The sequence below is a fragment of the Enterococcus sp. ZJ1622 genome (assembly GCF_011038845.1).
Classification (GTDB): Bacteria; Bacillota; Bacilli; order Lactobacillales; family Enterococcaceae; genus Enterococcus_B.
Map to the genome: position 1 here is coordinate 1 of NZ_JAAKDW010000014.1, position 57,671 is coordinate 57,671.

Below are 57,671 nucleotides of genomic sequence, written 5' to 3' on the forward strand. Positions count from 1 at the left end.
ACTTCCTTTCAGATTGATGTTTTAGACGACTCTATTCTATCGGAATTTTTGTATGTCTGTTTGTTTTTTTACAAAAAAATCTAGGACCGACAGAAAATTCTATCAGTCCTAGAAATTATAGAGCCAAAATCGTGTACAAAGAGCTGTAAAAGCTGTCTGTACACGATTTTTTTGTCTTGCGATTGTTTCTTATTTTTTGTTTTCGTTTTTCTTCTCTTTTTTCTTTTCTAGTTCCGGTTTCAAAAAACGGTTGATTTCTTCTTTTGGTGCAACTGTTTTTTCCGGATCAACAGCAAAGGATTCAAATAATTTGTCTAAATTATCGGTACGTTCAAATTTAAGTCCCATGGGTTTCCACCTCTTTGTTTCTTTTTGTTTTAGTTTATCATGGATTCGAAAAAGAATCAGTGAAGTCGTAAGATTTTAGTTTTTTTTTATCATTCGTTATAATTAAATTATAAAAAGATTTGAAAGAGGTGAGAAAATGATTAGGGAAGACAAACTGCTGATGACGATGCAACTCACTGGTCTCACGGATCTGGAAAAAGAAAAGGAATTGAATGATTGGGCTTTTCTTGCGCGTTTATTGATACAACCGACATTTTTTCGTTCTTTCTATCATGTAGTCGAAGAATTTGATTTGAAAAAATTTCAAGAAGCACTAATGGTCGCGTGTGAAAGCGACACGGGCTGGCTGGTGATCGGAAATGCAGATAGCGAATGCAGTTTTCAGGTTGAGAATCAGCAACTAATGATAAAAAACATATTAGCGATATCTGTTTTTGAAGAGAATCAGTTTCTGATACGAGATTATATAAAAAATAAAATGGCTGTTCATGGTGTCTTTGCCTATATGAGAGCATATAGTGAATTTTTGTATCACAACACAAAAGAGATCGATCAGCGATTATTGTTCGAAAGGCCAGAAGAGACGAAGAAACTGCCAAAAATGAAAGAAACTGGCGGAAGGATCGTCATCGACTGTAACCAGTTCTCTGGCTATGATTTGTTTTATGAAGGCTTATGTTTTACTTCTTGCTGGGAGATGTATTACAGTTCTTATTACTATCAAGTGATCCCAAAACCGATCATCTTGGATGTCCAGCAGGTTGAATATGTGAAGGAACTGGAAAATGATGTCGTCTGTGTCCAGCTGTATCGTGATCCGTTTAATTGGCGAAATGCTGCGAACCAGTCATTTCAAGCCTATTATCGAGATCAGCTGGGATTCGATCATCTCGCATGGGACAATGGCGTTGGGTTGTTAAAAGCTCCTTTTGTCGAATATGCGTATACCGATCAGAATATCCAATCGGTGCAGTATCAAAATGAGCAGATGCAGCCTGTAGCAAAAAAGAAAGCCTCCTTCTTTGTTACTAGAAGCTATGATGTCAAGCAGCAGCAATACCGGGAAAGACGCGTGAAGGGCACTTTGAATGCACAAGCGTATTTTCCATGGGTGGATGAAAACAGGGCCCAGATGATGTGTTATAAAGTGCTTGATCCGACAATTGCGGTCGATAAAGGGATCGAAGCATACTGTTACTATATTCGTGAATACCTCGAAGTCGAGGTTGAGGACGAGAAGTATCAGGATTATCTTGTATCTTTACGAATCTATATCCCGACAGAGGCACTGGCACAATTGCCGTTAAATGAGATCCGTCAGCGGCTCTCTGATGTGAAATTCAAACATTTCAGAAGAAAACGAGGAAATATCCGTTTTGATGTAAAAAAGGGTGACAATCACTTAAGAGTCGAATTTTTAGACTATCAGAAGCTGGAGCAGCTGATGACCATACAAAAAGCGTGAGGTGGTAATAATGGATAAACGACTGTATTATCGTGTGATGGGACCGACCGCATTTTTAGCAACACTCGTCCTTTTTCTTCCGAATCTTTCTATTCGTTCACTGATCGGTTTTCTGATCATGTTCAGTGGATGGGGAACCTACTACTATTTGATGCATAAAAAAGAAAAGATGCAGCCGGCATACATGAAGACGACCAGACGATCAGAAAAAGACGCAAACTAGAGGAACGATCGAAAAAGCGTCAAAAATAGGGAACCATCATAAGGAAGAGGTTGTGACAGAAGCTATTCCTGGAACGCCATTTATTCGGAAATAGGAGTTGTGACAAGACTTTTGTCACGGCTCCTTCTTTTTGTCTAAATATCCATGATTGTTTTAGAATTTTGTTGAATGTTTTTGACTGTTTTGTATTGCAGAAACAAAATAGATGTGGTACTATGTGTCGTGAGGTGAACGTGGAAATGCTTACAGAAGAACGCAGACAAAAGATCCTTCATTTGCTGGACCAACAGAATATCGTGAAATCTCAAGACTTGGTATCCCTCTTGAATGCCTCTGAATCAACGATCAGACGCGATCTTCAAGAATTGGAGAATGACGGATTTCTAGAACGTATCCACGGTGGAGCAAAAAAGGAACAGCTATTGGGTTTCGAACAGAACATGAGCGAAAAAACGCTCAAAAACGTTCAAGAAAAACAATCAATCGTCAAATTAGCTGCCGAATTGATCAATGATGAGGATGTCATCTATCTAGATGCTGGTTCGACGACGCTAGAAATGATCCCTTATCTGCAAGGAAAGCAAATTACTGTGGTGACCAATTCAGTCAAACATGCAGCTAATTTAGTAGATCTGCAACTTCCTACCATCGTTTTAGGTGGACAAGTGAAGCTGTCGACGAATGCAGTACTTGGCGCCAATACCATGCGACAATTGAGTGATTATCATTTCAACAAAGCGTTTATGGGAATGAATGGGGCACATCTTATTCAGGGATTTACGACGCCTGATCCAGAAGAAGCAGCGCTCAAGCGTTTAGCGATGCAAAATTCTGAAGAAACTTTTGTATTGATGGATCATACGAAATTCAACAAGCTGACATTTACATCTGTTGCTCCTCTTTCAGCAGCCACGATCATAACCGAGCGTTGTCCGATGGAATTCGTCGCTGAATTTCGCGAACAGACAACAATTAAGGAGGCTATATAATGATTTACACAGTAACACTCAATCCATCGATCGATTTTATCGTACGTGTCGATGGGCTAAAGCTGGGCGATCTGAATCGCATGAAAGAAGATTTCAAATTGCCCGGAGGAAAAGGAATCAATGTTTCCCGTATCCTCAAACGAATCGGTTCAGATTCAACAGCCTTAGGTTTTTTAGGCGGATTTACCGGCGGATTTATTTCAGATTGGCTGAAAGAAGAACAGATCAATACATCATTCACGAAAGTCAGTGAGGATACACGGATCAACATCAAATTGAAATCGGATACTGAAACTGAAATCAACGGGTTGGGTCCGTCAATCTCAGACGAAGAAATCGAAGGATTGAAACAAGCCTTGAACGATATTCAGCCCGGTGACATTGTGGTGTTGTCAGGAAGTACGCCAGCAAGCTTACGTAAAGGCTTCTATCAAGAATTGATCGATATCGTCCGAGAAAAGGGAGCAGATTTCGTAATCGATACGACAGGCGACGATCTTAAGAACGCGCTTTCGAAACAACCGCTTCTGATCAAACCAAACAACCATGAACTGGCAGAACTCTATCAGACTACTTTCAGTTCGATCGATGACATCATTCCGTACGGGAAGAAATTGCTAGCAGAAGGTGCACAAAACGTGTTGATCTCGATGGCTGGCGATGGTGCATTGCTATTTACAGAGCAAGGAGCTTACCAGTCGAATGTACTAGTACGTCCACTGAAAAATTCCGTTGGCGCAGGTGACTCGATGATCGCAGGATTTATTGGCGCATATAGTCGTACGCAAGATGCTGTTGAAGCATTTAAATGGGGCGTCGCTTGCGGCAGTGCAACTGCTTTTTCAGATGATCTGGCATCACGTGAATTGATTGATGAATTACTACCTGAAGTGAAAATCACAAAAATCGATTAGTTTCTAGGAGGATAAAGATGAATATCAAAGATTTAATGGTCAAAGATGCAATGATCATGGATTTGCAAGCGACTGATAAAAAAGGCGCCATCGATGAAATGGTCCAAAAAATGTTCGACGCAGGTCGGATCTCAGACATCGACACATATAAACAAGGGATACTGGCTCGTGAAGCACAGACGTCAACGGGACTTGGTGACGGTATCGCCATGCCCCATGCAAAAAATGCAGCAGTCAAAGAAGCTACTGTTCTCTTTGCAAAAAGCCACAAAGGTGTAGATTATGAGGCCTTAGATGGTCAGCCTACTTACTTATTCTTCATGATCGCCGCTCCAGAAGGCGCAAATGATACGCATTTACAAGCTTTGGCTGCATTATCACGGCTTTTGATCGACCCGGATTTCGTTGGGAAATTGAAAGAAGCCGATACACCAGAAGCAGTACAGGAGTTGTTCCAGACAGCAGAAGAGCAAAAAGAAGCAGAAGAAAAAGCAGAACAAGAAGAACAAGCGGCACAAGCAGCTGCGCATCCTGAAAGAAAATTCGTCGTAGCAGTCACAGCTTGTCCTACAGGGATTGCCCATACCTACATGGCTGAAGATGCCTTGAAGAAAAAAGCGAAAGAAATGGGCGTGGAGATCAAGGTCGAAACGAATGGTTCTGAAGGGATCAAAAACCGCCTGACAGCAGAAGATATCGCTCGTGCTGAAGGTGTCATCGTCGCAGCCGATAAAAAAGTAGAGATGAATCGTTTTGATGGGAAAGAATTAGTCAATCGTCCGGTCAGCGATGGTATCCGCAAACCAGAAGAATTGATTAATATGGCCCTTAGCGGTTCCGCGCCGATTTTCCATGGTGACGGCAAAGAGAATGGTTCAGATGAAGGCAATGCAGATGGTACTATCGGACAACGGATCTACAAGGATCTGATGAATGGTGTTTCTCACATGTTGCCGTTTGTTATCGGTGGTGGGATTGCCATCGCACTGTCATTCATGATCGACCAATTCATGGGTGTTCCCCATGACCAATTAGCAAATCTAGGGAATTACAACCAGTTAGCTAGCTGGTTCAACCAGATCGGTCAAGCAGCATTCGGCTTTATGTTGCCTGTATTAGCTGGGTTCATTGCTTCAAGTATCGGTGACCGCCCAGGCTTGATTGTCGGGTTTGCAGCTGGTGCTTTGGCAAATGCTGGTGGAGCAGGATTCCTAGGAGCATTGATCGGTGGATTCTTAGCAGGTTATGTGATCGTCTTCTTGCGTAAACTGTTCAAAGGTCTTCCAAAATCATTGGACGGAATCAAGACGATTTTGTTCTACCCAGTGTTTGGTTTGTTGATCACCGGATTTTTGATGTTACTAGTGAATGTACCAATGAAAGCAATCAATGATGCATTGAACAGCTTTTTGACAGGTATGAGCGGATCGAATGCTGCTTTACTTGGAGCTTTATTGGCTGGGATGATGGCTGCTGACTTAGGTGGACCAATCAACAAAGCCGCTTATGTGTTCGGTACAGCAACACTAGCGACAACTGTTGCAACTGGAGGTAGTGTGGTCATGGCCTCTGTTATGGCAGGCGGGATGGTTCCACCATTGGCTATTTTCGTTGCGACTCGCTTGTTCAAAAACAAATTCAGTAAAACAGATCAAGATGCTGGTTTGACAAATATCATCATGGGCTTATCGTTTGTTACAGAAGGATCGATCCCATTTGCTGCAGCTGACCCAATCCGTGCAATTCCAAGTTTCATTATCGGTTCCGCATTGACCGGCGGATTAGTTGGTGCTTTCGGTATCAAATTATTGGCTCCTCACGGCGGGATCTTTGTAGTATTCTTACTGAGCCATCCAATCATGTATTTAGTATTTATTGCTATCGGAGCAGTTGTTTCCGGCGTTATCTACGGGTTATTGAGAAAAGCGCCTGTCACTGCAGAAGCATAAAAAAAGCAAAAGCTGCGCGCCATGTCTAGTAATCATGTGCGTTGTACATTTTCTAAGAGAACAAAAAAGGACTTTGACAGTTTGTCATCGTCCTTTTTTGTATATAAAGTTAAAGTTTTTATGCAAGGATGAAAATGGTCTTTGATCAGAACGACTGTTTCATGCTTGTGATAGAAGATCGCGCAGTGATTTCCTGTTTGATCGTAGAAAGATTGGATTCGTCCGTCAGAATGACCAGTATATCGCCTACGTTCATGATCGTATCCCCATGGGTCAAGATTTCTTTATTCCCTCGGCGGATCGTCGTCAACAACATGTTCTTAGGCCAGTTGAAGTCACGCACCATAAGCCCATCTAATGAACTTTCAGCTGTCACCGGGAAATCGAAAGTGGTCTTGGCTCCTTTGAGCGCAGCAACCTTCGTTCCGCCAAGCAGCCGTTCGAGAAGCGATTCATAGATCGGATTGCCTCCCAGAAGATCGTTCATGATATAGGCCACGAGCGCAGCAAGTCCTAAAGGCATCAAGTGATTCAAAGAACCCACCATTTCAGTGACCAGAATGATCGCTGTCAATGGTGCTTTACCGATCGCTGTGAAATAACCTGCCATCGCGATAACCACGAAATCTTTGATATAAACAGGGTCCATCCCGAAATAAAGCACCATGATCTTTCCGAACAAGCAGCCGATAAGCGCACCTAATGTCAAGATCGGCAAGAATATCCCGCCCGGCAGCCCACTTCCATAAGAAACCATCGAAAAGACGAATCGAAGGACCAGTAAGCCCACGATCATCATAATCGGTAGAGAAGGATGTCCTAAATTCAACACGATCGGATTTCCGCCTCCTAGCGTACCCGGCCAGAAATACCCTACAGGAATCACTAAAAGAAAAGGAACAAGCCCATGAAGGTAAGAAGGCAATGGCAATTTGTCATAAAAGAAGGGCAGAGCCAGCAGGACTTTTTGATAAACGAAACCTAAAACACCTAGAAAAATGCCTAAAATAACTAGTGAACCATAATATTTTAAAGGTAATGAGGGAAGGTCTCCCAAGTATAAAACAGGTCTGAGCCCAAAAAAATAAAGTGAAACAAAATTTGCCGTGATCGCTGAAGCAAAAGACGTCAGCCAGACTAACGGTGAAAAGGAATGATGGATTTCTTCCAAAACAAAAAGCAGACCCGCGATCGGAGCATTGAATGCTGCAGCTAGACCGCTGCTGGCTCCGCTTGAAATCAGAATCTTCTCTTCTGAAGAAGGGCTATGGAACAGTCGGCCAGTCCCTTGCCCGATAGCTGCCCCTAATTGGATAGATGGGCCTTCACGTCCTAAGAATAACCCTGCGCCCACCGAAAGAACGCCGCCGATGAACTTTTTCCATAAAACGGCAAACCAATTCATGGATAATTCTCCTTGAAGCTGTCCTTCAACTTGGGGGATCCCGCTTCCTTTGATATCCGGCTCGCTTTTGATCAGATAGCCAACGAAAACTGCAGCTAGAACTGAAAACAAAGCAATGAACACCAGATAAACAGGATGGTCACGGCTCGATACATAGATCTCCCGGATGAAATCACCGGATTTTTCGATCGACAAACGAAACAGGCTGACAATGACACCTGTAAGTAGTCCGACAAATATCCCTTTTAAAATAAAGTAAATCTGTGTTTTATCTAATTTTTTGATTTTTCTCTTTTTTTCCATTGAAACGCCTCGCTTTCTTTTAATGTAGCTCGAAACAAAGGAATTGACAAGACAAAAATAGAAAAAAGGAACAAATGTTTTTTGAGTAAGCTAGTTTAATGAGTAGAAGGAAAATGCTATAATTAACGAGATTGATAAAAGAAAGGATGTTGTTAATGTCATCCAAAGCTGAACTATTAAATGGGATGAATCCTCGTCAGAAAGAAGCTGTTCTTCATACTGACGGACCACTATTACTGATGGCAGGCGCGGGAAGCGGAAAGACACGGGTCTTGACGCATCGGATCGCTTACCTGATTGAAGAAAAAGAAGTTAATCCATGGAACATCCTAGCGATTACTTTTACCAATAAAGCGGCAAAAGAAATGAAAGAACGTGTGAATGCGATATTAGAATCTGGCGGGGAAGATGTCTGGGTATCCACCTTCCACTCGATGTGTGTGCGGATCTTGAGAAGAGATGTCGATTTTATCGGCTATAACCGCAATTTTACGATCATCGATTCCTCGGAACAGTTGTCCTTGATGAAACGTATTTTGAAAGAATTGAATATCGATCCGAAGAAATACGATCCGAGAAGTATCCTCGGCACGATCTCTCAAGCAAAGAATAGCTTACAGACGCCCAAAGAATTTGCTAAGATGCAAGGCAGTTATTACGAAGAGATCGTAGCGAAATGCTATGAAGCGTACCAGAAAGAACTGCAGTACAACCAATGTATGGATTTCGATGATTTGATCATGAATACGATCCGCTTATTCGAAGAACATCCTGATTCACTGACTTATTACCAAAACAAATTCCACTATATCCATGTGGATGAATATCAAGATACCAACCATGCCCAGTATACATTGGTCAACTTGCTTGCGGGAAGATTTAAAAATCTCTGCGTGGTCGGTGATGCAGATCAAAGTATCTACGGCTGGCGGGGAGCCGATATGCAGAATATCTTGGATTTTGAAAAAGATTATCCAGACGCAGCAGTGATTTTGCTGGAACAAAATTACCGGTCCACAAAAAACATCTTGAGCGCCGCCAACCAAGTAATCGAAAACAACAACAACCGGAAACCGAAAAATCTTTGGACTGAGAATCGTGAAGGGAATAAAATCACGTATTATCGGGCCGACAACGAACGGGACGAAACCCGATTCATCGTCGATCGCATGCAAGCGGAGATGCGAGAAAATCACAGAGATTACGGCGATTTCGCTGTCTTATACCGAACCAACGCCCAGTCACGTGTGATGGAAGAAACGCTCCTCAAAGCCAATATCCCTTATAAAATGGTCGGAGGTCATAAATTCTACGATCGAAAAGAAATCAAAGATATCTTGGCGTATTTGAATGTGATCGCCAATCCTCAAGACTCCATCAGCTTTGAGCGGATCGTGAATTCGCCAAAACGTGGGATCGGACCTGGCTCGATAGACAAGCTACGCCAATTCGCTTCACTGCATGAATGGCCATTGCTTGAAGCAGCACAAAATGTGGATCTGGCTAATATCAGCGGAAAAGCAGGGCATCAATTAGGTGCTTTTGGTGAAATGATCCATGAAGTCACTCAGATGGTCCCTTATATGACCGTGACAGAGTTGACCAAAGAAGTATTGGAAAGAAGCGGTTATCTAGAAGACTTGAAGATCCAGAATACATTGGAATCACAAGCCCGCTTGGAAAACTTGGAGGAATTCCTGACCGTCACACAAGAATTCGACAAGCAGTTTGAAAAGCAGAATGAAGAAGACGCAGATGCCCCAGAAGAAAAGCTGACCGTGTTCCTCAATGATCTTGCATTAGTATCAGACATCGATAATCTGGAAGAAGATTCGACACAAGTGACCTTAATGACACTACATGCGGCAAAAGGATTGGAATTCCCAGTGGTCTTCCTCATCGGTCTGGAAGAAGGTGTCTTTCCGCTGTCACGTGCGCTGATGGAAGAAAGCGAACTTGAAGAAGAACGTCGTTTAGCCTATGTCGGTATCACTCGGGCAGAGGAGATGTTATATCTGACCAATGCTTTTTCACGTACTTTATACGGACGGACCCAGTATAATCGTCCTTCACGCTTCGTTGAAGAGATCGATCAGGAGCTGCTGGAAATCGAAGGCATGCGACCAACGCCGAAAAAATCCGCTCCATTTGCTCAAAGAACAGCTGCACCTGCATACAAACAGCCTGCTGCTGCAGTAGTATCATCAAGAGCTTCCACTGGTGGAGAAAACAACAGTTGGAAACCTGGCGATAAAGTCAATCACAAAAAATGGGGATTAGGAACAGTTGTCCGAGTAAGCGGGACAGCCAAAGATCTGGAACTGGATGTTGCATTCCCGAGCCAAGGAGTCAAACGACTGCTGGCAGCATTTGCGCCAATCGAAAAAGCTTAAAGTGGAGGGAAACTGATGGAACATGAAATGACGATTGATGAAGCAGCAAAAAAAGCGGAGGAATTACGTACTCAGCTGAATCGCTGGTCGAGAGAATACTATGTAGAAGACAAACCAACCGTTGAAGATTATGTTTACGATAAAGCATATGCGCAATTAGTAGCGATCGAAGAACAGTATCCTGATTTGATCACTTCCGATTCTCCTACACAAAGAGTCGGAGGAAAAGTACTTGCAGGTTTTGAGAAAGTCACTCATGACATCCCGCTGTACAGCTTGAACGATGTCTTCAGCAAAGAAGAGCTGATGGCTTTCGATCAGCGTGTCCAAAAAGCAGTCGGGCATCCGGTCGCGTATTGTTGTGAGTTGAAGATCGACGGCCTCTCTGTCTCTTTGCGCTATGAAGACGGCCAATTTGTCCGTGGCGCGACACGTGGGGATGGGACTGTCGGAGAAAACATCACGGAAAACCTGAAAACAGTCAGATCCGTACCGCTGAAACTGAAAGAGCCGATGACGATCGAAGTACGCGGCGAATGTTTTATGCCGAAGCGTTCTTTTGTCCAATTGAACGAAGAAAGAGAAGCAGACGGCAAAGATATCTTTGCCAATCCGCGTAACGCTGCGGCAGGCTCACTGCGACAGCTCGACTCGAAAATCACAGCGAAAAGAAATTTAGATACATTTCTTTATACAGTCGCTGACTTTGGTCCGATGCAGGCAAAAACACAATATGACGCATTGGAAGAACTGGAAAAAATCGGTTTCCACACGAATCGTGAGAAACGTCTTTGCCAGTCGATCGACGAAGTCTGGTCTTATATCGAAGAGTACCATGAAAAAAGAGTCGATCTGCCTTATGAGATCGATGGTATCGTCATCAAAGTCAATGAGTTCTCATTGCAAGAGCAGCTTGGCTTTACTGTAAAGGCACCAAGATGGGCCACCGCTTATAAGTTCCCGCCCGAAGAAGTCGAGACAGTCATCGAAGATATCGAATGGACTGTGGGGCGAACAGGCGTCGTCACACCGACTGCAGTAATGACACCAGTACGGGTAGCAGGTACTACAGTCAGTCGGGCAAGTCTGCATAATGGCGACTATATCCAAATGAAGGATATCCGCATCAATGACACCGTGCAGATCTATAAAGCCGGCGATATCATTCCAGAAGTAGCGCAAGTCGTATTCGATAAACGTCCAAAAGACAGTCAGGAATATGAGCTTCCTACCCATTGTCCGGTATGTGGCAGTGAACTCGTTCATTTAGACGAAGAAGTGGCGCTTCGCTGTATCAATCCGAAATGTCCAGCTCAAATGAAGGAAGGCCTGAACCATTTCGTCTCTCGAAATGCCATGAATATCGATGGTCTTGGGCCGCGCGTCTTGGAGCAGATGTACGACAAGAAACTTGTATCAGATGTCGCTGATCTGTATAAACTGAAGGAAGAAGACTTGCTGACTTTGGATAAGATCAAAGAGAAATCAGCAAACAATATCCTGACAGCTATAGATAACAGCAAAGACAATTCTGTTGAACGGCTGATCTTCGGCTTAGGAATCCGCCATGTCGGTGCGAAAGCGGCAAAAATCCTAGCTGAGCATTTCGGTGATTTGGAGGCTTTAAGCAAAAGTGATTTTGAATCGATCATTGCACTGGATACGATTGGTGATATCATCGCAGACAGCGTCGTCACCTATTTCAGCAATGAAGAAGTTCATGAACTGATGAATGAATTGAAACAAGCGGGTGTGAATTTTGAGTATAAGGGAATCCGGACTTCACAACTGGAAAAAGTCGAATCGCCTTTTAAAGACAAAACCATTGTCCTGACTGGGAAATTGACCCGATTCACACGAGAAGAAGCAAAAGAAACCATTGAGAATTTCGGCGGTAAAGTGACTGGCAGTGTCTCGAAAAAAACCGATATCGTAGTGGCAGGAGAAGATGCCGGGAGCAAACTGACGAAAGCACAGGAACTGGGGATCGAAGTATGGACGGAAGAGAAAATGGCGGAAGCTTTAGCTGAGAGCCATCCGGCAGAAGAGTAAATCTGATTTTTTTCAGACAAATTTCAAGAAATAATTTCAGACTGGGAACTCTTATGTTAAAATAGAGAGCAAAGTTTCGTTTAGAAAGAAGGGGTAGTATGGCGATTAGTGAAGAACAAGTGAAACACGTTGCCAAATTAGCAAAGCTTGCATTCGAAGAAGAAGAACTTGCGAGCTTTACCGATCAATTGGGTAAGATCATTGATATGGTAGAAATGCTGGAATCAGTAGATACGGAAGGTGTACCTTTTACATCGAACGTGGTCGAAACAGTGAATGTGATGCGACAAGATCGCGCACAAGCTGGCTGGAACAGAGATGAACTATTAAAAAATGTGCCGGAAACGGAAGATGGCTTTATCAAAGTACCCGCAATTATCGATAATGGGGAGGCTGGCGCATAATGACAGAATTATATAACCGTTCGTTGGAAGAATTGCACAATATGCTGGTTTCAAAAGAAATCACTGTACAAGATCTGACCAAAGCAACATTTGATCGTATCAAAGAAACGGAACCGGAAATCGAAGCGTTCATCACATTGAACGAAGAAAAAGCAATGGCACAAGCCAAAGCGTTAGATGAAAAAGGGATCGATGAGAGCAACGTTCTTGCCGGTATTCCGATCGGGATCAAAGACAATATCGTGACAAAAGATCTCCTGACAACTGCAGCTTCGAAGATCTTATACAATTTCGAACCGATCTATGATGCAACAGTAATGGAAAAAATCTATCAGGCAGATATGATTCCAGTCGGTAAATTGAACATGGATGAATTTGCGATGGGTGGAAGTACGGAAACGTCTTACTTCAAAAAGACAAAGAACGCATGGAATCAGACAAAAGTACCTGGTGGTTCTTCTGGTGGTTCAGCAGCAGCTGTTGCAGCAGGGCAGATCCCTGTTTCTTTAGGAAGCGATACAGGAGGAAGCATCCGTCAGCCTGCTTCATTCAATGGAATCGTCGGAATGAAACCGACATATGGACGCGTTTCTCGATTCGGACTGATCGCCTTCGCATCTTCATTGGACCAAATCGGACCAATGACTCGAACAGTCAAAGACAACGCTTTGGCCTTGACAGCGATCAGCGGATATGATGAAAAAGACGGCACTTCTTCTGGCGTTTCTGTTCCTGATTTTTCAGAAGGACTGACTGGAGACATCAAAGGGATGAAGATCGCTTTGCCTAAAGAATACTTGGGCGAAGGAGTAGCCCCTGAAGTGAAAGAAACTATTTTGAAAGCTGCTGAGACTTTCCGTTCACTAGGTGCAACGGTCGAAGAAGTCAGCTTGCCTCATTCAAAATATGGTGTGGCGGTATACTATATCATTGCCTCATCAGAAGCAAGCTCGAATCTGCAGCGTTTTGACGGTATCCGTTACGGCTATCGCTCTGAAAATGTGAAATCATTGGACGATGTATATGTCAACTCACGCTCAGAAGGATTCGGGGAAGAAGTCAAACGCCGGATCATGTTAGGGACATTCTCGTTGAGTGCCGGCTACTATGATGCTTATTTCAAAAAAGCAGGACAGGTTCGTACACTGATCAAACGAGACTTCGAAAAAGTCTTCGCTGATTACGATTTGATCATCGGCCCAGCTTCTCCAACAGTCGCATTTGGTATCGGTGAACAGATCAATGATCCGATCACAATGTACATGAATGACATTTTGACGATCCCTGTCAACTTGGCTGGACTTCCAGGGATGTCCGTTCCAGCAGGTCTATCAGAGAACATGCCAGTCGGACTGCAGATCATCGGTAATTACTTTGAGGAAAAAACGATGTATCAAGCAGCCTATGCATTTGAACAAGCAACAGAGTTCCATAAACAGCAACCAGCTATCTTAGGAGGGAAAGACTAATGAACTTTGAAACAATCATTGGGCTTGAAGTCCACGTTGAGTTGAAAACAAACTCAAAAATTTTCTCTCCAGCACCTGCACATTTCGGCGCTGAACCAAACAGCAACACGAATGTGATCGACTGGGGTTACCCAGGTGTGCTGCCAGTGATGAATAAAGCAGCGCTGGAATTCGGGATGAAAGCAGCTTTAGCTTTGAACTGCGAGATTTCAAAAGATACGCATTTTGACAGAAAAAACTATTTTTATCCAGACAACCCGAAAGCATACCAAATCTCACAATTCGATCAGCCAATCGGGCATGATGGCTGGATCGAGATCGAAGTAGAAGGCAAAAAGAAAAAAATCCGCATCGAACGTGTGCATCTAGAAGAAGACGCCGGTAAAAACATGCATGGAATCGGCGGATATTCTTACGTCGATCTGAACCGTCAAGGCACACCGCTGATCGAAATCGTATCAGAAGCAGACATGCGTTCACCAGAAGAAGCTTATGCTTATTTAGAAGCATTGCGTTCTATCATCCAATTCACGGAAGTCAGCGACGTGAAAATGGAAGAAGGTTCGATGCGCTGTGATGCGAACATCTCTTTACGTCCGTATGGGCAAGAAGAATTTGGTACGAAAGCAGAACTGAAAAATCTGAACTCTCTTTCTTTCGTGAAAAAAGGTCTGGCATTTGAAGAAAAACGTCAAGCAAAAGTTTTGTTGTCGGGCGGAGAAATCCAGCAAGAAACACGACGTTTTGACGAAACGACTAACAAAACGATCTTGATGCGTGTCAAAGAAGGATCAAGCGATTATCGTTATTTCCCTGAACCAGATATCCCTAAATTCGTGATCGATGATGAATGGATCCAAAAGGTGAAAGCGACCTTGCCTGAACTACCTGCATCACGTCGCGAACGTTATATCCGTGAACTTGGCTTGCCTGAATATGATGCAATGGTCTTGACTTTGACAAAAGAAATGTCTGATTTCTTCGAGGCTGTTCTAGAAAACGGCGCAGATTCCAAACAAGCTTCAAACTGGCTGATGGGGGAAGTTTCTGCTTACTTGAACAGTGAAAAACTTGAACTTGCAGAAACACGATTGACTCCTGAGAATCTGGCAGGAATGATCCGCTTGATCGCTGATGGGACAATCAGTTCAAAAATCGCGAAAAAAGTATTCAGAGAATTGATTACTAACGGCGGCGAAGCGCAAGAAGTCGTTGAGAAAAACGGCTGGGTACAATTATCTGACCCAAGTCAGCTTCTTCCAATCATCAATGAAATCTTAGATAACAATCAGCAATCTGTTGATGACTTCAAAAATGGGAAAGACCGTGCAGTAGGCTTCTTAGTTGGACAGATCATGAAAGCGACAAAAGGACAAGCAAATCCAGGCGTTGTGAATAAGCTGCTCAAAGATGAATTAGCGAAGCGCTAGAGGCAGAACATGAAAAAAGCACGAGTGATATATAACCCAACCTCGGGAAAAGAATTATTGAAAAAGAATTTGGCAGATATCCTCCAGGCACTGGAGGATTCTGGCTTTGAGGCAAGTGCGTATGCAACGACACCGGAAAAAGATTCAGCAAAAAACGAAGCGAGACGAGTAGCTGAGCTCGGCTTTGATTTAGTCGTTGCAGCAGGTGGAGATGGAACGATCAACGAAGTAGTCAATGGGATCGCACCACTAGAGATACGTCCTAAAATGGCGATCATTCCAGCAGGTACGACAAATGATTATGCACGGGCATTAAAGATCCCCCGTGACAACATCAAAGCAGCAGCAGAAGTCATCAAAAAGAATCAAACGGTGAAAATGGATATCGGACATTCTGACACCAGTTATTTCATCAACATCGCAGCAGGCGGCTATTTGACGGAACTGACATATGAAGTGCCTTCTGAATTGAAAAGCATCTTCGGTTACTTAGCTTACTTGGCAAAAGGAGCAGAGATGCTGCCTCGAGTCAAGCCAATCAAGATGCGACTGAAATATGATGAAGGAGAGTACATCGGCAATGCTTCGATGTTTTTCTTGGGATTGACGAATTCGGTCGGCGGCTTTGAACAAATCGCGCCGGATGCGAAACTGGACGACGGGAAATTCTCATTGATCATCGTCAAGACAGCAAATATTTTTGAGATCTTGCATATCGCAGCGTTGATGCTGAATGGCGGACGTCATGTCGATGATCCGCGGGTGATTTATACCAAAACCAGCAGCTTATACGTCGAAACAGAAGACGATATCAACCGGCCAGTCATGATCAATCTAGATGGAGAATATGGGGGCAATGCACCTATGCACTTCCAGAACCTCCATCAGCATATCGAATTTTTTGCCAATACAGATCAGATTCCTGATGAAGCAATTACCGGTTCAGAGGAAGAAGAACTGGATGAAGTAAGTAAAGAATTCGTCAAAGAAGTCGAACGTCTGACAGATGAAGATATTGACGGTGACGGAAAAATCGCAGACGAAACACCTAATAAAAAGAAATAAACGAAAGCCGGTGCTGAAACGTAGTAAGGTCAGTACCGGTTTTAGTTGTGTATTGAACTGATTTGTAGTAGAGTCAGTATGATGAAAATGATGCTTAAAGGAGCAAACAATGACAGAACAAACAATTAAAAAAAATGAACGTTACACAGTAGATATTATCGATTTGAGCTACGAAGGACTAGGTGTAGCAAAAATCGACGGTTATCCTTTGTTCATCGAAAACGCGCTGCCAGGAGAACAAGTCGAAGTATTGGTACTAAAAGCGGGGAATAAATTCGGTTATGCAAAAGTCGAAAACTGGCTCACACAGTCACCTGATCGCCAACCTGTCGAAGATAAAGCACTACTTCGCACTGGGATCGCGCCATTAGCACATTTGAGCTATGATAAACAATTGGCTTTCAAACAAAAGCAAGTCGAAAATGTGATGACGAAAATCGCAAAGATGCCTGAAGTGCCTATCTTGCCAACAGTCGGCATGGACGAGCCAGTCGGCTACCGCAATAAAGCACAAATCCCTGTACGACGAATCGATGGCCAGCTAGCAACTGGATTCTATAAGAAAAACAGCCATGAGCTTGTTCAGATCGAGGATTTTTATATCCAAGATCCTGCTATCGACAAAGCGATCCTAGCTGTGAGAGATATTTTGCAGCGATTCCAAGTCCGTGGCTATAATGAAGAAAAAAACGAAGGACAGATCCGCCACATCATCATCCGACGCGGACATTATTCACATGAGATGATGGTTGTATTAGTCACTCGAAAAGAAAAATTCTTCAAGTCAAAAGAGATCGCAGAAGCTATCCACGAAGCGTTGCCAGAAGTCGTTTCTGTCATTCAAAACATCAATGAAGAAAAAACAAATGTGATTTTGGGTGACAAAGAAAAAGTCTTGTACGGCAGAAGTTATATCGAAGATCAATTATTAGGAAAAACCTATCGGATCTCTGCTAAATCTTTCTACCAAGTCAACACTCAACAGGCAGAGTATCTTTATCAAACAGCTATCGAGTTTGCTGATCTTGATAAAAAAGATATCGTGATCGATGCGTACTCAGGAATCGGTACGATTGGTCTTTCTCTAGCCGATCGAGTAGACAAAGTATACGGAATGGAACTGATTCCGGCAGCAATTGAAGATGCGCAATTCAACGCATTGAACAATAAAATCGAAAACGCGCATTATGAAGTCGGAAAAGCGGAAAAAGTAATGAAAAAATGGCAGGAAAAAGGGATCAAGCCTTCAGTGATCATGGTCGATCCTCCTCGAAAAGGACTCGATCCACACTTTATTGAATCTGCTATCGACATGAATCCTGAAAGAATCGTCTATATCTCCTGCAATCCGGCAACTTTTGCAAGAGATGCAAAGCTTTTTGCAGCAGCGGGTTATGAAACGAAGAAAATCCAACCCGTCGATCTTTTCCCGCAAACACATCATGTTGAATTAGTCGCTTCATTCGTTAAAGGAGAATAAAAATGGACCAGAAAGAAAAAATGAAAGAATTGATCAAGAAAAAACAAGGCGGCGGACGCTCCAAACAGATGGAAACGCCGAAAAACGATCGTAAGAACATGCGAAAAGGCCCTAAGATTTTTAACAAATAATTGTCTAAACGTATCTTTGCAAGACTGGGAACGACAAACTTCGGTTACTGTTTCCTAGTCTTGTTTTTTTGACCCAAGCATCCTGAAAATCTTTCTAAATGATTTGTTCCTTATCTTTATTTTAAATAGTAACAACTATTTCCATAAAAAGAAAAAAGCGTTCTTCCACCCTTTGAAAATCTGTTATCTTGTTAGTAGTAGGGCGTTATTAACGGACCAGGCAATAGCCCCTCAAAAAAAGCGTGTGATTCAATTGTTTCTATGACGAAAGGAGGAAATGACAAACAACAAGGAATAAAAAACAGCAAAAAACGTATAATCGTTTTTTGTTGTCGGGATTTTTAGAAATGTTTTGGGGAAAGCATGAATAAAAGTTGGATAAACAAAAGAGGATGCGGCTTTGGCGGCAGCCTCTTTATTTTTTTGTTGCAGTTTCCATGATTGATGAGCGATTGTCATACATTGGATCATGCCTCATTATTTTCTCAGCGATTTCATAAAATTTTATTAGGAGACTGGCGATTCTGCAAGTTTTGTCGCATAATGAATGGATAAAAGGAGGAAGCAAATGGATCAAGAATTATTGATTATCGAATTGATTTCTGCAAAACCAAAAATCATCAAGATGGCAAAAAGAACAGCAAAAGCCGAGACCGTCAAACTGCTAAGCTGGATCGTACTAAGTAGTTTGTTTTTCTTCGGTGTTGCTTCTCTTGTCTATCGAATGATGAAAGAGACAGTTCACTCGATTCAAGCAGGCCAGAGACTGAGTGATCTCTATCATGTTTCATGGCTCATCGGTGGTGGATTGGTGTTTTTTCTAAGTCTGCTGCTTATTCTCTCATGGGTAAAATATGTTCGTTTAACTCGGCATTTTGACCAATGGATCAGTCAACGTGCCGATTATTTTTTACATACTTCGCCTGTTTTTCATGATGATCGCTATCTATATTTTGAAAAAACTGTAAGAAACCGGGCCTTTCGCATAGAAAAAAGTGACTGCCAGCTGTTATTGCATTCACTCGATAACGAACCTATCTATATAGGACAAAGAAAATCAGGATTCGGCCTAAGCTCGATTCACATCTTTTTACAAGAACCTGAGTTGAAAAAAGTGACCAGTACACATGGCTATTCAATCCAGCCTAAAGTAAGGATTGGCGCACTGCTCGCGGGAATCTGTTTGATCGGTCTAGCCGGTGTGGTTTATTACGGAAAATATGGCAGTCCAGGAATGTCTTCTTCCAGAATGAACGCGATGACACATATGTCGATGCCTTCTACTAGTAGTGCAACTGCAGAACGGACCACAAGTGAAGGTCTGCTGGCTGATCCGAAGCAAACCGTCCAATTCACTACCCAGCAAGTCAATGACCTTCAACTAGACAAAACTGCACAGAACCTTTATATGACAACGGATAGTGGTAAAACCTGGACATTTGTCCCTATTGCTTCGGACTGGCTACGCTTTGGTGATTATACCCTGACAAGCGGGACGGTCCCAGAAGGATTTTGGATGGACAAGACCTATGATGTATCCGCAGACTTTTCGTGGTTTATTTATTCTTCTGATAACGAGAATATATGGTTGCTGAGCTCTAGAGACAACGGAAAGACCTGGCAAAAATCCCTCGTTTCTCAACATGCGCATAATGTTCGCTATCGAAAAGCGAACTTTTTTGATGGCAGCGGAGTGCTCGTTTATTCTACGGATAGCGGAATGTCGGCGGAGACTTTGCATATCTATACGACTCGAGATGAAGGGGAGACGTGGACGAATAGTTGAAGTACGACGATCACACAGCCGGTTCAAAACGTCAGCTTCGTCACGTCCTCTCTTGGTTTTGTTTCTACACGTGAGCAGCTTTATTATACTAATGACGGAGGACGCTCCTTCAAAGAAGCAATCGTATCCATCCCCGAAGATTATCAGACAGGTGGCTTGGATTTGTTCCAATCACCGAATGAAGTGACTCAAACAAGTGCCAATACATTAGAGACAAAATTCTATTTGCTGAAAAAAGGGCCCATCGATGCAGGGAAAATGTTTGCTTGTCTCTTTAGGTCGACTGACAATGGTGAAACATGGCAGTTTGTCCAGCAGCTTTCTCAGGTGGAGCAGGGGGATTGAAGCGAAAAGAGGTTGTGAAAAAGCTGTCCTGCATCAAGCAGTAAGAACAAATAGATAAAAACAGCTCCTCATGTTTTTCATCTGTTTGAGCTTAGTGCTGCAGATGCAAGCTTTTGAACACCGTTTAGAGAGGTTGTAAGCCTGCCGTTTAACTCTGAGGCACAAGGAACAATTTCAACAAACAGCTTCTCATGTTTGATGAATATTGTGACTTGTGCCCGAGGAGTTGGCAGGGGAACACCGTTTATTCGGAAAAGGGGCAGTGACAGTACTTTTGTCACTGCCCCTTTGTTGTTGACAACATCAACTTTCATTTTATTTATTTTTTTTAATAAAAAGAAAAATGTTGTTTGCTTTAATATTATTATACGATAAGCTGATTTTAGAAATAGGTTTTTATGTTAGGAAGAATATGAAAGCGCTATCTTTGGATGGTAGATATGAAATGAATGTTTGGAGTTAGGTAAACAAAAATATACGGTGGAAGAGGAAAGGATATTTCAATAAATGTTTAGTAATGGTGTATAATATGAGCTCTTGTTCGTGATATTTGTATTTTTCCACTAGTATATTTTTAATAAAAGCTATCGCGTATGTAGTATTCCTACATACGCGATAGCTTTTTTGCAATTGATAATATCCCTATGCTGTTTGGAACTGACTATTATAAAGGTTCGCATATAACGTAGGCGCTTGAAGCAGTTCGTCGTGCGTCCCTTTTTCAATTATGTCACCATTCTTCATCACTAATATCATATCGGCCTTTTCGATCGTAGACAAACGATGGGCAATCACGAAGCTAGTGCGGTTTTGTGTTACGGCATCCATGGCTTGCTGGATAAGTGCCTCTGTCCGTGTATCCACACTAGAAGTAGCTTCATCTAGAATAACAACAGGCGGATCTGCTAATATGACACGTGCAATCGTTAGCAGCTGTTGCTGGCCTTGAGACAGTGTCCCGTTTTCACTGGAAATCAACGTATCATAACCGTTAGGAAGCGTACGGATAAAATGATCGCATTGGGCGATTTTAGCAGCATGGATGATTTCTTCTCGTGAAGCATCCATTTTTCCATAAGCGATGTTATCGGCAATACTTCCTTCGAATAGCCACGTATTCTGCAATACCATCCCAAAGCAACGGCGAAGTTCGCCGCGGGATAATCGAGTGATGTCGATATCATCAAATTCGATTTTTCCTTTGTTGATTGCATAAAAGCGCATCAGTAGATTGACTAGTGTGGTTTTTCCAGCACCAGTTGGACCAACGATCGCAATCGTTTGCTTCGGTTTGACAGAAAAGCTGACTTGCTTCATCAGTAACTGGTTGGGTGAATAGCCGAACTGCACATTTTTGAAGGCGACTTTCCCTTTTGGCTCCGTCAGCATCGCTGTTTCCGTTTTATCAGGTGATTCTTCTGGTTCATCCAGTATGTCGAATATCCGATCGATCGCAGCCATCGCCGACTGGATCGAATTGATGACGTAAGAAGCAGTAGAGATCGGCTCGGAAATCTGATTGATATACTGCAAATAAGCTTGTAAGAAACCAATCGTGATCCCGCCAGAAAGAACAAGGAAGGCACCCATGACTGCACTGAGAATGAACGCAAGCTGGTTGATGAAACGGATCGCTGGATAAATCGCAAAATTCATGAATTGGGCACGTAAAAATGCCTGTGATTGCTTTTTGCTGACTTCCTGGATGGTTTGTTCTGCTTGCTCTTGCTGGTTGAACGTTTTGATCACGAGATTTCCTGCTAAGATCTCTTCCATCTGATTGTTCAATTCGCCAAGTTCGTACTGGTTCTGATCTGAAATGTGCTTATTTTTATTCGCGATCTTCGTAGTCATAAACGAACTGATCCCAATCAGTAAAAGGACTAGGAACGACAGTTTGATATCGATATAAAAAAGCATCGCTCCAGCTGCGAGAATCGTCACGATGGAAGTAAAGAACTGGTTGATCCCTGTCAGTAAAACTTGTGAAAGCTGATTGAGACCAGTCGTCGTACGACTGATGATATCTCCTACTTGGTGGTGATCAAAAAAAGACATCGGCAGTTTTTTGAACTTTTTCGTCATTTCTTTTCGAACACGTAACGTGATTCTTTCGCTTAACGAGGCCATTGTCCGCTCTTGGATAAATGAGGTGATACTACTAAAGGTCGAGCAAAGTACAAGTAAAAGAACAGGGAAAAGAAGCACTTCGCGAATATCAGCGAATGACAGCTGACTGATACCGACATCCTTTATCCTTGCCAAGAGCTGATCGATCCCGATCCCCATAATCATCGGCATGGACACGATCAGCAAATTGCCGATCAAGCTGCATAAAAAGAGGCCGTAAAAAAAGCGATGTTCCGGCTGTATCATTTTCCAGAAACGGAAGAGACTTTGAGTGTTCGCTTTTTGTTTCATATTCATTTTTTGATCCCTTCTTTCTCTATTCCTTGTGACTGTGCAAACTCTTGATAGGTTTGGCAGTCATTCATCAATTCCTCGTGGGTTCCTTGTCCCACGATTTTTCCTTCCTCTAAAACTAAGATATGATCGGCATGCATGATCGTACTGAGACGCTGTGCGACGATGATGAGCGTCTTGTCTGACATTTGCTGGTGCAATGCTGTTCGTAATGCAGCATCCGTTTGATAATCCAACGCAGAGAAGCTGTCATCAAAAAGATAGATTTCTGCTGGTTTGACCAATGCCCGCGCAATACATATCCGCTGTTTTTGTCCGCCAGAATAATTTGAACCACTTTGAGCCACAAAACTGTTCAGTCCATCCGGCAACTCTTCGATAAATTCAGAAAGCTGTGCGATTTTGATTGCTTTTTCCAATTCTTCTTTTGTGGCTTGCTCATTGCCCATCTGCAAGTTGCTTAAGATCGTTCCGCTAAATAGAAATGCCTTTTGCGGGATATAGCTGATGAGTGAGCGAATCTGAGCTTGTTTTAGCTGCGTGACTGGGACATCAGCGAATCTGATTTGTCCTTCTGTCACATCACTGATCCGTAAAAGAAGCTTCGCTAATGTACTTTTCCCTGAACCAGTTCCGCCTACGATCGCTGTGGTTTTTCCTTTTGGTATCGTGAAATTGAGATCCTGCAGTACAGGATCTGCGGTTTTCGTATACTGGAACGAGACATTGTCAAACGTAACGAGTGCTTTTTGATCAAGCGAAAGTGGCTGTTCAGTCAGTGATTCTTCATTGATTTCGATCTCTGCGTCCATGACTTCTTCAATCCGGCGCAATGAAGCGATCGATCGTGGGATCACGACAAGAACCATTGCCGAAATCATCAAATAGGCGAGCGTCAGCATCGAGTATTCGACGATAGCAGTAACGACACCGATTTGCAGCGTACCTTTACCGACAAGCTGTCCGCCAAACCAAAGGATCGAAGCATAGACGACTCCCATGAGCAAAAAGGCGATCGGAGTGACCCATGCGAAAATGCGGTTTACTTTGATCATTTGTTCAGCGTATGCAGCAAATGTCTGATTGGTACGGTTTTCTTCATAATCCTGATTATCGAATGCACGGATCATATTGATCCCAGTGAAGAATTCTCTCAGTGTAGTCGTGATACGATCCATCTTAGGCTGGATACTCAAGGATAAAGGCGTCCCTCGTTTCATCAGATAATAGATGATCCCAGCGTACACGACCACAGAAATCAACGTGATCCAAGTAAGTGTCATCGAGTAACGGAACATCAGGACGATCGTAAAGAGACAAATGACTGGTGCAGGAAGGATCATTTGACAAAACAACACGATCATTTGCTGGACGTTATCCACGTCATTCGTCATCCTAGTCAATAAAGAAGCTGAGCCGAACTGATTGATATCTTTCATCGACAACTTCTGGAATTTCCTGAAATACTTTTCTCTCGTTTGTAACCCGAAAGCTGCTGCGACAGCTGCGGAGTAGTAACTGGATGCGACAGCTGTCACGGTGCCGAATAATGCGACGCCGAGCATCTCTAGTCCGATCGTGTAGATCCTTTCTGGTTCTTTGCTTGAGATCCCAGTATCGATCAAATTGGCCACTAATTTAGGAACGCCTAGCGTACCGATGATCTGTAGACAGACAAAAGTAAAAGTAAGCAAGACGAGTCCTTTGTTTTTCTTCAAGAATTGTTTTAATACGTTCATATGAACTCCTCCTTTTTTCCTGACAATTAGAAAGTCTACACCTTAAAGCTACTTGAAGGTCAATAGAAAAAAAGCTAAACTGGAAGAAGAGGTGAGAAAAATGGAAAAGATGTATACGATTGGTGAAGTATCGGAGCTTTTGAACCTGCCGAAATCGACGATCCGTTATTGGGATGAACAAGGACTGATCAGCTCAAGTAGACATGAAGACAACGGCTACCGTTTATTCGATATTGATGATATCTTCAAGCTTTATGATATTGATTTTTATCGTAATCTGGACATCCCGATCAAACAGATGAAAGATCTTTATGGCAAGACATTGAGTGATTTGTACGAAACACTTGATGAAACGGAAAAAAGGATCAGAAACGAGATCGCTGTGATGAAAAAGAAACATCAGGAGATCGACTTTCGTAAAAAACAGCTGAAACTGATGATCGATACGAAGCAAAATGAGTTTCCTGTAGAAAGCATCCCGTTTGATCGGATCATCTCGTCTGATTTTGAGAACTTCATGGAGATCAAGATGTTCCTGGCGAATTATTCGAGTTTCGGGATCATCAGCACCACGTCTTCCAATGCAGAAACAGCCTATGGATTATGTATTGGAAAAGCGCAGGAACATTTACCTGTCGAAGAAGCAGAAGTGATTTGGGAGAAAAACGAATCAGCTGTTTACCGGCGCTTTTTATTGAAAGTCGAAATGAATCGTACAGAAAACAATAATATAAAAGAAGTGCGTGATTTGCTGAAAACACAAGGAGTTGAAACAGGGCAAGTCATAGGCCAGTATTTGCTGACGAATACGACAAAAGAAAACATCAGCTATGAATATTATCATGCCTGGATCGAGACAAAAAAAGCGGCGGATCGTTAAAAACGAGGAATACTGGAGAAATGAATATGAGTATGGTAGAAAAATGAATAGCTATAAATGTTCAGGAAAGATTGATACGATCCTATGCTATGTTATAATCGTAATGCTTGAAAATAATCATTGAGGGAGCAGTATGAAAAAGAAAATCATCAAATTTATCAGCTGGTTCTTAGGCATCGTCCTTGGAATCGCACTGGCAATCTTCATTGCTTTTCAAATTTCGCCTAGACCAGGGGCGCTTTTGATCAACCATATGTTTGCTGGAGAAGTCCAGATCACAGATAAACAAACATTCGATCAATCAAAAAAACAGGTCAGCAGACAAAAAGATCTGTCCTACCAATCCACATTCGAAGACAGTACCTTTGATATTTATTCACCAAAAAATGTGAAGGGACCAGTCCCTGTCCTAGTTTGGGTTCACGGCGGCGGATTTGTTGGCGGAGACAAATCGGGGATGGAAGAATTTGCGACTCGCTTAGCAGCAGATGCAAACATTGCGATCGTTGCGATGAACTATGAGTTAGCTCCTGATTCACATTATCCCAACCAAGTGTTGCAGGTGGATGACTTGATCAAAGATATCAAAGCCAAGCAGAAAAAATATCCGATGCTTGATCTCAATCAGGTATTCATCGGTGGAGATAGTGCAGGTGCTCAGATCGCTTTGCAATATGCAGCGATCCAGACGAACGATAGCTATGCCAAACAAATGGATATGGCGCAGACACTGGAAGACGGGACGATCAAAGGAACGATCTCTTACTGCGGTCCTGTCGATCTGAAGCTGACCGCACAGCAGCATTCGGATGATAGATTCATGAAATTTTTCGTAAAAACTGTTGCGTGGTCATTGATCGGTACGAAAGATTGGAAGAATAGTCCGCTACTGGAAGAAGCAAGCGTAGCAGATCACGTCAATCAGGCATTTCCGCCAACCTATATCACAGACGGGAATGCGTATTCTTTCCAAGAACAAGGGCAAGCATTAGAAAAAAGATTGCGAGCATTGAACGTACCTGTACAGTCATTGTTTTATTCAGATACGAAAAAAGAAATCACACACGAATATCAATTCGATTATTCGACAAAAGAAGCGCAAAACTGCTATCAGCAGACGGTCGCGTTCTTAAAGGAACAGTTAACTGATTAACCAAGGACTCTAGCGTCTCCCATCATTTGGTATGAAGCTTTCTCTTATGATCAGTTTAGTGGGGTAGGTCACGATCAAGGGCTCGTCTCGAATGCCGTCGATCCGCTCAAGGGCAAGTCTCACAGCTGTTTTTCCCAGTAGCTTTGCATTGATCTTGACGGTTGTCAAACCTGGGGAAAGCTTAGCAGCTGCTTCGATATTGTCAAAGCTTGCCAGGACGATATCGGTTCCGATCGCAATCCCCATATTTTTCAACGCCTGATAAACGCCCATAGCCATAGGGTCGCTTCCGACGAGGATTGCTGTCGGGAGCGGCTTTTTGTTTTCCTTCAGTAACGCATAGGTGAGAAGCTCCGCACTTTCTTTTGTCCATTCACCTAATTGATAAGTGATATAGTCATCTAAGTGATGATCGGCCATGAAATGAAGATAAGCTCGTATCCGTTTTTCATTCGTAGTGATCGTTTTTTTGCCAAATTCGTTTAGATCTACTTGATAGCCGCCGATATAGGCGATGCGCTGATGCCCATTCGCAAGGAAAGCTTCCAAAACCGTATTCGTCATCCTTTCCAAATCCCCATAGACCATATCGACTTCTTGTTGGATATCAGGATTGTCTACTACGACGAGGTTGTTGTTTTGTTTGAGCAGATCATTGATCGAATCTTTTGTGACCGTCCCTACCACGATGAGTGCGCCTAACTGATCCAGATCTTTCCACTCCTTAGGCTGATCCGAAAGATTATAGAGACGGTTCATCCCCAGATGCAAACGTCGTGCTTCTTCTTCAAGGCCTAAGCGAAGTTCTTTATAGTATACATCTTGTTCTTCAGCGGATTTGCTTATCGTAGAGATCACACCGATAGAGGGAGTCCGTTTTTTTGTATACTTCCGTTTTTTGAGATCATAATCCAACATCGCAGCAGCTTCAAAAATCCGCTCTCTGGTTGATGGGGCGACACTGATGGTTTTATCATTGTTCAACACACGAGAAACAGCTGCTGGGGAGACATTGGCTTTACGAGCGACATCTCTGATTCCGACCATTATTCCACACACTCCTTAAAAATAAAATTTTCTATTGACAAGATTGTTTAGTAAACAGTATACAGGAATCAGGAAATAAGTAAACGGTTTCTATCGTTGAAGGAGTGGGATGATGACAATCGAAAGCTTAGGAAAACAAGAACATCAAGCAGACCCGTTGGTTATTTTTGACAAGAAAGCAAATGTCTTCCATTTGTCGAATAAAGAAATTTCCTACTTGATGAAGATCGAAGAAGACGGTATTTTATCCCATATTTATTTTGGGAAAAAAGTCAGCAATTATCAGGATACGAAAAATTATCCAAGAAGAGATCGAGGATTCTCAGGGAATATCCCGCTGAATCCAGACCGTACATTGTCAAAAGATACGATGCCCCAAGAATATTCCGCACACGGCGGGATGGATTATCGGATTCCTGCGACGATCATTCAGAGAAGCAATGGGTCTTCGCTTCTCGATTTACGCTACGACCGACATATCTTGCTTCAGGGAAAGCCAAAATTACAAGGATTGCCACAAACTTATGTCTTGGATGAAAAAGAAGCACAAACACTTATCGTTACTTTGAAAGATCGGGAGACCGCAATCTACGTTGATTTGTTCTATACGATTTATGCAGATCGGGCGGTTCTTACTCGTTCAGTCGCGATCCGAAACGAGACTGAGTCAGCGATCCGGATAAACAAAGCTGCTTCATTTCAAATCGATTTCAGCCATTCCGGCAGATTCAGCGAACTGATTGCTTTACCAGGAGCTCATGTAAAGGAACGCCAGATTTCCAGACAGACGATCACATCAGGCGTAAAATCGATTGAAAGTCGTCGCGGATCAAGCAGTCATCAGATGAACAATTTCATTGCTCTGGTCCACGAACATACGACAGAATCTGCGGGGGAAGCAATTGGTGTTCAATTCGTTTATTCCGGGAATCATTCTTTTGAGATCGAAAAAGATCAGATCAGTCAGATTCGGGTGATCGGCGGGATCAACAGCTACCAATTCTCTTGGGAACTTGTTTCAGGCGAAGTTTTCCAAACGCCGGAAATGATTTTATCCTATTCCAGCCAGGGATTGAATAAAATGAGTCAGATCCATCACGACTTGTTGCGAGAGTGTGTAGCGAGAGGATCTTATCAATATGAAGAACGCCCTATTCTGATCAACAACTGGGAAGCGACTTATTTTGATTTCACTTCCCAAAAGATCAAGGCACTTGTCGATGAAGCAAAAACTCTTGGTATCGAACTATTTGTATTGGATGACGGCTGGTTTGGAAAAAGAGATTCGGATGATTCTTCATTAGGTGACTGGTTCGAATATGACGGGAAACTAAGCGATGGTCTGAAAGGAATCGCAGATTATGTACATGGAAGAGGCCTGAAATTCGGTTTGTGGATCGAACCGGAAATGATCTCGATCCATTCGGAACTGTATCGAAAGCACTCGGATTATTTGATGCAGGAACCAAGTAGAACGCCAGCTGCTTCAAGGTCGCAATATGTACTTGATTTTTCGAGAAAAGACGTTCGGGAGAATATCGAAAAACAAATACGCAGGATTTTAGATAGTGTGCCTATCGATTACATCAAATGGGATATGAACCGCTCACTTTCAGACAACTATTCTCCTTCTCTGAACGAACAAAATCAAGGAGAAGTCATGCACCGATATATGCTAGGGCTATATGACATGCTGGAAAAGCTGACAGCGGATTATCCTGAGATTCTTTGGGAGGGCTGTTCAGGAGGCGGCGGTCGATTCGATGCAGGGATCTTGTATTATATGCCTCAATCGTGGACAAGTGATAATACAGATGCGGTGGAGCGGTTGGGCATCCAATACGGGACGAGCCTTGCTTATCCTATCTCATCGATCACGGCACATGTCTCTGCTGTTCCTAATCACCAAAGTGGCAGAATGACTAGCTTGAAAACGCGTGGCGATGTAGCGATGAGCGGTGTATTAGGCTATGAACTCGATCTGACAAAACTGTCCAAGCAGGAAAAAGAAGAGATGAAAGAACAAATCGATTTTTATCAGGAAATTCGTCAGACAGTCCAATTCGGTGACTTCTACAGACTTTCAAGCCCATTTGAGCAAAATGCGGTGGCTTGGCTGTTCGTTTCGAAAGATAAAGAAGAAGCAATAGTATTCTTAGGGCGGATACTCGCTTCTGCGCAGCCAGTGTTTGAAGAGGTCCGTCTGGCAGGATTGGATGAGCAGGCTTTGTACCAGGAAAAAAGGACGAAGCGGGTATTTTCTGGATCAGAATTGATGCATGTCGGGCTTTATTATCCAGATTTTTATGGCGATTTCCAAACGGAACTGCTTTATTTACAAAAGATAAAAGGAGAGGAAGAATAAAATGAACCCATGTATCGAATGGTTAGATGACCCTCAGGTATTTCGAGTCAATCAGCTAGCCGCACATAGTGATCACTTTTTTTATGCTTCAAGAGAAGAAGAAAAGGCGAAGAAAAGCTCGCGCATCCAGTCATTGGATGGCCGGTGGCTCTTTAGATTTTCGCCAAATGCGAAGGAACGACCCCGCCGTTTCTTTGAAAAAGAGTTCGATTCCAGCGACTTTGACACGATCAGTGTTCCCGGGCATATCGAATTGGCCGGTTATGACAAGATCCATTATATCAATACGATGTATCCGTGGGAGGGACATGAATTCCGCCGGCCAGCTTTTACAACAGCAGAGGAACAAGCAGCAAAAGGGATGTTCTCAGAAGCAGAATACAATCCAGTGGGGTCTTATCTGACTACTTTCCGATTAGAAAAAGGAATGCAGAAAAAGAAGATCTCGATTTGCTTCGCTGGTGTAGAACAAGCGATGTTCGTGTGGCTCAATGGTCATTTCATTGGTTATGCGGAAGATTCTTTCACCCCATCCGAGTTTGATTTGACCCCCGTATTTGGAAGAAGAGAATCTATTGGCAGTCGAAGTGCATAAACGCAGTACCGCCGCGTTTTTAGAAGATCAGGATTTTTTCCGGTTTTTCGGTATTTTTCGAGAAGTCGTTTTAGTCGCACGAGGAAACAATCATTTGGAAGATCTTTGGCTGAAGCCTAAGCTAGATGATCAATACAGAAATGGCACGCTGGAACTAGACTTGACATTCGAAAATGCGATCGCAGGCAGTCAACTCATGGTGAATATTTTAGATCCCAAAGGCCAGCAGATCTATCGAGACAACATCATGTTAGAACCAGCAATGTCTGTCCATATCGATTTAGGTCAAGTCACGCGTTGGGATCATAATGAACCAAACCTCTATACGATCGAACTAGAGACAGTCGAAGAAGGGCGAACCACTGAATTTGTCAGTTATCCATTCGGGTTTCGGACAATCGAGATCAGGAACAAAACGATATTGTTAAATGGGAAAAGAATGATCATCAACGGTGTGAATCGGCACGAATGGAATCCGGAGACCGGACGAGCGATCACACAGGAAGACATGGAACGGGACTTAGCGTTGATCAGATCCGCACATATCAACGGCGTCCGCACTTCCCATTACCCAAATCAGATTCCTTGGTATTATTTGTGTGATCAAGCAGGTATCCATGTCATGGCAGAAACCAATCTGGAATCTCATGGCTCATGGCAGAAAATGGGTGCAATCGAACCATCCTACAATGTACCTGGGGCGATCCCGGAATGGCTGGCAGTCGTTCTTGATCGGGCAAAGACAAATTTTGAAACATTGAAAAACCATACGAGTATCCTTTTTTGGTCTTTGGGCAATGAATCTTATGCGGAAGAAAACATCAGAAAAATGAATGATTATTTCAAAGAAAAAGATCCGAGTCGCTTAGTTCATTATGAAGGGAATTTCCCTAATCCGGCATTTGAAGATTCGATCTCTGATGTGAAAAGCTGTATGTACGCGCCACCTCAAGAAATCCGGGAATATCTCGAAAAGGATGGGACAAAACCGTTCATTCTATGTGAATATATGCATGATATGGGCAATTCTTTAGGGGGCATGGATTCTTATATGAATCTCTTAGACGAATACGAGAACTATCAGGGCGGTTACATCTGGGACTTCAAAGATCAGGCAATCTTAGTGACAGATGAACTCACTGGGCGCAAAGTGATGCGCTACGGCGGCGATTTCGATGACAAACCAAGTGATTATGAGTTTTCAGGAAACGGGATCGTATTTGCAGATGGACAGGAAAAACCAGCGTTTCAGGAGGTAAGGTATTATTATGGAAAATACAGGAACTAAACAATCAGCGAAAACTCAACAAATCCGGCTCATTTTCGGCGACTGTACATTCGGCATCAAAGGGGAAGGATTCCATTATATCTTTTCTTATACAAGAGGTGGGCTCGAATCATTGAACAAAAACGGCAAGGAGTGGCTGTATCGGGAAACCTTACCAACCTTCTGGCGTGCATTGACCGATAATGACAGAGGGAATGGATTTGGTTTCCAGTCTGCTATGTGGCTAGGCGCAGGGATGTATCAGAAAGTCAAAAATATCCGGGTCTTCGTCAACGAACGACCAATCGAAATGCCGATCGCGCCAGTCAATAATCAGTATACTAGCCAAGAATATGCTGAAACTGCTGAGATCATCTTTTCGCTTGAGATCAATACTGTACCGAAAACAACGGTGGATGTTGCTTATCAAGTGAACGGTTCAGGTGAGATCTTTGTGAAAATGAACTATCACGGGAAAAAAGGCTTGCCGGAACTGCCGCTTCTTGGTTTAAGGTTCATCATGCCGACCCAAGCAACCTATTTTGAATATGAAGGACTTTCCGGTGAAACCTACCCAGATCGGATGGCTGGCGGGGCCGAAGGGATTTATAAAGTCGAAGGTCTTCCTGTCCCGCCGTATCTTGTGCCGCAAGACTGCGGTGTGCACATGAAAACCAAATGGCTCAAGATCACTCGAGATACTACGTTGAACAACGCAGATACGAGCAAAGAGGAATTCTCCTTACGTTTTGAACAAGTGAATGGCGAATTTGCTTTTTCGGCTTTACCGTTCAAAGCAGAAGAACTGGAAAATGCGACACATATCGAAGAGCTTCCGCCAGAAAGACGGACAGTACTCGTGATGATGGCAAAAGTAAGAGGTGTCGGCGGGATCGATAGCTGGGGAGCAGACGTTGAAGAAGCTTACCACATCAATGCAGAAGAAGATCATGAATTCTGCTTTCTGATCAAATAAAAAAAGAGATTGTGACAGAAGTGGGCAGCTTCAAGAAATAAGAAGAAATTGACGAAAATTGCTTCTCAAATTTTTGTGGAATTTCGGCTTATTTTCGAAGAAGTTACTTCTGGAACACCGTGAATCAGAGGTTGTAAAAAAGCTGCTCTGCATCAAGCAGTAAGAACAATCAGATAAAAATAGCTTTCCATATTTTTCATCTGATTGGGCTTAGTGCCGTAGATGCAAGCTTTTGAACACCGTTTAGTGGAGAGGTCGTAAGTCTGACTTTTCACTTTGAGGCACAAGGAACAATTTCAAAAAACAGCTTCTCATGTTTGATGAATATTGTGACTTGTGCCCGAGGAGTTGGCAGGAGAACACCGGTTATCGAGAGGTCGTAAAAAAGCTGTCCTGCATCAAGTAATAAGAACAGACAAACAAAAATAGTTCTCCATATTTTTCGTTTGGCTGGACTTATTACCGCAGATGCAAGCTTTTGAACACCGTTTAATGGAAAGGTCGTAAAAGAGATGTTCAGCCTTGAGCAATAAGAAGCGATTTTGAAAAATAGCTCTCCATATTTTGCATTTTTATGAGCGAATATCGAGGAGCTGAGACAAGATTTTTTTCTCAGTTCCTCGATTTTTTCTTATCTTTTATTTGCTGATCAAAGGCAATCTGATCGTCACTGTCGTTCCGATCCCGACAAGTGATTGGATCGACAAGCCGTAGTCTTCGCCATACATCAAACGGATCCGCTCATCTACGTGACTGATCCCGATCCCTGAAAAAGTATTGGTTCTGCTGCCAGTTTTGGTCGGATCGAAGCCGTCCCCGTTATCGACTACCTCAAAGAGCAAGTCATGCTTGCTGATTCTCCCATAGATTGTGATGAATCCTTTTGTTTTCGTTTGAAAAGCATGTAGATAGGCATTTTCGACGATCGGTTGGATGATCATATTCGGCAGATAAAGGGAATACAATTCAGTTGGGACCACGACTTTGGCAGGGATTGTTTCGCCATAGCGAAGAGTCAGGATATGGAGATAGTTCTCGACGTTTTTCAGTTCTTCTTCCACTGAGATCTCTTCTTTCTTATGGCCGATCGTATGTCTCAACAGATCAGTGAAACGATCGATGCCCTGGATCGCCTTTTCGTTTTCCTGCTGCCAGATCAGAAATTTAAAACTGGTCAGTGTGTTATACATAAAATGAGGTTGGATCTGTGCTTGCATCGCTTGTATTTCTAGCGTCCGTTTCTTTTTCTCATTTTGAAGCGATTCTGTGTAATACCAATCGAGATCAGTCAATAACTGATTGAGCGTATTTCCCAACAGCTTGATCTCGTGGGTGCCTTGTACAGGGATCTGGGCGTTTTTAGGATCTTCTTTGACTCCTTTCAATGAATGGATCAGCTGATAGATCGATTTTGTATGACGATTCAGATAGATGAAGACGAAGAAACCGGCAAACAAAAGCGTCACAACGTTATATAAAATGATCGGTAGAACGATCGCCATTTGATTGACTAATGATGCCAGATCCACTTTGCTGATCAAAGCTGAATTCTGACGATATAATGCAAGACGCGTCCGTTTGTTTTCTTCAATCATTTTTGTTTCGTTCTCAGCGAGTAGCGCCAAATCTTCAGAGAAGGCACCAATCTTTGAGGGATCGTTCGAAGTGAAAATCTGCTGGTCTTCGTTGACAAAATCGATTTGGACGAGCGTTGGATCGACGATGTCATTGAACAAACCAGCCAATTGGTGCGAAGTGACTGCAATCACGCCGTAACCATAAGTGCGATTCATGGAAGTAGTGAGCTTTTTGATAAAAAAGACGCTGGGCGAATGCTTTTCTCGCGTCGTCAAGCCAAAGGGCACAAAAACCATTTGGGTAGAAGCTGATGTTGCATTTACTTTTTTCAAGAGATCTAGCTGGAAAAAATCTGTAGCAGTCATCGCTGCAATCATGTCATTTCCTACGAATAGACGACCATTTTCTCCAAAAATCATCAAATCATAATCGATAGTAGGGGATATGCCATTAAATGACTCATTCATTCGCTGAATCGCGATCAATTGATCGGTCTGTTGTGCTATGTGTTGCAGCGCATCGGTAAAATAATCTTCCACAGCCGGATTTCGATCTATTTGAGCAAGGGTGTTTTCTATTTTATCATTGAGCATCTCAAAATCATGCTGGATTTTTTTCAAGGAAACGGCATTCGATTGATCGAAATAATCGATATAACTTTTTTTCGAATGATGGTAGATGAACATGGAAACAATCACTGCCTGTAAACACAGGGCAGCTAAGACAACAATCAGAAGTTTCGTGAAAAGCTCGTATTCTCTCATCAGCTGCTTCATTTCACTAGCAGTCCTTTACGGTATTGAGAAGGCGTAAGACCCGTCTCTTCTTTGAATACTCTAGAAAAATAACCAAGTTCGGAAAAGCCGATCTTCTCACATATCTCTGACAGAGAATCATTTGTTTCAAAAAGCAGTTTTTTTGCTTTGCGTATACGGACTTTTTTGACATATTTCGTAAAGCTTACTCCGTATTTTTCCGTAAAGAGTGTGGACAAATAACTATAAGAAAAATAATATTTCTCCGAGATGGTTTGCAAGCTGAGCTCTTTTTCGCAATTTTCCTGGATATACTCGCAAATCAGTGTCAGGATCTCCGAATTGTCAGTTTTTACTGGTGAGAGGAGATCTTCAAGCATGTCGATCGCGGAAAAAACATCATCGGAAAAAGCGCGGATATGTTTTGCTTCTGCCAACTGTATCGGGATCGTTTGTTTCATTGAAAAAAACTCGTCTTTTTCATAATCGTCTGCTAAAGCAGCAAGTAAAGCATAGAACCGATTGATCATCTCATGTTTCAAGAAAGATGGCGCTGCTTTCGCATTTACGAGTGCGGTCAATGCTCGTTTTAGATCCGCGATTGCTTGAAAATAATCTTTATTGATGATCATTGTCAGATAAGCTTTCGTGTCGGTCTCATAATTTGATAACAAAGTAGGAAGTTCGTCGATACATATAAGCGGAGTATCAGAAATATAAAAACCCTGTCCTTTGCATTTTCGAAGTGCCGCAAAATGTCGGGATAGCTCATGAAGAGCAAATGCGCTTGATAAAATAAAAAGACATTCGTTTACTGTCTGCTTCTGTTTGAACTGCTGGCAAAAAAGAGCCAGCGCCTCCATTGAATCTGCATTGATCAGATAGCCTGCTTCGTGGTCCATGGTCTCAAAAGCAAAAAGCTGGAGATGTTCATTGGCATAAGAGGGGATGTCCACTGTTAACGTGTGGGAATTGAACTGCTGGTATTCGCTGATCGATTCAGTGTAAAGCAGGAAAAACAGCGGATGCAAGAAATCTTTTTTTGTCAATATGAGCGTTGCAGCTAAACCAGAAAGGTAATCACTGATCACTCGGCTAATCCATTCTTCTCGTTGAACGGGTATATGTCTAGCATTCTCGTTTTTTGCTAATGCCTGTAACGCACTGAGCAAGTTGTCTGGATTTAATGTGGGCTTTAGAAGATAGTCAGCAGCACCTTCTTTAAATGAGTCTTTCACAAAGGAAAAATCATCATAGCTTGAAAGGACAAGGATTTGGACATCAGGCTGTAGTTTCTTGAATTGTTTGGAAAGCTCGATCCCATTCAGTTCAGGCATCATCAAATCGGTAATGACGATATCGACGCGATTGTGTTTAAAAAAAGCGAGTGCTTCTAAAGGTTTTGAAAAAGTACCAATTAATTGGAAATTATGTTTCGGCCAGTCGATCAAACGGGTCAACCCCTGTAAAATAGTCTGTTCATCATCAATCAGTATCACGTGATTCAATTTAGTTCCTCCCATCTTGAAATGTCCTTATAAATTAAAAATACCGGCTATACCATTTAAATGCAAGCATGTTTTTAAAACGCTTACTAAAAAAGGATTGGATTTTTTTCTTATTTTTGGACTTTTTTCCGAAGAAAAGAAAATAAAAAGTAAACGTTTTCAATATTTGCTATTATGAAACTACACGAATAAATGAATCAAACTTAAAGAAAGAGGCGATCAGAAAATGAAGATCCACAAATGGTTTGCAAGAGCACTATGTTTCACAGCGTTGGCTATCCTACTGTCAGGATGCGGAAATTCAGTAGATTCATCAAATGACAAGGACAAAGTGACTGTGTGGGCATGGGACGAGACGTTCAATATCAAGGCAGTGAATGAAGCAAAAGCGATGTACGACAGCGAAGAAACGGAGATAGAAGTCGTTACGATGTCTCAAGATGATATCGTTCAAAAGCTGAATACCGGACTGGCTAGCGGCAACACCGATGGCCTGCCGAACATTGTGTTGATCGAGGATTACCGGATCCAGGGATATCTTGCTTCTTATCCAGATGCTTTTGCTGAATTGACAGCGATTGTAAAGGAAGAAGATTTTGCACCATATAAATTCGCCGTAAATAAAGTGGACGATAAGATCTATGGAGTACCATTTGATTCAGGAGTCACGGCAAATTTTTACCGGACGAATCTGATGGAAGAAGCTGGTTATTCAGAAGAAGATATGGAGAATCTTTCGTGGGACGACTACATTCAGGTAGCAAGAGATGTCAAAGAAAAAACGGGCAAGAAAATAACGGAAGTCAATCCTTCCGATCTAGGACGAGTACGGATGATCATGCAAGAAGCAGGTGAATGGTATACCGCAGAAGATGGGAAAACCGTAACAATCGAAAACAACAAATCACTGAAATACGGACTCGAATTGTTCGCTACGCTGTTGAAAGAAGACCTTGTGGAGCAGACCTCTGACTGGAATGCCGGTGTCACAGCGATCCAGTCAGGCGCGATTGCTTCCAGTCCAATAGGTGCATGGTATTCTTCGACGATCCAAGGGGCAGAAGATCAGACTGGAAAATGGAAAATCGCACCGATTCCGTCATTACCTGCAACGATGCAAAAAGCTCGTGCATCGAATCTAGGAGGAGCAGGCTGGTATGTGATCAAAGGGGTCGGAGGAGAAGAGCTGGCCAAAGACTTTTTGAAAGAAACGTTTGCGACAAGTGAGGAATTGATGGGGAATTTGGCAAAAGAAATCGGATTGGTCTCAACGATGCTGCGGGCAAAAGATCAGCCGGCGTACCAGGAAGCTTCTGATTTTTACAGTGGACAAAAAGTATTCGAAGATTTTTCAAGATGGACCTCTGAAATACCAGAAGTCAATTATGGGCATGAAACCTATGCCATCGAAGCTGTTGTGGCAGAATCGCTTCATAGGATCATCAATGGCGAAGAGACAGACAAGGTACTAGCAGATACTCAAAAGCAAGTAGAAGCACAACTGGCAAATTAAAGATTATTGCTCATTCCTGCTGTCCGTCAAAAATAGTCAGACGGGTTCGATGGACAGCAAGAATGGAGTGCAAGCTCTCTTACTTCATAAAAAAGGAGGAAAATAATGAAGCAAAAAGATCTGTTTAAAAATGGTCATGCATTTTTAATTGTGCCAATCTTGCTGATTTCGATGATGGTATTCATTCCAATGATCCTCGCGTTGATCACTTCTTTTCAAAGCGGTCCGCCAGTCAACATGACATTCAATGGATTGGGGAATTATCGGAGGATGCTGACGGATGCCACATTCAAGAAAGCATTTTTCAACACGTTTCTTTATTTGGTTGTCCAAGTCCCAGTCATGCTGTTTCTGGCACTTTTTATTTCCAATTTGCTAAATGATAAAAAGTTGAAGTGCAAAGGATTGTTCCGAACAGCGATATTTTTGCCTTGCATCACATCGATGGTCAGCTATTCTCTGATCATGAAAAGCCTGTTCTCGCAATCGGGCCTAGTCAATAGTTTTCTCTTGTCCATTGGCTTGCTCGATGCGCCGATTGGCTGGCTCACACATCCATTCTGGGCAAAGGTATTGATCATTCTATCCATCACGTGGCGTTGGACAGGCTACAACATGATCTTCTTTTTATCAGGCATGCAAAACATCGATCCTGAAATCTACGAAGCCGCATCGATCGACGGCGCTTCAAAATGGCAACAGTTCATCAAAGTCACTATACCGAATCTAAAACCGATCATTTTATTTACGTCGATCACTTCGACGATCGGTACCTTGCAGTTGTTCGATGAAGTCCAAAATATCACTGGAGGCGGACCTGCGAACGCAACGACTACACTATCTCAATACATCTATAACCTGAGTTACAAATTTACACCTAATTTTGGGTATGCAGCGGCAGTTTCCTTTGTGATCGTTGTGTTTATCGTTTTGCTGTCGATCATTCAAACAAAGCTTGGAGGTGAAAGCAGATGAAAAGTATCGCACAAAAACAGGAGCTCGCTTCCGTGACGACTAAAAAACGATCCGTCAACCTAAGTGAGCGTTTCTTGAATAGTCTGAAGTATACAGCTCTTAGCGTCATTTCGTTCATCTCAGTGTTTCCATTCGTCTGGATGATTCTAGGAATGACGAATACACCTGTCGATATCACAGCAGGCAAATTGAAAATCGGAGATAATCTAGTCGTCAACTTCCAGAATCTGTTTGAAAATGAACTGAATTTTTCACGTTCATTATGGAATTCTGCGATGATCGCAGTTGTCACAACGGTATTGGCACTGCTGATCTCTTCCATGGCTGGTTATGGATTCGAGATCTATAAAACAAAACGAAAAGAAAGGCTGTTCAATCTCGTATTACTGTCCATGATGGTGCCGTTTGCCGCATTGATGATCCCTTTATATCGTATGTTCTCACAGCTTAATGGCACTTTTTTAGGGATCAATCGGTTTTTTGTCGTGATATTGCCTTCAGTGAGTACGGCATTTCTGATTTTCTTTTTTCGTCAGAATGTTAAATCATTTCCAAAAGAGCTAGTAGAAGCAGCAAGACTTGACGGATTGAAAGAATGGAGTATTTTCTTTCGTGTCTATCTACCTACTGCTAAAAACACATATGCCGCTGCTGCGATCATCACTTTCATGAGTAGTTGGAACAATTATCTATGGCCATTGGTCGCTCTCCAATCGCCAGATAAACGAACCGTACCTTTAGTATTATCGGCGATGGGAGCATCTTATACGCCAGATTACGGAATGATCATGGCAGGTTTGGTGATTGCAACGCTACCAACAGCAATCGTTTTTTTCGTGTTGCAAAAACAGTTTGTCCAAGGGATGATCGGCTCGGTGAAATAACGATGAATGAGAACTGGAGAAAGAAAGATAGACGTTCGATGCGGACGTCTATTTCGTTGTTATGGAATAAAGGGAAAACAGGCTGATGAAATAAAAAAGTATGCGTTTTCTGTTTTTGCTCGAAAACTCTTCCAATTTAAGGTAAACTAAATAGTAAAGGAGGAGGATACATGCTAAAAAATTTTAAAGAAGTAATGATTGCCATTTTGCCGATGACCTTCCTGATCGTCATTTTAACATTTGTTTTCGCGCCTTTGGAGGGAGAAGACTTGGCTTCGTTTCTCGTAGGGGCAGCCATCATGATGATCGGGATGACACTCTTTTTATTTGGAGCTGATTATTCTATGATGGAGGTCGGTGATCTTGTCGGGAAGTTTATGATCAAAAAGAAAAGTCTGGCTATTTTAGTGAGTCTGGGCTTCATTATCGGGATCGTGATCACGATCGCTGAGCCGTCTGTCCAGGTTTTAGGCCAGCAAGTATTCGATATTTCTGAGGGAGAGATCGGACGTGTATTGTTGATTGGGATCGTGAGTGTAGGGACAGGTGTGTTTTTAGCATTCGCTTTGCTTCGCGTGGTGTTCAAACTCTCTTATTATAAGCTAATGGCTATTGGCTACATATGTGTATTGGCCGCATCATTTTTTACCAGCAGTGAATTTATGCCGATCGCATTCGACGCGGGCGGTGTAACGACAGGACCAGTGACTGTGCCATTCATTTTAGCATTGGCAGGCGGGATGACCAGTATGATCCGTCAAGGGAAAAATGAAAATGACAGCTTTGGCATGGTAGGGATCGCTTCATTAGGTCCGATCCTTGCTGTGATGATCCTGGGGGTGATTTTCCAATGAGTTTTCTACGTCAAATATCTGATGGGATTGGAACTGTTGCTTTTGAAGTGATCTTAGCTGTCTCGCCAATCGTTGTTTTATTCATAGTGATGAATGTTCTGAGTTTCCGCATGCGAAAAAAACGATTTGCCGATATATTGAAAGGATTTTTACTGACTACGATCGGTCTGATCTTATTTCTGCATGGCGTCAATATGGCGTACGTGCCAGTTGGCCAGCATTTAGGTAAAGCGATCGCTGCGTTGCCGAATAATTACATTCTGGTACCCTTGGGCTTTTTGATGGGGTTTCTCGTAGGTTTTGCAGAACCGGCAATCCATGTGATGGTCAAGCAAGTAGAAGAGCTTAGCGAGGGTCGAATCCGTTCTAGAGTGATGTTATCCGTGATTTCGATCGGTATCGGCTTGGCAGTCGGCTTGTCGATGTGGCGATTGCTTGTAGGTTTCTCACTCTATTATTTTTTGATTCCGGGATATGGGCTAGTATTTCTATTCGGACGTAAAGTCGACAAGCTGTTTTTATCGATGGCTTTTGATAATGGCGGAGTGGCAACTGGACCAATGTGCTCTACCTTCATTTTGTCTATGAGTGTGGCGATTGCTGCTCAGATCGAAGGAAGAGATCCGATCATCGACGGATTCGGGGTCGTTGCGATGATTGCCTTAACACCGATCTTATCTACTTTGGTATTAGGATATATCTATAAACGAAAAGAAGAGAAAGACAGAAAAGAAAAGGAAAAATTGCAGAACTTGGAGGAAATTAAATGAAAGATCTTGTAGCATTGAATCTTCATATGATCGTAACGATCGTGGATGGCGGTACGGGAGAAGATGTGATCGATTATGCTAAGAAAGCAGGAGCAGCAGGGGGGACGATCCTTCATGGCCGAGGCTCAGGTGTCCACGATACTGGGAGATTCTTAGGACTCGATATCTCACCGGAAAAAGATATTGTGTTGACACTCGTGCCAGATAGTTTGACTTCGGAGATCATGGATGCGATCGGCAAAGGGATCAATATCGATGTACCGGGTAACGGGATTTGTTTCAGCATCGATGTAGACAAAGTGATAGGGATCACTAAAATCCATCAGTATCGGGAAGTCATAGGAATGGAAGAGCTGTTAGAAGATGATGAGAATACTTTTGGAAAAGAATAGCTGAAAAGGTGGATGAGGAAGAAAGAAAAATAAAAAATCCTCTTTTTTCGAACAAATAATTGAGAAATAATAAATTTTTATGAATAACTCGCCCAAATACCAGACATCTTTTATAAGATATGCTATTTTAAGGTAGAACAAAAGGGGGAGGAAAATGAACTTTTTAGTTGTTTTAAAAGATACGCTGATTGAGCGATCCACATTTTTATATGTTCAATTGAATGCTCACAAAACATTGCTGCATTTTTCACCAGAGTTCCATTTAGAGGGGCTGACCTTAGGGGAGATTTATCAGGCAGAAGGAATGCAGGCAATCATGCGTTTCTTTGAAAAAGAGCTGGAACTTCCAGTCGAAGATTATATAGAGCTTTCTCTTGGCGCTTGGGATCAAGCTGTAGCAGAGATGTTTCCGGAAGGTTTGACGATCGAAACGGAGATGGGGGAAAAGCAGTTATCGGTGAAGCAGCTGCAAACACAGATGCGTTACCAGGTAGATGAAGAAAATTCATTTTCGATTTTCCAACGGCAGCAAAAGATCTTGAAAAGTTTTTTAAAAGTGATCAGTAAAAAAAGGAATTTGCTGAAAACGACCCAGCTGCTGAAAAAATATCCGACATTGCTTCATACATCGATCCAATTTCCGCAATTACTGTCGATGATCCATCGCTTCATGCGTCTGCAGCAATTGCCGTCAAAAAAACTTACATTACCTTTAGCGGATACCTTCCGTGTCGTAAATAGAGAAGAAGAGAAAAAAGTGATCGTCATCGATTTTACAAGAAATCGGAACGTCCTTCATCAACTCTCGATGGGAAAGGCCAATTAAGGCTTTTTCTTTTACTCTTTTTTTGTCATAATAGGATCAGAACGGAGGAAAGAAAATGGGACAAATCTGGCTTGAACGACTCATACGTTTCCAAAAGAAATATCAGCAAGTGATGCGAGGCCGATACGGACGGTTCGACCAGCTGAACCGCGCGATTCTGATTGCTGCGCTTTTTTTCAGTTTGATCAGTCCATGGCTTCCTTATGGGATCGGCCGACTGCTTTTTCTGGCTTTGATCGGACTGTTGGCATTTCGTTTTTTATCAAAGAAAATCTATCCGCGTTTGAATGAGAATCAGCGTTATTTAAGTAAAGCAGATACCGTGAAAAAATGGTTCCAACGCTTTACCAATAAAAATAAGAGGCCGAATGATGCTATCCGCTATATCTATTTCGAGTGTCCTGCCTGTCATCAAAAACAACGGGCACCACAAGGACGCGGAAAGATCAGAGTGACCTGCAAGTCTTGCGGCACGCGGTTCGAAACCAAGGTTTAGGGGATGGAAAAATGGAATTAGTGTTATTGAGACATGGGGAAAGCGAAGCAAATTATGAAAATTACTGGACAGGCTGGCTAGATGTGGCGCTGACGGAAAAAGGAATGCAGCAAGCGGTAGAAGCAGGCAGGAAAATGATTGACGCACAGCTTCAATTCGATGCGGTCTATACTTCCGTATTGAAAAGAGCGGTGATCACTTCGCAATTTGCTCTGGAAGAAATGGGCCAGTTATGGCTTCCAGTCTATAAGACTTGGCGATTGAACGAGCGGCATTATGGTGCTCTCGTTGGAAAAAACAAAGAGAAAATGAAAGAGATCTACGGGAAAGATCAAGTGAAAAAATGGCGGCGAGGCTACACTGAAATGCCACCGTTAGCAGAAGAAAACCATTTCGATCGGAGATATGATACATTGGATCCTCGACTGATCACACATGGCGAAAGCCTTGAAATGACGGTTGAACGTATCATTCCTTTGTGGGAAGATCACTTGGCACCGCGTTTGAAGGATCAGCAGAGTCCACTAGTTGTAGGCCACGGAAACAGCCTGCGTGCCTTGACGAAGTATCTGGAAAATGTCCCAGCTGATCAAATGGATACAATCGAGATACCTAATGCGCAGCCGATCCAATATACTATAGACGATCAATTGCGTATCATTGACAAAAAAATCTTATAATCAAGAAAAGACAAGTGTACTCAAGCATGGTGGGTGCCTATTTGTCTTTTTTTGTGAGAAAAAACACCATTGTTTCATTTCTAAGAGTCGTTTACAATAGATAAAAACATTCAAAAAGAAGGGCAGTTCATGAAATATAACAATTTTATCTGGGATTTCGATGGCACGTTGTTCGATACTTACCCGGCGATGGTCGATGGCGCATGGCACGCATTGCAGGATTTCGGCTATGTGATGGATAAGAAGGATATTTATCATATAATGAAAAAGCATTCAACCAGTCAGCTACGAAAAGAAAAGCAGTTGACGGAGGAGGAATTCACTCCGCTATTTCATCAATACGAAGCAAAAAGCCAAGAAATATCTCGACCTTTTAAAGAAACGCAAGAAGTATTGCACACATTAAAGCAGCAAGGAGGACGCCATTTCATCCTCACGCACCGGCTCACGTCATCTACTTGGGCACTGCTTGAAACATTCGATTTAGCTCACTTGATTGATGAAGTTGTAGGGATCGACCAAGATTTCCCTCGAAAACCAGACCCGGCAGCACTGAACCACCTGATCCACCGCTTTCAGTTGGAAAGAGGGAAGACGATGATGATCGGTGATCGGCGTTTGGATATAGAAGCTGGGATCAATGCAGGAGTAACGACTTGTCTGTATGATATCGATCATTTTTTAGGGAACATTCCGGCATCCTACATCATCGGCAATCTGAAAGAAATCATTGATCTTGTGTAGAATGTAAAAAAACAGTATCCCCTTTCAATCGAGGTATGATATAATTTTTGTAAAGGAGTGATTCGATGGAAATCAGAAGACAAAAAGAAGTAGTAGAGGCATTCCACTATGATATGAAAATGCCGGATCAAGAAGTTGAAACAGATTTGAAGGTCGGCTTTTCACCGTTAAAAGAAACGATCGAGAATTATCCGAAAGAACATAGCATCGTAGGCGCACGCTTAGAGTTCCGCTTAGTATTTGATACATATGTTTTATCAGGTAGCGTGAGCCAAATCAATCATATTCTTAATCGGAAAATCGAAGGCCAAAACGATGTGACTCAAGAAGAGGTTGATGAGCTTGTTGCACCTTTGTTCGATATCGTTCGCCGAATGGCTTATGAAGTCACAGAAATCGCATTGGATCAGCCTGGTGTAAAACTTAATTTTCAATCAGAGAAACAAGAATAAATCAGAAAAAAGTGTTTGCGATAGTTTAAAGCTATCACAAACACTTTTTTCTATTACTAATTGTAAGCAAAAAACATGTAAATTTTCTAGAAATAGACTAAACTGATAAAGTCACTGAAAAATTTTTCAGGAGAATGGTTGAAGAACGATTCTCGGGAACCTTTACTTCCTTCGATGGACTTGTCATTAAAAATACAAGGAGGAGAAAAATGACAACACTCATCACAGTTTTAGTGGTTCTAGTTTTTGCGGCATTATTATATGTGTTTTACCGTATGCAAAAGCGCCATACAAAATTTTCAACACGCGTCTTTACTGCACTAGGAGCAGGGATCGTCTTCGGTGGTCTGCTGCAATTGATTTTTGGTATCGAAAGCAAGGTCGTCACACAATCAATGGAATGGATCGGCATCGTAGGACAAGGCTATGTAGCGTTCTTACAAATGCTGGTCATGCCACTAGTATTCATCTCGATCGTTGGTGCTTTCACCAAAATGAAAGTTTCTGAAAAACTGGGTAAAATTAGTGCAACTGTGCTGGCTTCTTTACTTGGTACAACAGCTATTGCGGCGTTGATCGGAATAGGATCGACCATGTTGTTCGGTCTCCAAGGCGCGAAATTTACCCAAGGAGCAGCAGAAACTGCTAGTATCTCAGAATTAGCCACACGACAAGAAACGGTAGAAAGCTTATCGATTCCACAGCAGATCCTGTCATTCATTCCGAAGAATGTATTTGCTGATCTAGCGGGCAGCCGTGCGACAAGTACGATCGGTGTAGTCATCTTTGCAGCCTTCGTAGGAGTTGCCTACTTAGGAGTAAAAAGAAAAGCGCCGAAAGAAGCAGCATTCTTTTCTGATCTGGTCGACAGTTTGTATAAGATCGTCATGCGAATCGTCACTCTTGTTTTGCGTTTGACACCATACGGAGTGTTCGCTTTGATGACGAATGTGTTGGCGACAAGCGATTTTGCAGCGATCGTCAACTTAGGTAAATTCGTGATTGCATCTTATGTCGCACTATTGGCTGTATTGCTTGTTCATTCATTGATCTTGTTATCTGTGAAAGTCAATCCAGTCCATTATTTCAAAAAAGCATTTCCTGTATTGAGTTTTGCGTTTACTTCCCGGTCAAGTGCAGGGGCATTGCCGTTGAATATCGAGACACAAACAAAAGCTTTAGGTGTAGATGACGCAACAGCAAACTTCTCTGCAAGTTTCGGATTATCGATCGGACAAAATGGCTGTGCAGGTGTTTATCCAGCTATGCTCGCAACGATCGTAGCACCGACAGCTGGAATCAACGTGTTCAGTTTCCAATTCATTCTGATGCTTGTCGCAATCGTTACGATCAGCTCATTCGGCGTAGCCGGTGTAGGTGGAGGTGCAACGTTTGCTTCATTGATCGTTTTAGGTGCTATGAATCTGCCTGTAGCGATCGTAGGACTAGTGATCTCAGTTGAACCATTGATTGATATGGCGCGTACAGCTACGAATGTCAGCGGAAGTATGGTCGCTGGCGTAGTAACGAGTGCCCGGATCAAAGATTTAGATAGAGATATCATCAATGATGATTCAAAAGTAATCGATGTAAGTGCATAAGTTCTTTATAGTCAAGATAGAGCCGAGTGTCATGCAAGTGATGCTTGGCTTTGTTTATTGGATATATATTTATTCCGAAAAGTGGAAAGGCCAAAATAAAAACAGAATAACACATTTAATCAAGGGAAAGCCGTCTAATCATGGCATTTCAATTTCGCCTGTGATAAACTAGATGGCGATTCGCGTAATGAAGTGTTATAGGAGGAAACAGATGTTTAAAAATGAATTGAAAATCATGCTTTATGTCGATGATGTGGAAAAAAATGCGGCATTTTGGAAAGCTGTCGGCTTTGAAGAATTGGATCGTCAGGAAATGGATGGCACATTGGTCGTTGAAATAGGGATAGGGAAGAATGCTCAAACTTCTTTTGTTTTATATGACCGCGCGTTTATTGAACAACATTCACCTGGAACTGCTGCAAGCTCGCCGTCTCTGATGTTCTACAGTGAAGATATTTTCGATCTGTACAAAAAGATGGAGACCCAAGAAGTCACAATGGGAGAACTTGTGCAATTAGGTGAGGAATATGTCTTTAATTTTGCTGATCCTGATGGGAATTATTTTGCTGTGACAGGTATAGAATAAGTTGTGGTTACTTCTTATGATTTTACAGAAATTTTCTAGTAAAATGCATAAGGAGTTTTTTTATCAACTATATAATTATTATGTAAACCAAATGCATACGCATGCGTAGCATTACACAAGCAAATAAATCGTCAAATTGTTTCTACTTCTTTATACTGTTTGGGAATGAAAAGAAGGAAGGAAGAACAACATGGATTATCAAGTATTGCTTTATTATAATTATACAAAAATCGAGAATGCAGAGGAATTTGCCAAAGAACATCTTGCCTATTGCAAGTCACTGAACTTAAAAGGGCGGATCCTAGTAGCAGAAGAAGGGATCAACGGTACTCTTTCGGGAACGATTGCGGATACGAATGCGTACATGGAAGCAATGAAAGCTGATCCGCGTTTTGCTGACACGATGTTCAAAATCGATCCTAGTGAAGGACATGCGTTCAAGAAAATGTTCGTACGGTATCGTCCCGAGCTGGTCAGCTTGAAGCTTGAAGAAGATGTCGATCCGAACCAGCTGACCGGTGCTTATCTTTCACCGAAAGAATTCAAAGAAGCGATTTTGGATGAAGAAACAGTTGTTATTGATGCTCGTAACGATTATGAATATGATCTGGGACATTTTCGCGGAGCCGTTCGTCCAGAAATCCGCAGTTTCAGAGAGCTTCCCGAATGGATGCGCGAACATAAAGAAGAATTTATGGACAAGCGAGTAGTGACTTACTGTACAGGCGGGATACGCTGCGAAAAATTTTCCGGCTGGCTCGTTCGTGAAGGATTCCAAGATGTAGGACAGCTACACGGCGGGATCGCTACTTACGGGAAAGATCCTGAAGTCCAAGGCGAATTGTGGGATGGGAAAATGTATGTTTTCGACGAACGGATCGCTGTAGAGATCAATCAGGTGGATAAACAGATCGTTGGCCGGGACTGGTTTGACGGTACGCCTTGTGAACGTTACATCAATTGTGCCAATCCAGAATGTAACCGTCAGATCCTAGCTTCTCTTGAAAACGAAGAAAAACATCTGGGGTCTTGTTCTGCTGCATGTGCGCAGCATCCTAAGAATCGTTATGTAGAAGAACATGGCCTAACAAGAGAAGAAGCTGCTTCACGCCTTGCAGCTTTTGCTTAGATCGGTTTTTGTATTGCGGACGTCTCAGCCTTTGCGTTATACTGAAAAAAAGGATGGTGTCCGGGATGAAAACACTTGTATATGCGATTGGAGATGTCCATGGGAAGTTCGACCTTTTCCAACAATTGGTACGTGAATATGATCCTTCATTGCATCAACTGGTGCTGATCGGGGATCTCAATGATCGTGGGCCTCAAACGAAAGAATGTTTTTTATTAGGAATGAAACTGGTGAAAGAAACAGGAGCAGTCTATCTGCGTGGGAATCACGAAGAATATTTTTTGCAGTTCCTGCAAGCCCCAGAAGACTGGTATGAACCATATTTAAGAAATGGCGGCAAAGAAACATTTGAGAGTCTGCTTCACCCAGAAGCAGCAGAAGAATACTCGCCGACAGAAATAGCCATGATGATCCGTTCGAGATACAGCGAGCTGATCGAATTCCTCGTCGAACGTCCATTGTATTTTGAATGGGGCAATTATCTGTTTGTCCATGCAGGTGTCGATCTGTCGAAAAAAGATTGGCATCAGACGAGCCCAAGGGATTTCATTTGGATAAGAGAACCATTTCATGAAGGAGCAAATCATACAGGGAAAACGATCGTCTTTGGTCACACGATCACTCCGATGCTCCATGGGGATATGCAAACGACCGATCTGTGGAGAAACGACCATAAGATAGGTATCGATGGGGGTGCAGTCTTCGGCGGATCGATGCATGGGGTCATTTTTGATCAGAACGGTATTTTACAAGATATCGAATATCAAAACAATGAAGGACCTTGGCAAGGGATTTGAGCGAAGGAAACAGGGGTTGCGGGAATGACCGCAACTCTTTTTTTAGGTACAAAACAAGGAAAGACCTTCTCTTATTCCGCTAAGTCTGTTTATTGAAGGGACAAAAGTATGGTAGAATAAAGAAGCAATTCTAGTAGAAAAGAGGCATTTTGATGACAGAAAATCTAAACCAGACGATCCTTCAGCTCGTTCAAAAAGAATTGGCTGATTATCGCCCTAAACAGCTGACGACGGTCCTTCAGTTGTTAAATGAAGGGAATACTGTGCCATTCATCGCACGTTACCGAAAAGAAATGACCGGCAGCCTAGACGAAGTACAGATCCGTGAAATCGAAGAACGCTATGCGTATTTAGAGAATCTAGAAAAACGAAAAGCGGAAGTCCTCCGTTTGATCGATGAACAAGGAAAACTAACGCCGGAACTGGAAGCCGGGATCGCCCAAGCAGTCAAGATGCAACAGGTAGAAGATCTCTACAGACCTTATAAACAAAAACGTAGAACGAAAGCTACGATAGCAAAAGAAAAAGGATTAGAGCCTCTCGCACAATGGCTGCTCCAAATGCCGACTGGTGAGATCACAGTCGAAGCAGCAAAATATATCGATGAAGAAAAAGAAGTCAAGTCAGCAGCAGAAGCTTTGGCAGGCGCACATGAAATCATCGCAGAGCAAGTAAGCGACACAGCAAAATACAGAACGTGGATTCGTTCCTTTGCTTATAATAAAGGAACTTATGCAAGTACAGTGAAAGACGCGTCCCTTGATGAAAAAGGCGTGTACGAAATGTATTATGACTTTGCTGAGCCCGTCCATAAAATCGTCTCTCATAGGATTTTAGCGACGAATCGTGGAGAAAAGGAAGATATCTTAAAAGTAAGTATCCAGATAGACGAAGAAACAGTATTGAACTATCTTGAACGCCAGCTGATCACCAACCCGGATTCCACTGCTGTCTCAGTGGTCAAAGAAGCGTATCAGGACAGCTACAAGCGATTCATCCAGCCCGCTATCGAGAGAGAAGTTCGGAACGAACTGACGGAAAAAGCGGATGAACAGGCAATCGCGATCTTCGGTGAGAACCTGCGGAACCTGCTGCTTCAGCCACCGTTGAAAGGAAAAGTCGTCTTAGGTTTTGACCCAGCTTATCGAACGGGTTGCAAACTGGCGGTAGTCGATGCTACGGGAAAAGTTCTGGCAATCGATGTCATCTACCCTCACAAGCCAGCTGCTCAAGCAAAACGTGAAGCTGCAGGACTTGCTTTTGTCAAACTGATCAATCAGTATCAAGTAGATATGGTCGCTATCGGAAATGGGACAGCGAGTCGAGAATCAGAACTTTTTGTGGCGGAACAATTGAAATCAGCTGATCATAAAGCTTATTACGCGATCGTAAACGAAGCAGGTGCTTCTGTTTATTCAGCAAGTGACATTGCCCGCAAAGAATTTCCGAATCTCCAAGTCGAAGAACGTAGCGCAGTCTCGATTGCAAGACGTTTGCAAGATCCTTTAGCTGAATTAGTCAAGATCGACCCGAAAGCAGTCGGTGTCGGTCAATATCAGCATGATGTGTCACAAAAACGTTTGGCGGAACAACTGGATTTCGTAGTAGAAACAGCGGTCAACCAAGTTGGCGTCGATGTGAATACTGCTAGTCCTCAACTCCTGCAGCATGTCTCGGGATTGAATAAAACGACTGCACAAAATATCGTCAACTACCGCGAAGAAAACGGCGAATTCACTGCCAGAACACAGCTTAAAAAAGTACCGCGCTTAGGACCAAAAGCCTACGAGCAAGCAATCGGGTTCCTCAGAGTCCCTGGCGGAAAAAACATCTTGGATAATACCGGCATACATCCGGAAAGTTATGCAGTAGCAAAAGAGATCTTGAAAGCCAATGCTCTTTCTGAAAAAGAATTAGGTACAGAAGCAGCCATAGAGAAATTAGCCAAACTCTCTGCTCATGAACTTGCCAAGAGCTTAGATGTCGGTGAAGAAACACTGGCAGACATCTTGGAAGGCCTGACTCGTCCGGGAAGAGACATGCGGGAAGAAATGCCTGCACCTTTGTTGCGCTCTGATGTATTGAGCATGGAGGATCTGAAAGCAGGAATGGAACTGAAAGGGACAGTCCGAAACGTGATCGATTTTGGCGCTTTTGTCGATATCGGCGTGAAGCAAGATGGATTAGTCCACATTTCTAAACTAAGCAAAAAATTTGTCAAACATCCGACAGATGTCGTCTCAGTAGGAGATGTCGTAACTGTTTGGGTCGAACAAGTCGATACAAAAAAAGGCAGAATCAGTTTGACGATGCTTTCACCTTATGAGGAGTAAGAAAAGTGACACCAGAAGAATTACAAGAATTAGTCGAGAAGATCTCTTTGGAAAGTTTCCGTAGACCTTTTTGTCATCAAGCAGTCTTCAATGCGCGTTTGAGGACGACAGGCGGACGTTACCACCTGGAAGACCATCATCTGGACTTCAACCCGAAGATGTTTGCGGAATCAGATGATCAGACGATTGCAGGAATCATCAAGCATGAGCTGTGTCATTATCATCTTCACTTGATGGGAAAGGGATACCGTCACCGAGATGCAGATTTCAAATATCTCCTGAAAGCCACAGGCGGTATCCGGTATGCGCCATCGTTAACGACAAATCGACCTAAAAAGGTCGAATGTTACCAATGCCAAAAGTGTCATACGCTGATCTATCGAAAACGAAAATTCGACACTACACGTTATCTTTGCGGTAGCTGCAGAGGGAAATTGACCTGGGTAGAAACAAAATATCCGACAGCAGAACCGATTTGAAAAAACAGGAGGAATAACAGATATGGAACAGCCTTCAGGAAAAAACATTTTGGACAACCGTAACGACTGGAACCTTCTTCTGTCCTTTTTAGCAGATGCTGGAAGTCAGACGTTTGACCAGTTGGACGCGCCGTTATTGATCTTGGCGGGGAACTGTTTACCGATACTTGCGGACAAAGCAGCAGAATTATATTTGAATGGACAAGTCCAGCAGCTGTTTTTTGTCGGTGGTGTGGGACACGCGACAAAATTCCTCGTGGAGAATTTCGCAAAACAAGGGTATCATTTCGAAGACGGATTAAGTGAAAGCGAGATGTGTTATCTTTATCTGAAAGAAAAATATCAGTTGCCAGAAGATGTCGTCCTGTTAGAAAAGCAATCCACCAATTCAGGAGAAAATGCGGCATTCTCATTGGAAATCCTTCGTTCTTGCAAGACACTCCCTTCGGATATCTTATTGATGAACGATCCGACATTGCAGCGAAGGACCAAAGCGACTTTCGAAAAGGTCTGGGAACAAGAAGAAGTCACCTTTACGAATGCTGTGCCTTTCATCCCTGAGATCACCCAAGTGACAGAGGATTTCCTTTTTTCTGACAGCGAACTGAATCATCAATGGACGAAGGAATATTTCCAAGCCTTGGTGCTAGGCGAGATGATCCGGTTGAAGGACGACGAAAACGGCTATGGTCCCAAAGGAAAAGGATTCATCCCGCATGTCGAGATACCAGAAGAAGTCTGGTCTGCTTACCAGCGTCTCCAAGCAACGACGCAGCATTTCTCCCGGGCATAAAAGAGATCTTTTATGACAGATAACGCCTTTCGAATAAATTTGGTTGAAATTTTTTAGCGTTTATAAGATAATGGGGAGCGTGTTGAATGTAATGGACGCTAGATAAGAGAAGAGGATTCAAATGGAAAATCAAAATAAATTGTATCATTTTGTTGGTATCAAAGGTTCAGGAATGAGTTCCTTGGCACTTGTCCTACATGAACAAGGCTTGAAAGTTCAAGGATCAGACATTGAAAAATATTTCTTTACACAACGTGATCTAGAAAAAGCAAACATAACGATTTTGCCTTTTAATGCAGACAATGTAAAACCAGGTATGACAATTATTGCAGGAAATGCATTTCCTGATACGCACGAAGAGATCCAAAGAGCGAAAGAACTTGGGCTGGAAGTCGTTCGTTATCACGACTTCATTGCTGACTTTATCGAAGACTATACAAGCATCGCTGTGACAGGTTCTCACGGAAAAACAAGTACGACAGGCTTGCTTTCTCACGTATTGAGCGGCGTTCGTCCGACAAGTTATCTGATCGGTGATGGTACAGGTCATGGCGATCCGCAAGCAGAATTCTTTTCATTCGAAGCCTGCGAATACCGTCGTCACTTTTTAGCTTATTCGCCTGACTATGCGATCATGACGAATATCGATTTTGACCATCCTGATTACTATACGAGCATCGATGATGTCTTCACTGCTTTTCAAACGATGGCTACTCAAGTCAAAAAAGCCATTTTTGCCTACGGTGATGACGAATACTTGAGAAAACTGGAAGCAGATGTACCGATCTACTATTACGGTGTGACAGAAAATGATGACATCCAAGCACGTAATATCGAACGCACGACGACAGGTTCTGCTTTTGATGTCTACCATGATGATGAATTTGTGGGACATTTCGCTGTTCCGGCTTTTGGAAAACATAATATCTTGAATGCACTTGGCGTAATCGCTGTGGCGTATTTCGAAAAACTGGATCTTCAGGAAGTGGCAGAAGAAATGCTGACATTCCCAGGAGTAAAACGCCGCTTCAGCGAAAAGATCGTCGCAGATATGACCGTCGTGGACGATTATGCGCACCATCCAGCAGAAATCAAAGCAACGATCGATGGCGCCCGTCAAAAATATCCTGATAAAGAAATCATCGCCGTGTTCCAGCCACATACATTCACGCGTACGATTGCTTTGATGGACGACTTTGCAGAAGCACTTGATCTAGCTGATAAAGTCTATCTGTGTGATATCTTTGGTTCTGCTCGTGAAGAACAAGGTAACGTAAAAATCGAAGACCTTGGCGACAAGATCAAAAAAGGCGGCGAAGTCATCAAAGAAAACAACGTGTCTCCATTACTTGACTACCATGATGCTGTAATGATCTTCATGGGAGCCGGAGATGTACAGAAATTTGAACAAGCATATGAAAAATTATTGAGCAGTACGACGAAAAATGTATTGTAATCTATAAGATACAGGTTCTAATAAAAGAAAGAGGGGGGAGTGACGAATATTTTGTCACGCTCCTTTTTTTCGAATAAATGGTGCTGACTATTTCTGTCACATCTTTTTTTCAAAAACATAGGATTGTCTAAAATCAGGGGAATCAAGCTTGCCTTTTCCGCTTCTTTTGGTACAATGAATAATGATTAAAAATAAACTGGAGGGTTTCTATCTTGAACATAGGTAAGCCGCGAAAATTAGGAAAAACAATCAATGAAATCGAGGAAGGCGACTCGTTGTCTCTGACAGAATCGATCGAAGACAACCAGCTGCTGCTTTATTTAGGACTGACGAATGACGCTAATCCATTATATATCCAGCATGATTTTGCACAGAAAACAGAGTATCATCAGCCAATCGTGCCGTCTGTCATGTTGATGGGGATCATCACAAGTGCAGTATCGAAGCATCTTCCTGGACCAGGCTCTCACGTCGTAAACTTTTCCGTGAATTTTATCGAACCGGTTTTCCATTACGAAACACTGACTTTTCAGTTTGAGGTCATAAAAGTAGACAAAATGAAGGATGTAGTGACGATTTCCGTGGAAGCATCGAACAGCGAAGAAAATCGTGTGCTGGATGCAGTAGTCATGGTACAGCCGCCACAAGCTCCTGAGTTGGAATTAGCATTTGAAAGTGAAGGTGAATTAAATGAATAATCAAACAACATCGATATCTGGTATCAATCGTTTTTACGCAAAGATCTATGGATTCCTAGGGTTAGGACTAGGATTGAGTGCGATCACTTCTTACTTGGCATTACAAGTATTCCCAGTGCAAGTCGCAACGTTTATCAACAACTTCCCGCTAGGTTTTATGGGTCTATGGATCGTTGAATTGATCTTAGTCATGGTTTTAGGCGTAAAAGCACAAAAAAATCCTAGCCTTGCGATCGGCGGATTCATCGCTTATTCCTTACTGAATGGTCTAACATTGGCAGTCACTCTTGCTTATTATGATATTGGTACGGTCACCGAAGCCTTTATCACGGCAACCTTGACATTCATGGGGATGGCTGTGGTCGGCGCTACGACGAAACGCGATCTTAGCGGGATCGGACGAGCTGGTTTGGCCGCATTGATCGGTGTCATCATCGCTATGTTCTTGAACATATTCATTTTGAGAAGCAGTGCAGTCGAATTGTTCATTTCGTTGCTGCTTGTCCTGATCTTTTCAGGGATCACTGCTTATGATAACCAAAATATTCGAAATATCTATGTGCAGACAAATGGAACAGCACATAACGGGATAGCTGTTTTCATGGCTTTACAGCTGTATCTGGATTTCATCAACTTGTTCCTAGCTTTCCTGAGAATCTTCGGACGGAACAATTAATAAAAAAGAAAATGTTTTTCTTAAAGGGGCTGCGCCAAAATATTTGGTGCGGCCCCGCTTTTTCTTTTCGCATTCCGAATGATTCTTTGTTAGAATGAATAAGAACTTTACAGTAAGGAGTTAAGCAGATGACAAAAAATAAATTATTACTCGTTGACGGGAACAGTGTGGCTTTTCGAGCGTTCTTCGCACTGCACAATTCGCTTGAACGATTCAAAAACAGGAATGGTCTTCATACTAATGCGATCTACGCATTCAATACGATGTTCGAAAACGTCATGCAAAAAGAACAGCCGACACATGTGTTAGTTGCCTTTGATGCCGGGAAGACGACTTTCCGGACAGAGATGTATGCAGAATACAAAGGCGGTAGATCGAAAACACCTGGCGAATTCAAAGAACAAATGCCTTATATCCGAGAGCTGCTTACAGGTTTGGGTGTCCAGTATTATGAACTGCCGAATTACGAAGCAGATGATATCATCGGAACACTGGCAGAGACGGTAGATAAAGAAAAATTCGATGTCGTGGTGCTTTCTGGTGACCGGGATTTGACACAATTAGCTAGCAATGAGATCAAAGTCGATATTACAGTAAAAGGCGTCAGTGATATCGAAAGCTACACACCAGAACATGTCGCAGAAAAATATGACGGCTTGTCACCAAAACAGATCATCGACATGAAAGGATTAGCTGGTGATGCTTCTGACAACATTCCTGGTGTGACAAAAATCGGTGAGAAAACAGCGATCAAACTATTGAAGCAATATGGCTCTGTTGAAGGAATCTATGAGCATATCGATGAAATGAAACAAAGTAAAATGAAGGAAAACCTGATCAATGACAAAGAACAGGCTTTTTTGTCCAAACAGTTAGCCACTATCAATACCGCAGCGCCAGTAGAAGTCTCCATCGATTCCCTGAAGTATGAAGGGAAAAATCTGGAAAAACTAGTGCCTTTCTACAAAGAAATGGATTTCAATCAGTTCTTATCCAAATTGAATGTCGTAGAAGAAGAAACACAAATGGAAGATATCCTCTTCGAAGTGGTCAACGAATACAAGGAAGAGATGTTCACGACAGACATGGCTTTGTATGTAGAGATGCTAGGCGACAATTATCATACAGAAGAGATCGTCGGGATCGCTTGGGGCTCGAAAGAAAAGATCTATGTTACGGATGACCTGTCTATTTTTGAAAACAAAGCATTCCATGACTGGCTGACCGATGCTACTCGTCTGAAAAAAGTCTATGATGCGAAACGCACTTATGTCGCGTTGAATCGGTATACTGCAAAAACCAAAGGCATCGATTTTGACGTGCTATTAGGTGCTTATCTGCTCGATACTAACGAAAAAAGCAGTGACATCGAAGGAATTGCCGTACACTACGGCTATCATGAGATCCAGACAGATGAAGCCGTATATGGAAAAGGAGCTAAAAAAGGATTGCCGGAAGATCAAGAGGTCTTTTTTGCACACTTAGCCCGTAAAGTAGCGGCTATCAATGTATTGACACCCAAATTGACGCACGAACTGGAAGAAAAGAACCAAGCGGATCTATTCCACAAGATGGAACTGCCTCTTTCGATCATCCTCGCAGAGATGGAGATCAGTGGGATCAAAGTAGATGCTGCACGATTACAGGAAATGAAGATCGAATTTTCTGATCGGTTACGAGAGATCGAAGAGAAGATCTATGAAGAAGCCGGAGAAGAATTCAATTTGAATTCGCCAAAACAATTAGGTGTCGTCCTTTTTGAAAAAATGGGGCTGCCTGTCATCAAAAAAACAAAAACCGGCTACTCGACTGCCGTCGATGTGCTAGAGCAGCTTAGAGAACAGGCACCGATCGTCGAAGATATCCTGACCTATCGTCAGATTGCCAAAATCCAGTCGACTTATGTGGAAGGTCTGCTGAAAGTCATCCAATCTGATGGCAAAGTGCACACCCGCTACGTTCAGACTTTGACGCAAACAGGTCGCCTAAGCTCTGTCGATCCTAACTTGCAAAATATCCCGATCCGACTGGAAGAAGGAAAGAAAATCCGACAAGCCTTTGTCCCAAGAGAAAAAGACTGGCTGATTTATTCTTCGGAT

General features: G+C 42.6%; 48 protein-coding genes and 1 pseudogene (1 of these 49 running past the window's edge). 42 read left to right on the plus strand and 7 right to left on the minus strand.

The window, feature by feature from the left end:
* Nucleotides 1–189: 189 nt before the first annotated feature.
* Nucleotides 190–348: an SPJ_0845 family protein gene (locus G7Y42_RS12265; RefSeq protein ID WP_165006228.1), complete on the minus strand. Its 159-nt coding sequence runs from the start codon at nt 346–348 to the stop codon at nt 190–192.
* A 136-nt stretch (nt 349–484) separates the two neighbouring features.
* Between G7Y42_RS12265 and G7Y42_RS12270 the strand changes: the two genes are divergently transcribed.
* From G7Y42_RS12270 to G7Y42_RS12290, 5 genes are all read left to right on the plus strand, one after another.
* The gene (locus tag G7Y42_RS12270) at nt 485–1,813 is read left to right on the plus strand and encodes a hypothetical protein (RefSeq protein ID WP_165006230.1); all 1,329 of its coding nucleotides are present in this window, start codon (nt 485–487) and stop codon (nt 1,811–1,813) included.
* Nucleotides 1,814–1,823: 10 nt separating this feature from the next.
* Nucleotides 1,824–2,036 (plus strand): hypothetical protein, encoded by a 213-nt coding sequence (locus G7Y42_RS12275; protein WP_165006232.1) that lies wholly within the window; start codon nt 1,824–1,826, stop codon nt 2,034–2,036.
* A 239-nt stretch (nt 2,037–2,275) separates the two neighbouring features.
* Nucleotides 2,276–3,025, plus strand: coding sequence for a DeoR/GlpR family DNA-binding transcription regulator (locus G7Y42_RS12280; RefSeq protein WP_165006233.1), 750 nt, complete (start codon nt 2,276–2,278; stop codon nt 3,023–3,025).
* Nucleotides 3,025–3,939: a 1-phosphofructokinase gene (pfkB, locus tag G7Y42_RS12285; protein ID WP_165006235.1), complete on the plus strand. Its 915-nt coding sequence runs from the start codon at nt 3,025–3,027 to the stop codon at nt 3,937–3,939. The genes G7Y42_RS12280 and pfkB overlap by 1 nt, the downstream gene beginning before the upstream one ends.
* A gap of 17 nt (nt 3,940–3,956) precedes the next feature.
* Entirely contained in the window at nt 3,957–5,888 is a 1,932-nt protein-coding gene (locus tag G7Y42_RS12290; protein ID WP_165006237.1) for a fructose-specific PTS transporter subunit EIIC, read from the plus strand.
* 145 nt (nt 5,889–6,033) lie between these two features.
* Here the strand turns inward: G7Y42_RS12290 and G7Y42_RS12295 are convergent, their stop codons facing one another.
* Complete coding sequence (locus tag G7Y42_RS12295) at nt 6,034–7,596, minus strand: ClC family H(+)/Cl(-) exchange transporter (protein ID WP_165006239.1); 1,563 nt, start codon at nt 7,594–7,596, stop codon at nt 6,034–6,036.
* Between the two features lie 155 nt (nt 7,597–7,751).
* Between G7Y42_RS12295 and pcrA the strand changes: the two genes are divergently transcribed.
* The 10 genes from pcrA (at nt 7,752) to G7Y42_RS15040 (ending at nt 20,151) form a co-directional block, all read left to right on the plus strand.
* On the plus strand, nt 7,752–9,989 hold the full coding sequence (gene pcrA / locus G7Y42_RS12300) for a DNA helicase PcrA (RefSeq protein WP_165006241.1): 2,238 nt from the start codon (nt 7,752–7,754) through the stop codon (nt 9,987–9,989).
* Nucleotides 9,990–10,004: 15 nt separating this feature from the next.
* A complete protein-coding gene (gene ligA, locus G7Y42_RS12305; RefSeq protein ID WP_165006243.1) occupies nt 10,005–12,041 on the plus strand; it encodes an NAD-dependent DNA ligase LigA in 2,037 nt (678 codons plus the stop codon).
* Between the two features lie 98 nt (nt 12,042–12,139).
* Nucleotides 12,140–12,445: an Asp-tRNA(Asn)/Glu-tRNA(Gln) amidotransferase subunit GatC gene (gene gatC / locus G7Y42_RS12310; protein ID WP_165006245.1), complete on the plus strand. Its 306-nt coding sequence runs from the start codon at nt 12,140–12,142 to the stop codon at nt 12,443–12,445.
* Nucleotides 12,445–13,914 carry an Asp-tRNA(Asn)/Glu-tRNA(Gln) amidotransferase subunit GatA gene (gatA, locus tag G7Y42_RS12315; RefSeq protein WP_165006247.1) on the plus strand — a complete coding sequence of 490 codons (1,470 nt, stop codon included), beginning with the start codon at nt 12,445–12,447 and terminating at the stop codon, nt 13,912–13,914. Before gatC ends, gatA begins: the two co-directional genes overlap by 1 nt.
* Nucleotides 13,914–15,344: an Asp-tRNA(Asn)/Glu-tRNA(Gln) amidotransferase subunit GatB gene (gene gatB / locus G7Y42_RS12320; protein ID WP_165006249.1), complete on the plus strand. Its 1,431-nt coding sequence runs from the start codon at nt 13,914–13,916 to the stop codon at nt 15,342–15,344. Before gatA ends, gatB begins: the two co-directional genes overlap by 1 nt.
* Nucleotides 15,345–15,353: 9 nt before the next feature.
* Complete coding sequence (locus G7Y42_RS12325) at nt 15,354–16,409, plus strand: diacylglycerol kinase (protein ID WP_165006251.1); 1,056 nt, start codon at nt 15,354–15,356, stop codon at nt 16,407–16,409.
* A gap of 109 nt (nt 16,410–16,518) precedes the next feature.
* Nucleotides 16,519–17,889 (plus strand): 23S rRNA (uracil(1939)-C(5))-methyltransferase RlmD, encoded by a 1,371-nt coding sequence (gene rlmD, locus G7Y42_RS12330; RefSeq protein WP_165006253.1) that lies wholly within the window; start codon nt 16,519–16,521, stop codon nt 17,887–17,889.
* Nucleotides 17,890–17,891: 2 nt separating this feature from the next.
* Nucleotides 17,892–18,020 carry a 30S ribosomal protein S9 gene (locus tag G7Y42_RS12335; protein WP_002295229.1) on the plus strand — a complete coding sequence of 43 codons (129 nt, stop codon included), beginning with the start codon at nt 17,892–17,894 and terminating at the stop codon, nt 18,018–18,020.
* A 568-nt stretch (nt 18,021–18,588) separates the two neighbouring features.
* Nucleotides 18,589–19,806 (plus strand): glycosyl hydrolase, encoded by a 1,218-nt coding sequence (locus G7Y42_RS12340; RefSeq protein WP_241161958.1) that lies wholly within the window; start codon nt 18,589–18,591, stop codon nt 19,804–19,806.
* Nucleotides 19,807–19,968: 162 nt separating this feature from the next.
* Nucleotides 19,969–20,151: a hypothetical protein gene (locus tag G7Y42_RS15040; RefSeq protein WP_241161959.1), complete on the plus strand. Its 183-nt coding sequence runs from the start codon at nt 19,969–19,971 to the stop codon at nt 20,149–20,151.
* 642 nt (nt 20,152–20,793) lie between these two features.
* Here G7Y42_RS15040 and G7Y42_RS12345 read toward each other — a convergent pair.
* Nucleotides 20,794–22,572, minus strand: coding sequence for an ABC transporter ATP-binding protein (locus G7Y42_RS12345; RefSeq protein ID WP_165006369.1), 1,779 nt, complete (start codon nt 22,570–22,572; stop codon nt 20,794–20,796).
* Between the two features lie 2 nt (nt 22,573–22,574).
* Nucleotides 22,575–24,314 (minus strand): ABC transporter ATP-binding protein, encoded by a 1,740-nt coding sequence (locus tag G7Y42_RS12350; RefSeq protein WP_165006256.1) that lies wholly within the window; start codon nt 24,312–24,314, stop codon nt 22,575–22,577.
* Nucleotides 24,315–24,414: 100 nt separating this feature from the next.
* Between G7Y42_RS12350 and G7Y42_RS12355 the strand changes: the two genes are divergently transcribed.
* Nucleotides 24,415–25,194, plus strand: a complete 780-nt coding sequence (locus G7Y42_RS12355) for a MerR family transcriptional regulator (RefSeq protein ID WP_165006259.1) — start codon at nt 24,415–24,417, stop codon at nt 25,192–25,194.
* 133 nt (nt 25,195–25,327) lie between these two features.
* Complete coding sequence (locus G7Y42_RS12360) at nt 25,328–26,347, plus strand: alpha/beta hydrolase (protein WP_165006262.1); 1,020 nt, start codon at nt 25,328–25,330, stop codon at nt 26,345–26,347.
* Between the two features lie 9 nt (nt 26,348–26,356).
* Here G7Y42_RS12360 and G7Y42_RS12365 read toward each other — a convergent pair whose 3' ends face one another.
* Nucleotides 26,357–27,394, minus strand: coding sequence for a LacI family DNA-binding transcriptional regulator (locus G7Y42_RS12365; RefSeq protein WP_165006265.1), 1,038 nt, complete (start codon nt 27,392–27,394; stop codon nt 26,357–26,359).
* Between the two features lie 112 nt (nt 27,395–27,506).
* Here G7Y42_RS12365 and G7Y42_RS12370 point away from each other — a divergent pair, with 112 nt between their 5' ends.
* From G7Y42_RS12370 to G7Y42_RS12380, 3 genes and pseudogenes are all read left to right on the plus strand, one after another.
* On the plus strand, nt 27,507–29,759 hold the full coding sequence (locus G7Y42_RS12370; protein WP_241161960.1) for an alpha-galactosidase: 2,253 nt from the start codon (nt 27,507–27,509) through the stop codon (nt 29,757–29,759).
* A gap of 1 nt (nt 29,760) precedes the next feature.
* Nucleotides 29,761–31,642 (plus strand): annotated as a pseudogene (locus G7Y42_RS12375) (glycoside hydrolase family 2 TIM barrel-domain containing protein).
* Complete coding sequence (locus tag G7Y42_RS12380; protein ID WP_165006274.1) at nt 31,623–32,597, plus strand: beta-galactosidase small subunit; 975 nt, start codon at nt 31,623–31,625, stop codon at nt 32,595–32,597. The pseudogene G7Y42_RS12375 and the gene G7Y42_RS12380 overlap by 20 nt, the downstream one beginning before the upstream one ends.
* Before the next feature lie 638 nt (nt 32,598–33,235).
* On the opposite strand, the gene G7Y42_RS12385 is transcribed toward G7Y42_RS12380, so the two are convergent.
* Together G7Y42_RS12385 and G7Y42_RS12390 are read right to left on the minus strand one after the other, a co-directional pair.
* Complete coding sequence (locus G7Y42_RS12385; protein WP_165006277.1) at nt 33,236–34,951, minus strand: histidine kinase; 1,716 nt, start codon at nt 34,949–34,951, stop codon at nt 33,236–33,238.
* Complete coding sequence (locus tag G7Y42_RS12390; RefSeq protein WP_241161961.1) at nt 34,948–36,429, minus strand: response regulator; 1,482 nt, start codon at nt 36,427–36,429, stop codon at nt 34,948–34,950. Before G7Y42_RS12390 ends, G7Y42_RS12385 begins: the two co-directional genes overlap by 4 nt.
* A gap of 235 nt (nt 36,430–36,664) precedes the next feature.
* On the opposite strand from G7Y42_RS12390, the gene G7Y42_RS12395 reads away from it, so the two are divergent.
* From G7Y42_RS12395 to polA, 22 genes are all read left to right on the plus strand, one after another.
* Nucleotides 36,665–37,951, plus strand: a complete 1,287-nt coding sequence (locus G7Y42_RS12395) for an ABC transporter substrate-binding protein (protein WP_165006283.1) — start codon at nt 36,665–36,667, stop codon at nt 37,949–37,951.
* Between the two features lie 105 nt (nt 37,952–38,056).
* Complete coding sequence (locus tag G7Y42_RS12400; RefSeq protein WP_165006286.1) at nt 38,057–38,926, plus strand: sugar ABC transporter permease; 870 nt, start codon at nt 38,057–38,059, stop codon at nt 38,924–38,926.
* Nucleotides 38,923–39,810: a carbohydrate ABC transporter permease gene (locus G7Y42_RS12405; protein ID WP_165006290.1), complete on the plus strand. Its 888-nt coding sequence runs from the start codon at nt 38,923–38,925 to the stop codon at nt 39,808–39,810. The genes G7Y42_RS12400 and G7Y42_RS12405 overlap by 4 nt, the downstream gene beginning before the upstream one ends.
* Nucleotides 39,811–39,980: 170 nt before the next feature.
* The gene (locus G7Y42_RS12410; RefSeq protein ID WP_165006293.1) at nt 39,981–40,664 is read left to right on the plus strand and encodes a DUF1538 domain-containing protein; all 684 of its coding nucleotides are present in this window, start codon (nt 39,981–39,983) and stop codon (nt 40,662–40,664) included.
* The gene (locus G7Y42_RS12415) at nt 40,661–41,434 is read left to right on the plus strand and encodes a DUF1538 domain-containing protein (protein WP_165006295.1); all 774 of its coding nucleotides are present in this window, start codon (nt 40,661–40,663) and stop codon (nt 41,432–41,434) included. The genes G7Y42_RS12410 and G7Y42_RS12415 overlap by 4 nt, the downstream gene beginning before the upstream one ends.
* A complete protein-coding gene (locus G7Y42_RS12420; RefSeq protein ID WP_165006298.1) occupies nt 41,431–41,826 on the plus strand; it encodes a P-II family nitrogen regulator in 396 nt (131 codons plus the stop codon). The genes G7Y42_RS12415 and G7Y42_RS12420 overlap by 4 nt, the downstream gene beginning before the upstream one ends.
* A 154-nt stretch (nt 41,827–41,980) precedes the next feature.
* Nucleotides 41,981–42,652 (plus strand): hypothetical protein, encoded by a 672-nt coding sequence (locus G7Y42_RS12425; protein ID WP_165006301.1) that lies wholly within the window; start codon nt 41,981–41,983, stop codon nt 42,650–42,652.
* 55 nt (nt 42,653–42,707) lie between these two features.
* A complete protein-coding gene (locus G7Y42_RS12430) occupies nt 42,708–43,148 on the plus strand; it encodes a hypothetical protein (RefSeq protein WP_165006303.1) in 441 nt (146 codons plus the stop codon).
* Between the two features lie 11 nt (nt 43,149–43,159).
* Complete coding sequence (locus G7Y42_RS12435) at nt 43,160–43,828, plus strand: 2,3-bisphosphoglycerate-dependent phosphoglycerate mutase (protein ID WP_165006306.1); 669 nt, start codon at nt 43,160–43,162, stop codon at nt 43,826–43,828.
* A 129-nt stretch (nt 43,829–43,957) separates the two neighbouring features.
* Nucleotides 43,958–44,572: an HAD-IA family hydrolase gene (locus tag G7Y42_RS12440; RefSeq protein ID WP_165006309.1), complete on the plus strand. Its 615-nt coding sequence runs from the start codon at nt 43,958–43,960 to the stop codon at nt 44,570–44,572.
* Between the two features lie 65 nt (nt 44,573–44,637).
* Nucleotides 44,638–45,024 carry a DUF1149 family protein gene (locus tag G7Y42_RS12445; RefSeq protein ID WP_165006312.1) on the plus strand — a complete coding sequence of 129 codons (387 nt, stop codon included), beginning with the start codon at nt 44,638–44,640 and terminating at the stop codon, nt 45,022–45,024.
* 209 nt (nt 45,025–45,233) lie between these two features.
* Nucleotides 45,234–46,625, plus strand: a complete 1,392-nt coding sequence (locus G7Y42_RS12450) for an L-cystine transporter (RefSeq protein ID WP_165006315.1) — start codon at nt 45,234–45,236, stop codon at nt 46,623–46,625.
* 211 nt (nt 46,626–46,836) lie between these two features.
* Complete coding sequence (locus tag G7Y42_RS12455; protein WP_165006318.1) at nt 46,837–47,211, plus strand: VOC family protein; 375 nt, start codon at nt 46,837–46,839, stop codon at nt 47,209–47,211.
* A gap of 190 nt (nt 47,212–47,401) precedes the next feature.
* A complete protein-coding gene (locus tag G7Y42_RS12460; protein ID WP_165038291.1) occupies nt 47,402–48,340 on the plus strand; it encodes a rhodanese-related sulfurtransferase in 939 nt (312 codons plus the stop codon).
* 65 nt (nt 48,341–48,405) lie between these two features.
* Nucleotides 48,406–49,137 carry a metallophosphoesterase family protein gene (locus G7Y42_RS12465; RefSeq protein ID WP_165006321.1) on the plus strand — a complete coding sequence of 244 codons (732 nt, stop codon included), beginning with the start codon at nt 48,406–48,408 and terminating at the stop codon, nt 49,135–49,137.
* A 152-nt stretch (nt 49,138–49,289) separates the two neighbouring features.
* Entirely contained in the window at nt 49,290–51,470 is a 2,181-nt protein-coding gene (locus tag G7Y42_RS12470; RefSeq protein WP_165006323.1) for a Tex family protein, read from the plus strand.
* 5 nt (nt 51,471–51,475) lie between these two features.
* The gene (locus tag G7Y42_RS12475; protein WP_165006326.1) at nt 51,476–51,949 is read left to right on the plus strand and encodes a SprT family protein; all 474 of its coding nucleotides are present in this window, start codon (nt 51,476–51,478) and stop codon (nt 51,947–51,949) included.
* A 22-nt stretch (nt 51,950–51,971) separates the two neighbouring features.
* Nucleotides 51,972–52,742 (plus strand): YdcF family protein, encoded by a 771-nt coding sequence (locus tag G7Y42_RS12480; RefSeq protein ID WP_165006329.1) that lies wholly within the window; start codon nt 51,972–51,974, stop codon nt 52,740–52,742.
* 121 nt (nt 52,743–52,863) lie between these two features.
* Nucleotides 52,864–54,198 carry a UDP-N-acetylmuramate--L-alanine ligase gene (gene murC, locus G7Y42_RS12485; protein ID WP_165006332.1) on the plus strand — a complete coding sequence of 445 codons (1,335 nt, stop codon included), beginning with the start codon at nt 52,864–52,866 and terminating at the stop codon, nt 54,196–54,198.
* Between the two features lie 212 nt (nt 54,199–54,410).
* Nucleotides 54,411–54,896: a MaoC/PaaZ C-terminal domain-containing protein gene (locus G7Y42_RS12490; protein WP_165006335.1), complete on the plus strand. Its 486-nt coding sequence runs from the start codon at nt 54,411–54,413 to the stop codon at nt 54,894–54,896.
* Nucleotides 54,889–55,572, plus strand: coding sequence for a Bax inhibitor-1/YccA family protein (locus tag G7Y42_RS12495; RefSeq protein WP_165006338.1), 684 nt, complete (start codon nt 54,889–54,891; stop codon nt 55,570–55,572). The genes G7Y42_RS12490 and G7Y42_RS12495 overlap by 8 nt, the downstream gene beginning before the upstream one ends.
* 128 nt (nt 55,573–55,700) lie before the next feature.
* Nucleotides 55,701–57,671 carry the 5' portion of a DNA polymerase I gene (gene polA / locus G7Y42_RS12500; RefSeq protein ID WP_165006340.1) on the plus strand. It continues 675 nt past the right edge of the window, so 1,971 of the gene's 2,646 nt are visible here — the first part of the coding sequence; it begins with the start codon at nt 55,701–55,703; its stop codon lies off the right edge, out of view.

Coding starts and splice junctions, on each gene's coding strand:
- G7Y42_RS12445 (WP_165006312.1), top strand. CDS start 44,638: ATGGAAATCAGAAGACAAAAAGAAGTAGTAGAGGCATTCCACTATGAT.
- G7Y42_RS12455 (WP_165006318.1), top strand. CDS start 46,837: ATGTTTAAAAATGAATTGAAAATCATGCTTTATGTCGATGATGTGGAA.
- gatA (WP_165006247.1), top strand. CDS start 12,445: ATGACAGAATTATATAACCGTTCGTTGGAAGAATTGCACAATATGCTG.
- G7Y42_RS12495 (WP_165006338.1), top strand. CDS start 54,889: ATGAATAATCAAACAACATCGATATCTGGTATCAATCGTTTTTACGCA.
- G7Y42_RS12265 (WP_165006228.1), bottom strand. CDS start 348: ATGGGACTTAAATTTGAACGTACCGATAATTTAGACAAATTATTTGAA.
- G7Y42_RS12335 (WP_002295229.1), top strand. CDS start 17,892: ATGGACCAGAAAGAAAAAATGAAAGAATTGATCAAGAAAAAACAAGGC.
- G7Y42_RS12325 (WP_165006251.1), top strand. CDS start 15,354: ATGAAAAAAGCACGAGTGATATATAACCCAACCTCGGGAAAAGAATTA.
- G7Y42_RS12355 (WP_165006259.1), top strand. CDS start 24,415: ATGGAAAAGATGTATACGATTGGTGAAGTATCGGAGCTTTTGAACCTG.
- rlmD (WP_165006253.1), top strand. CDS start 16,519: ATGACAGAACAAACAATTAAAAAAAATGAACGTTACACAGTAGATATT.
- gatC (WP_165006245.1), top strand. CDS start 12,140: ATGGCGATTAGTGAAGAACAAGTGAAACACGTTGCCAAATTAGCAAAG.
- G7Y42_RS12360 (WP_165006262.1), top strand. CDS start 25,328: ATGAAAAAGAAAATCATCAAATTTATCAGCTGGTTCTTAGGCATCGTC.
- G7Y42_RS12395 (WP_165006283.1), top strand. CDS start 36,665: ATGAAGATCCACAAATGGTTTGCAAGAGCACTATGTTTCACAGCGTTG.
- G7Y42_RS12415 (WP_165006295.1), top strand. CDS start 40,661: ATGAGTTTTCTACGTCAAATATCTGATGGGATTGGAACTGTTGCTTTT.
- G7Y42_RS12370 (WP_241161960.1), top strand. CDS start 27,507: ATGACAATCGAAAGCTTAGGAAAACAAGAACATCAAGCAGACCCGTTG.
- murC (WP_165006332.1), top strand. CDS start 52,864: ATGGAAAATCAAAATAAATTGTATCATTTTGTTGGTATCAAAGGTTCA.
- G7Y42_RS12405 (WP_165006290.1), top strand. CDS start 38,923: ATGAAAAGTATCGCACAAAAACAGGAGCTCGCTTCCGTGACGACTAAA.
- G7Y42_RS12275 (WP_165006232.1), top strand. CDS start 1,824: ATGGATAAACGACTGTATTATCGTGTGATGGGACCGACCGCATTTTTA.
- G7Y42_RS12340 (WP_241161958.1), top strand. CDS start 18,589: ATGGATCAAGAATTATTGATTATCGAATTGATTTCTGCAAAACCAAAA.
- G7Y42_RS12420 (WP_165006298.1), top strand. CDS start 41,431: ATGAAAGATCTTGTAGCATTGAATCTTCATATGATCGTAACGATCGTG.
- G7Y42_RS12345 (WP_165006369.1), bottom strand. CDS start 22,572: ATGAAACAAAAAGCGAACACTCAAAGTCTCTTCCGTTTCTGGAAAATG.
- pfkB (WP_165006235.1), top strand. CDS start 3,025: ATGATTTACACAGTAACACTCAATCCATCGATCGATTTTATCGTACGT.
- G7Y42_RS12440 (WP_165006309.1), top strand. CDS start 43,958: ATGAAATATAACAATTTTATCTGGGATTTCGATGGCACGTTGTTCGAT.
- G7Y42_RS12365 (WP_165006265.1), bottom strand. CDS start 27,394: ATGGTCGGAATCAGAGATGTCGCTCGTAAAGCCAATGTCTCCCCAGCA.
- G7Y42_RS12380 (WP_165006274.1), top strand. CDS start 31,623: ATGGAAAATACAGGAACTAAACAATCAGCGAAAACTCAACAAATCCGG.
- G7Y42_RS12385 (WP_165006277.1), bottom strand. CDS start 34,951: ATGAAGCAGCTGATGAGAGAATACGAGCTTTTCACGAAACTTCTGATT.
- G7Y42_RS12430 (WP_165006303.1), top strand. CDS start 42,708: ATGGGACAAATCTGGCTTGAACGACTCATACGTTTCCAAAAGAAATAT.
- G7Y42_RS12280 (WP_165006233.1), top strand. CDS start 2,276: ATGCTTACAGAAGAACGCAGACAAAAGATCCTTCATTTGCTGGACCAA.
- G7Y42_RS12480 (WP_165006329.1), top strand. CDS start 51,972: ATGGAACAGCCTTCAGGAAAAAACATTTTGGACAACCGTAACGACTGG.
- G7Y42_RS12400 (WP_165006286.1), top strand. CDS start 38,057: ATGAAGCAAAAAGATCTGTTTAAAAATGGTCATGCATTTTTAATTGTG.
- G7Y42_RS12290 (WP_165006237.1), top strand. CDS start 3,957: ATGAATATCAAAGATTTAATGGTCAAAGATGCAATGATCATGGATTTG.
- G7Y42_RS12270 (WP_165006230.1), top strand. CDS start 485: ATGATTAGGGAAGACAAACTGCTGATGACGATGCAACTCACTGGTCTC.
- pcrA (WP_165006241.1), top strand. CDS start 7,752: ATGTCATCCAAAGCTGAACTATTAAATGGGATGAATCCTCGTCAGAAA.
- G7Y42_RS12465 (WP_165006321.1), top strand. CDS start 48,406: ATGAAAACACTTGTATATGCGATTGGAGATGTCCATGGGAAGTTCGAC.
- G7Y42_RS12350 (WP_165006256.1), bottom strand. CDS start 24,314: ATGAACGTATTAAAACAATTCTTGAAGAAAAACAAAGGACTCGTCTTG.
- G7Y42_RS12470 (WP_165006323.1), top strand. CDS start 49,290: ATGACAGAAAATCTAAACCAGACGATCCTTCAGCTCGTTCAAAAAGAA.
- G7Y42_RS12435 (WP_165006306.1), top strand. CDS start 43,160: ATGGAATTAGTGTTATTGAGACATGGGGAAAGCGAAGCAAATTATGAA.
- G7Y42_RS12450 (WP_165006315.1), top strand. CDS start 45,234: ATGACAACACTCATCACAGTTTTAGTGGTTCTAGTTTTTGCGGCATTA.
- G7Y42_RS12460 (WP_165038291.1), top strand. CDS start 47,402: ATGGATTATCAAGTATTGCTTTATTATAATTATACAAAAATCGAGAAT.
- gatB (WP_165006249.1), top strand. CDS start 13,914: ATGAACTTTGAAACAATCATTGGGCTTGAAGTCCACGTTGAGTTGAAA.
- G7Y42_RS12410 (WP_165006293.1), top strand. CDS start 39,981: ATGCTAAAAAATTTTAAAGAAGTAATGATTGCCATTTTGCCGATGACC.
- G7Y42_RS12295 (WP_165006239.1), bottom strand. CDS start 7,596: ATGGAAAAAAAGAGAAAAATCAAAAAATTAGATAAAACACAGATTTAC.
- G7Y42_RS12425 (WP_165006301.1), top strand. CDS start 41,981: ATGAACTTTTTAGTTGTTTTAAAAGATACGCTGATTGAGCGATCCACA.
- ligA (WP_165006243.1), top strand. CDS start 10,005: ATGGAACATGAAATGACGATTGATGAAGCAGCAAAAAAAGCGGAGGAA.